The organism is Streptomyces sp. NPDC045431 (assembly GCF_040646655.1).
Classification (GTDB): Bacteria; Actinomycetota; Actinomycetes; order Streptomycetales; family Streptomycetaceae; genus Streptomyces.
This window is the reverse complement of sequence record NZ_JBEZAQ010000004.1, coordinates 230,686-288,356: the sequence shown is the minus strand read 5'-3', so window position 1 is coordinate 288,356 and position 57,671 is coordinate 230,686. Positions and strand designations below refer to the sequence as shown.

General features: G+C 70.1%; 48 protein-coding genes, 1 tRNA gene and 1 pseudogene (2 of these 50 only partly in view). 39 read left to right on the top strand and 11 right to left on the bottom strand.

Features of this window, described 5'->3' with window-relative positions; genetic code table 11:
* The 3 genes in view from AB0A69_RS12420 to AB0A69_RS12410 are tightly spaced (at most 5 nt apart) and all read right to left on the bottom strand, a layout consistent with a single transcriptional unit that may run on beyond the window.
* Positions 1-165 carry the start of an amino acid adenylation domain-containing protein gene (locus AB0A69_RS12420; protein ID WP_361419122.1) on the bottom strand. Its footprint begins 3,333 nt before the window's first position, so only the first 165 of its 3,498 coding nucleotides appear in the window; the start codon lies at positions 163-165; the stop codon falls past the left edge of the window.
* Positions 166-170: 5 nt separating this feature from the next.
* Positions 171-368: an MbtH family protein gene (locus tag AB0A69_RS12415; protein WP_361419119.1), complete on the bottom strand. Its 198-nt coding sequence runs from the start codon at positions 366-368 to the stop codon at positions 171-173.
* Positions 365-1,690, bottom strand: coding sequence for an MFS transporter (locus AB0A69_RS12410; RefSeq protein ID WP_361419116.1), 1,326 nt, complete (start codon positions 1,688-1,690; stop codon positions 365-367). The genes AB0A69_RS12415 and AB0A69_RS12410 overlap by 4 nt, the downstream gene beginning before the upstream one ends.
* A gap of 221 nt (positions 1,691-1,911) precedes the next feature.
* On the opposite strand from AB0A69_RS12410, the gene AB0A69_RS12405 reads away from it, so the two are divergent.
* The 3 genes from AB0A69_RS12405 to AB0A69_RS12395 are packed head-to-tail and all read left to right on the top strand — an operon-like array spanning position 1,912 to position 4,177.
* A complete protein-coding gene (locus AB0A69_RS12405) occupies positions 1,912-2,655 on the top strand; it encodes an alpha/beta fold hydrolase (protein WP_361419113.1) in 744 nt (247 codons plus the stop codon).
* Complete coding sequence (locus AB0A69_RS12400) at positions 2,655-3,488, top strand: metallophosphoesterase (RefSeq protein ID WP_361419110.1); 834 nt, start codon at positions 2,655-2,657, stop codon at positions 3,486-3,488. The genes AB0A69_RS12405 and AB0A69_RS12400 overlap by 1 nt, the downstream gene beginning before the upstream one ends.
* Positions 3,485-4,177, top strand: a complete 693-nt coding sequence (locus tag AB0A69_RS12395) for a 4'-phosphopantetheinyl transferase superfamily protein (protein WP_361419107.1) — start codon at positions 3,485-3,487, stop codon at positions 4,175-4,177. Before AB0A69_RS12400 ends, AB0A69_RS12395 begins: the two co-directional genes overlap by 4 nt.
* A gap of 250 nt (positions 4,178-4,427) precedes the next feature.
* Here AB0A69_RS12395 and AB0A69_RS12390 read toward each other — a convergent pair whose 3' ends face one another.
* From AB0A69_RS12390 to AB0A69_RS12380, 3 genes are all read right to left on the bottom strand, one after another.
* The gene (locus AB0A69_RS12390) at positions 4,428-4,877 is read right to left on the bottom strand and encodes a hypothetical protein (RefSeq protein ID WP_361419104.1); all 450 of its coding nucleotides are present in this window, start codon (positions 4,875-4,877) and stop codon (positions 4,428-4,430) included.
* A gap of 28 nt (positions 4,878-4,905) precedes the next feature.
* Positions 4,906-6,552 (bottom strand): restriction endonuclease fold toxin-2 domain-containing protein, encoded by a 1,647-nt coding sequence (locus AB0A69_RS12385; RefSeq protein WP_361419101.1) that lies wholly within the window; start codon positions 6,550-6,552, stop codon positions 4,906-4,908.
* Between the two features lie 1,050 nt (positions 6,553-7,602).
* The gene (locus AB0A69_RS12380; protein WP_361419098.1) at positions 7,603-9,288 is read right to left on the bottom strand and encodes a DUF6119 family protein; all 1,686 of its coding nucleotides are present in this window, start codon (positions 9,286-9,288) and stop codon (positions 7,603-7,605) included.
* Between the two features lie 144 nt (positions 9,289-9,432).
* On the opposite strand from AB0A69_RS12380, the gene AB0A69_RS12375 reads away from it, so the two are divergent.
* From AB0A69_RS12375 to AB0A69_RS12335, 9 genes are all read left to right on the top strand, one after another.
* Positions 9,433-11,589, top strand: coding sequence for an N-6 DNA methylase (locus AB0A69_RS12375; protein ID WP_361419095.1), 2,157 nt, complete (start codon positions 9,433-9,435; stop codon positions 11,587-11,589).
* Positions 11,590-11,677: 88 nt separating this feature from the next.
* Positions 11,678-13,669: an N-6 DNA methylase gene (locus tag AB0A69_RS12370; protein ID WP_361419092.1), complete on the top strand. Its 1,992-nt coding sequence runs from the start codon at positions 11,678-11,680 to the stop codon at positions 13,667-13,669.
* On the top strand, positions 13,666-14,895 hold the full coding sequence (locus AB0A69_RS12365; protein ID WP_361419089.1) for a restriction endonuclease subunit S: 1,230 nt from the start codon (positions 13,666-13,668) through the stop codon (positions 14,893-14,895). Before AB0A69_RS12370 ends, AB0A69_RS12365 begins: the two co-directional genes overlap by 4 nt.
* Positions 14,892-18,086, top strand: a complete 3,195-nt coding sequence (locus tag AB0A69_RS12360; protein ID WP_361419086.1) for a type I restriction endonuclease — start codon at positions 14,892-14,894, stop codon at positions 18,084-18,086. The genes AB0A69_RS12365 and AB0A69_RS12360 overlap by 4 nt, the downstream gene beginning before the upstream one ends.
* A gap of 227 nt (positions 18,087-18,313) precedes the next feature.
* A complete protein-coding gene (locus tag AB0A69_RS12355; protein ID WP_361419083.1) occupies positions 18,314-19,891 on the top strand; it encodes a protein kinase in 1,578 nt (525 codons plus the stop codon).
* Positions 19,892-19,963: 72 nt separating this feature from the next.
* Complete coding sequence (locus AB0A69_RS12350) at positions 19,964-22,126, top strand: AIPR family protein (RefSeq protein WP_361419080.1); 2,163 nt, start codon at positions 19,964-19,966, stop codon at positions 22,124-22,126.
* A 24-nt stretch (positions 22,127-22,150) separates the two neighbouring features.
* The gene (locus AB0A69_RS12345; RefSeq protein ID WP_361419078.1) at positions 22,151-24,283 is read left to right on the top strand and encodes a UvrD-helicase domain-containing protein; all 2,133 of its coding nucleotides are present in this window, start codon (positions 22,151-22,153) and stop codon (positions 24,281-24,283) included.
* A gap of 215 nt (positions 24,284-24,498) precedes the next feature.
* Positions 24,499-24,798: a hypothetical protein gene (locus tag AB0A69_RS12340; protein ID WP_361419075.1), complete on the top strand. Its 300-nt coding sequence runs from the start codon at positions 24,499-24,501 to the stop codon at positions 24,796-24,798.
* A gap of 207 nt (positions 24,799-25,005) precedes the next feature.
* Positions 25,006-25,152: a hypothetical protein gene (locus AB0A69_RS12335; protein ID WP_361419072.1), complete on the top strand. Its 147-nt coding sequence runs from the start codon at positions 25,006-25,008 to the stop codon at positions 25,150-25,152.
* Positions 25,153-25,199: 47 nt separating this feature from the next.
* On the opposite strand, the gene AB0A69_RS12330 is transcribed toward AB0A69_RS12335, so the two are convergent.
* Positions 25,200-25,613: a PIN domain-containing protein gene (locus AB0A69_RS12330; RefSeq protein WP_361419069.1), complete on the bottom strand. Its 414-nt coding sequence runs from the start codon at positions 25,611-25,613 to the stop codon at positions 25,200-25,202.
* On the bottom strand, positions 25,610-25,873 hold the full coding sequence (locus AB0A69_RS12325; protein WP_361419066.1) for a CopG family transcriptional regulator: 264 nt from the start codon (positions 25,871-25,873) through the stop codon (positions 25,610-25,612). The genes AB0A69_RS12330 and AB0A69_RS12325 overlap by 4 nt, the downstream gene beginning before the upstream one ends.
* Before the next feature lie 398 nt (positions 25,874-26,271).
* Here AB0A69_RS12325 and AB0A69_RS12320 point away from each other — a divergent pair.
* A pseudogene (locus AB0A69_RS12320) lies at positions 26,272-26,455 on the top strand (site-specific integrase); the annotation flags it as partial.
* Between the two features lie 433 nt (positions 26,456-26,888).
* On the opposite strand, the gene AB0A69_RS12315 reads toward AB0A69_RS12320, so the two are convergent.
* A tRNA-Arg gene (locus AB0A69_RS12315) sits at positions 26,889-26,960 on the bottom strand.
* Positions 26,961-27,066: 106 nt separating this feature from the next.
* Between AB0A69_RS12315 and AB0A69_RS12310 the strand changes: the two genes are divergently transcribed.
* The 26 genes from AB0A69_RS12310 (at position 27,067) to AB0A69_RS12185 (ending at position 55,067) form a co-directional block, all read left to right on the top strand.
* A complete protein-coding gene (locus AB0A69_RS12310) occupies positions 27,067-27,579 on the top strand; it encodes a response regulator (protein ID WP_361419063.1) in 513 nt (170 codons plus the stop codon).
* 85 nt (positions 27,580-27,664) lie between these two features.
* Positions 27,665-28,705: an ArgS-related anticodon-binding protein NrtL gene (nrtL, locus tag AB0A69_RS12305; RefSeq protein ID WP_361419060.1), complete on the top strand. Its 1,041-nt coding sequence runs from the start codon at positions 27,665-27,667 to the stop codon at positions 28,703-28,705.
* Positions 28,706-28,720: 15 nt separating this feature from the next.
* Positions 28,721-30,112, top strand: a complete 1,392-nt coding sequence (gene lysA / locus AB0A69_RS12300; protein ID WP_361419057.1) for a diaminopimelate decarboxylase — start codon at positions 28,721-28,723, stop codon at positions 30,110-30,112.
* A gap of 98 nt (positions 30,113-30,210) precedes the next feature.
* Positions 30,211-31,500 (top strand): homoserine dehydrogenase, encoded by a 1,290-nt coding sequence (locus tag AB0A69_RS12295; protein ID WP_361419794.1) that lies wholly within the window; start codon positions 30,211-30,213, stop codon positions 31,498-31,500.
* A 6-nt stretch (positions 31,501-31,506) separates the two neighbouring features.
* Complete coding sequence (thrC, locus tag AB0A69_RS12290; RefSeq protein WP_361419054.1) at positions 31,507-32,571, top strand: threonine synthase; 1,065 nt, start codon at positions 31,507-31,509, stop codon at positions 32,569-32,571.
* Between the two features lie 282 nt (positions 32,572-32,853).
* A complete protein-coding gene (thrB, locus tag AB0A69_RS12285; RefSeq protein ID WP_361419051.1) occupies positions 32,854-33,771 on the top strand; it encodes a homoserine kinase in 918 nt (305 codons plus the stop codon).
* A 394-nt stretch (positions 33,772-34,165) separates the two neighbouring features.
* A complete protein-coding gene (gene rho / locus AB0A69_RS12280; protein ID WP_361419048.1) occupies positions 34,166-36,259 on the top strand; it encodes a transcription termination factor Rho in 2,094 nt (697 codons plus the stop codon).
* A gap of 225 nt (positions 36,260-36,484) precedes the next feature.
* Positions 36,485-38,239 (top strand): trypsin-like serine protease, encoded by a 1,755-nt coding sequence (locus tag AB0A69_RS12275; protein ID WP_361419045.1) that lies wholly within the window; start codon positions 36,485-36,487, stop codon positions 38,237-38,239.
* Between the two features lie 265 nt (positions 38,240-38,504).
* Positions 38,505-39,602 (top strand): LCP family protein, encoded by a 1,098-nt coding sequence (locus AB0A69_RS12270; protein ID WP_361419042.1) that lies wholly within the window; start codon positions 38,505-38,507, stop codon positions 39,600-39,602.
* 154 nt (positions 39,603-39,756) lie between these two features.
* Positions 39,757-39,981 (top strand): 50S ribosomal protein L31, encoded by a 225-nt coding sequence (gene rpmE / locus AB0A69_RS12265; RefSeq protein ID WP_355362886.1) that lies wholly within the window; start codon positions 39,757-39,759, stop codon positions 39,979-39,981.
* A 110-nt stretch (positions 39,982-40,091) separates the two neighbouring features.
* The gene (gene prfA, locus AB0A69_RS12260; RefSeq protein WP_361419039.1) at positions 40,092-41,171 is read left to right on the top strand and encodes a peptide chain release factor 1; all 1,080 of its coding nucleotides are present in this window, start codon (positions 40,092-40,094) and stop codon (positions 41,169-41,171) included.
* Positions 41,172-41,196: 25 nt separating this feature from the next.
* A complete protein-coding gene (gene prmC, locus AB0A69_RS12255; protein ID WP_361419037.1) occupies positions 41,197-42,078 on the top strand; it encodes a peptide chain release factor N(5)-glutamine methyltransferase in 882 nt (293 codons plus the stop codon).
* Positions 42,079-42,116: 38 nt separating this feature from the next.
* A complete protein-coding gene (locus AB0A69_RS12250) occupies positions 42,117-42,764 on the top strand; it encodes an L-threonylcarbamoyladenylate synthase (RefSeq protein ID WP_355362880.1) in 648 nt (215 codons plus the stop codon).
* A complete protein-coding gene (locus AB0A69_RS12245; protein WP_355362878.1) occupies positions 42,761-43,405 on the top strand; it encodes a protein-tyrosine-phosphatase in 645 nt (214 codons plus the stop codon). Before AB0A69_RS12250 ends, AB0A69_RS12245 begins: the two co-directional genes overlap by 4 nt.
* A 274-nt stretch (positions 43,406-43,679) precedes the next feature.
* Positions 43,680-44,957: a serine hydroxymethyltransferase gene (glyA, locus tag AB0A69_RS12240; RefSeq protein ID WP_361419032.1), complete on the top strand. Its 1,278-nt coding sequence runs from the start codon at positions 43,680-43,682 to the stop codon at positions 44,955-44,957.
* 106 nt (positions 44,958-45,063) lie between these two features.
* Complete coding sequence (locus AB0A69_RS12235; protein WP_361419029.1) at positions 45,064-46,398, top strand: MraY family glycosyltransferase; 1,335 nt, start codon at positions 45,064-45,066, stop codon at positions 46,396-46,398.
* A gap of 262 nt (positions 46,399-46,660) precedes the next feature.
* Complete coding sequence (locus tag AB0A69_RS12230; RefSeq protein WP_361419026.1) at positions 46,661-47,074, top strand: hypothetical protein; 414 nt, start codon at positions 46,661-46,663, stop codon at positions 47,072-47,074.
* A 225-nt stretch (positions 47,075-47,299) separates the two neighbouring features.
* Positions 47,300-48,112, top strand: coding sequence for a F0F1 ATP synthase subunit A (gene atpB / locus AB0A69_RS12225; protein ID WP_361419023.1), 813 nt, complete (start codon positions 47,300-47,302; stop codon positions 48,110-48,112).
* 86 nt (positions 48,113-48,198) lie between these two features.
* Entirely contained in the window at positions 48,199-48,438 is a 240-nt protein-coding gene (atpE, locus tag AB0A69_RS12220; protein ID WP_031073813.1) for an ATP synthase F0 subunit C, read from the top strand.
* A gap of 41 nt (positions 48,439-48,479) precedes the next feature.
* Positions 48,480-49,025, top strand: a complete 546-nt coding sequence (locus AB0A69_RS12215; RefSeq protein ID WP_031073811.1) for a F0F1 ATP synthase subunit B — start codon at positions 48,480-48,482, stop codon at positions 49,023-49,025.
* Complete coding sequence (locus AB0A69_RS12210; RefSeq protein ID WP_361419020.1) at positions 49,022-49,837, top strand: F0F1 ATP synthase subunit delta; 816 nt, start codon at positions 49,022-49,024, stop codon at positions 49,835-49,837. The genes AB0A69_RS12215 and AB0A69_RS12210 overlap by 4 nt, the downstream gene beginning before the upstream one ends.
* Positions 49,838-49,963: 126 nt before the next feature.
* A complete protein-coding gene (gene atpA, locus AB0A69_RS12205; RefSeq protein ID WP_361419017.1) occupies positions 49,964-51,553 on the top strand; it encodes a F0F1 ATP synthase subunit alpha in 1,590 nt (529 codons plus the stop codon).
* A gap of 20 nt (positions 51,554-51,573) precedes the next feature.
* Entirely contained in the window at positions 51,574-52,491 is a 918-nt protein-coding gene (locus AB0A69_RS12200) for a F0F1 ATP synthase subunit gamma (protein ID WP_361419014.1), read from the top strand.
* Positions 52,491-53,933: a F0F1 ATP synthase subunit beta gene (atpD, locus tag AB0A69_RS12195; protein WP_361419011.1), complete on the top strand. Its 1,443-nt coding sequence runs from the start codon at positions 52,491-52,493 to the stop codon at positions 53,931-53,933. The genes AB0A69_RS12200 and atpD overlap by 1 nt, the downstream gene beginning before the upstream one ends.
* Before the next feature lie 126 nt (positions 53,934-54,059).
* Positions 54,060-54,440: a F0F1 ATP synthase subunit epsilon gene (locus AB0A69_RS12190; RefSeq protein ID WP_361419008.1), complete on the top strand. Its 381-nt coding sequence runs from the start codon at positions 54,060-54,062 to the stop codon at positions 54,438-54,440.
* 180 nt (positions 54,441-54,620) lie between these two features.
* Positions 54,621-55,067 (top strand): DUF2550 domain-containing protein, encoded by a 447-nt coding sequence (locus AB0A69_RS12185; protein ID WP_361419006.1) that lies wholly within the window; start codon positions 54,621-54,623, stop codon positions 55,065-55,067.
* 89 nt (positions 55,068-55,156) lie between these two features.
* On the opposite strand, the gene AB0A69_RS12180 is transcribed toward AB0A69_RS12185, so the two are convergent.
* Positions 55,157-56,935 carry a glycoside hydrolase family 18 chitinase gene (locus AB0A69_RS12180; protein WP_361419791.1) on the bottom strand — a complete coding sequence of 593 codons (1,779 nt, stop codon included), beginning with the start codon at positions 56,933-56,935 and terminating at the stop codon, positions 55,157-55,159.
* A 225-nt stretch (positions 56,936-57,160) separates the two neighbouring features.
* Positions 57,161-57,671: the 3' portion of a response regulator transcription factor gene (locus tag AB0A69_RS12175; RefSeq protein WP_361419003.1), read on the bottom strand. 176 nt of this gene lie beyond the right edge of the window; only the last 511 of its 687 coding nucleotides appear in the window; its start codon lies off the right edge, out of view; it ends in the stop codon at positions 57,161-57,163.

The following is a 57,671-nucleotide window of genomic DNA, read 5'->3' as shown; positions in this document are numbered from 1 at the left end:
CACGCGCGAGCCCCGCACCACCCCGCGGTCGGCCAGCGCCCCGGCGAACCGTTCCGCCGCCTCGTCGAGCCGCCGGTACGTCAGCCGCTCGTCGCCGTCGACCAGCGCGACGGCGTCCGGGGCGCGGCGCGCCCGCTCCGCGAACCGCTCGTGCACACGCTCCATGTCGGTCACACCGGCCGCAGGTCGGTCCAGTGCTCCTCCACGTACGCGAGGGCGTCCGTACGGGGGCTCGCCCCGAGGGCGACGGTCCACCCCGCAGGGACGTCGATCCCGTCGGGCCACAGCGAGTGCTGCCCCTCGGCGTTGACGAGGACGAGATACAGCCCCTCCTCGTCCTCGAACGGATTGGTCCGTACGTCGCTCATCCCTCTTCCCCCTTCTCCGGCTTCTCGGGCTCGGCGTCCGGAAGCAGTACGTCGATCTCGCGTATGGAGCGCCGGGCGAGCCCCCACAGGGCCACGGCGACGCCCAGCAGCCCGGCGATGAGCAGCATCCCCGCCATGCCGCTGCCGGGCCCGTCCCCGAGGACCGGCCCGAGCACCGTGAACAGCCCGGTCCCGGCGCCCGCCTGCGGCTCGAAGACGGTGTCGGCGAGCGGCCCGGACACGCCGGTGGCGATCGGCACGGAGAGCTGCGACAGGAACATGACGGCGCCGAAGACCCGGCCGTGCCACTCCGGCTCCACCTTGGTCTGCACGAGGGAGTGCATGGCGCCGTTGACGAGCGGCATGAGCAGCGCCCCGGCGAAGATGGCCGCGCACCACCCCACGACCCCGTCGGCCAGGGCCATCGCCACCTGCGAGGTCAGGCACATGCCGATGATGCCGAGCATCATGCCGCGCCCCCGGTCCCGCGGCCCGCCCCAGGTGGCCATGAGCAGCCCGCCCGCGACACCGCCGACGCCGATGGCGGTGTTGACGGCGGCGAGCGCGGCGGCGTCGTTCCCGGTGCGGGCGAGCACCATGGGCTGTACGGCGGCGAACCCGAAGACCATCACCAGGTTCACCACGCAGAACGTCAGCATCAGATCGCGCAGGCTCGGCTGCCGGAACAGGTGCCGCAGCCCGGCCACCGCGTCCGGGAGGATCCGCTTCCGCCCGGTGGCCGCCGCGCGCGCTTTCCTCGCGTCCCCCGCGAACCGCACGAGCCGGATGGTGACGAGCGCGAGGACGAAACTGATCAGGTCGGCGACGAGTACGACCCCGACCCCGGACAGGGCGACGAGCACGCCGCCCAGCGCGGGCCCGCCCACCTCGGCGGTGCTTTTGGCGCTCGCCAGCATGCCGTTGGCCCGCTGGAGCTGGTCCGTACGCACCAGCATGGGCACGGCGGAGGCCATCGCCGGGAACTGGAAGGCCGCGCTCACCCCGAGGAGGGCGACGGCCGGATACACCTGCCAGGCCTGCAGTCCGTCCCCGGCGAAGTGCACGGCGCACAGGGCGGCGACGACCACGAGTCCGCCGCCGTCGGCGAGTTGGAGGGCGGTCCGCTTGCTGGACCGGTCGATCAGCGCTCCGGCGACGGGGCTGAGCACCACCTGCGGCAGCAGGGCGCACAGCGAGAGCAGGGTGACGGCGGTCGCCCGTTCACCGGCCGACCAGGCCTCGATGACGAACGCGAACCGGAGCACGGAGTTGCCGACCAGCGACACGACCTGCCCGGCCCAGATGACCGAGAAACCCCCCATCCCCGCGAAGCGACCGGGGCGGGGAGCTTGTGACTCGGTGCCGCCCTTGACACGTAAGGACTTGTGCATGACGACCCCGACGTCCGTTGACGGTTCCGTTGACGGTTCCTCAGCGGCTCGAACTTTCGCACACGAGAACGACTCGATCAACCGTTCGCCGGAGGAACCGCGGCGGCCTCGGTAATGTGAGCGCCAGCCATCGGGGAAACGGGGAAAAGCACATGGCCAGTGACTGGTTCCGGCGGTTCGCGACGACGCCCGGCAGCGGCGTACGGCTGTTCTGCTTCCCGCACGCGGGCGGCGCGGCCGGTGCCTACCTGGCGCTGAGCCGGCGGCTGGCACCGGAGTTCGACGTGCTGGCGGCCCAGTACCCGGGCCGGCAGGACCGCCGCGACGAGCCACCGCTGGAGGACGTCGGCAGCCTGGTCGAGGCCCTGGCCGACCAACTGAAACCCCTGTGCGACGACGGCCGGCCGTACGCCTTCCTCGGCCACAGCATGGGCGCGCTCCTCGCGTACGAACTCACCCGCGCCCTGGACGGGCGCGGACTGCCCGGCCCCCGGCACCTGTTCCTGTCGGGCCGGTCCGCACCGGCGCGGCACGCCACCGGGACCGACCTGCTCGACACCGACGAGAAGATCCTCGCGAGGATCCGCCTGCTCGGAGGCACCGCCGGGGAGATCCTCGACGAACCCGAACTGATGGAGCTCGTCATGCCGCCCCTGCGCGCCGACTACCGCGCGCTGCGCTCGTACGCCTGGCAGCCCGGCCCGCCGCTGCGCACCCCGCTGACCGTCCTGGTCGGCGACAGCGACCCGGTGGTCCCGGTCGAGGCCGCGGCGGCGTGGCGCGAACACACGACGGCCGGCAGCGACCTGCGGGTCCTGCCGGGCGGCCACTTCTACCTCGACCACCACACCGACGCGGTGGCCGGCATCATCCGTACGCGACTGGAGGCCGTCTGATGGCCGGAAGGCTCCTCGCGGTCAGCGACCTGCACGTACGACACGGCGAGAACCGGGCGGTCGTCGAGAAGCTGCGGCCGGAGACGGACGACGACTGGCTCCTGGTGGCCGGTGACGTCAGCGAGTCGGTCGAGGACGTCGCCTGGGCGCTCGGCGTGCTCCGCGACCGGTTCGCCCACGTGGTCTGGGCCCCCGGCAACCACGAACTGTGGACGACCCCCTCCGACGCCGTACAACTGCGCGGCGAGGAGCGCTACCTCCACCTCGTCGACCTGTGCCGCGGCCTCGGCATCACCACCCCCGAGGACCCGTACCGGGTGTGGGAGGGCGAGGGCGGCCCGGCGGTGATCGCGCCGCTGTTCCTGCTGTACGACTACACCTATCGCCCCGAGGGCGCCCGCACCCAGGAGGAGGCCCTGCGGATCGCCGAGCGGGCCGGGATCGTCGGCACCGACGAGTACTACCTCCACCCCGACCCGTACCCGAGCCGGGAGGCCTGGTGCCGCGCCCGCGTCACCGCCACGGCGGCCCGGCTCGCGCAGCTCCCGCCGGACCTGCCGACGGTCCTGGTCAACCATTTCCCCCTCGTACGCGAACCCACCCGGGCCCTGCGCTACCCCGAGTTCGCGCTGTGGTGCGGCACCGAGGCCACGGAGGACTGGCCGGTCCGCCACCGCGCGGCCGCGGTGGTCTACGGCCACCTCCACATCCCGCGCCTGATCCACCGGGACGGCGTACCGCACCACGAGGTGTCGCTCGGCTACCCCCGCGAGTGGAAGCCCCGCGGCGGCGCGGAATACCGGCCCCTACGCGTCCTGGGACACCCGGAATGATCGAATCCCTCCTCCCCGCCTCGGTCGTCGCGGTCGAATCCTTCACCGACGACACCGCCGACTCCCTCTTCCCGGAAGAGGCGGCCCTGGTGGCGAACGCCGTCGAGCCACGCCGCCGCGAGTTCGCCACCACCCGCCGCTGCGCCCGCGAGGCCCTCGCCAAACTCGGCGCCCCGCCGGCCCCGCTCCTCCGCGACCCCAAGGGCGCCCCCCAGTGGCCGTCGGGCTTCATCGGCTCGATCACCCACTGCGCGGGCTACCGCGCGGCCGCGGTGACCCGCGCCGACGCCCTCACGGCCCTCGGCATCGACGCGGAACCGAACCTCCCGCTCCCCGACGAAGGCGTCCTCGACCTGGTCACCCTCCCCGAGGAACGCCGCCACCTGACGTCCCTGGCCTCCCACCACCCCGAGGTCCAGTGGGACCGCCTCCTCTTCAGCGCCAAGGAGACGGTCTACAAGGTCTGGTACCCCCTGACCCACCGCTGGCTCGACTTCCACGACGCCACCCTGACCCTGCACCCGGCCACCTCCACCTTCACGGCCCGCATCCTGGTCCCGTCGCCGTTCCCGACGCTGACGGGGACGTGGCTGTGCGGGGAGGGGCTGCTGGTGACGGCGGCGACGATCACTTCCAGCCACTCCACGTCGACGCACACACCGACACCGGGACCCGTCACGTCTTCTTGAAGGACCCCTTCACGGACGTGGTGTCCCCCTTCGGGCACGCGCTCCCGCTGATCACGCTGGCCCGCCCGCTCAGTAGCGCCCGCGCAGATCACCCGTACCCCGCGGCGGGTCTGCCGTCCGGGCCCGTGCCGATCCATCGCCCGGCGCGGTTCGTGGAGTACCGGCTCAGCCACCTCCAGCCGCCACCGCTTCCCTCCGGCCGGCCGCGCTCTGCGCGGACTGCCGTAAGACACCGTCGCAGCCGCCTGACTCAGGTCCCCTTCACCACCGCCAGATGGTGCCGGAGTTCATCGGCCACCCGCTCCGCGTCCCCGTCGGCCGGAAGTCGCCAGTCCGACTCGATGCCCCGCTCCACGGCCGGCTCACTGCTGAAGCGGATGAGATTGCGGGCGGGTAGATATCCGTCCCGCAGCCAGACCAGGAAGGGAGCCGCCGCACCCGCTGTCGTGTCCGCGAGCATCACGCAGTCACGCCCGTGGACCGTGGCCGCGCCGTCGTACTCGGTGCCGTCCTCGGTGGCCGCCCAGAAGGAGAGGTACGGCTCGCCCTGATGCGTGCGGTCCTGGCGGACCTTGTAGCGGGCCTCGTGGAACGCCTCCCTAAGGGCTTCGCCCAGGCCGGCTAGTTCCAGCCCCCAGGCATGGGGCTCCCGCTCCGGCGCGTAGAACAGGAAGGTGGTCGGGTCGTCGTCGTGCGTCATGTGGGAATCGTCCTTCCTCGGCGCTGGATCACTTCACGTACCGGGCCGAGCCGGAGACCTGCTGGAGGGCCATCAGTGTCTGCCAGTAAGCCGCGGCCTCCTTGTCGTTGGTGACGATCTCCAGACCTCGAATCTCCTTGTGCTCGATCATCGCCTGCCGGTACTTCTCGAGTTCGGCCTCGTCCCTACCGATCAGGATGTCCTTCTTGTTCCACTTCTTGGTTCCGTCCGGCTTGAATTCATCCTGGATCTCGAACGTAGAGGGGCGGCGCCACGTCGTCTTCCTGCAGTCATCGTCCGCGTCCTCCACGTACTTGGCGTCGACCATCATTCCGTCCGCCGGTCGCATCCCGTCGGCTCCGATCGCCGGCTTCTCGTAGTCTTTGGGCAGAGGGACGATTCGCTCGGGATAGCCGGCGATCCTCAGCTGGTACTGATTCTCCTTGGTGTGGGGATCTGCCTTTCCCCCGAATCCGGCCGGCTTGAGCGTATTGACCCAGGCGACGAAATCCTGCCGCTCGGCCGGTGTCAGGAGCCGCGGCGGAGGGACGGCCGCCGGAGGTATCGGATCTCGCCACGGGATGCCAGGGTCGGGGTCCCGGTAGATCGCGGGGACCATCCCCGGCATGCCGCCGGTGTACGCGGCGAGGACGAGCGGCACCGGCCTCGGCGCGGGAACCGGCAGGGGAATGAGTGGGGGGACGGAGGGGAGCCCCGGGGTGGTGGGGCCGCCACCGCTCTCGGGGAGCCGGACCCGCTTCTCGGCGGAGTCCAGGGCATGGCCCACCTCCCCGAGACGCCGGATCCAGGGATCGCCCAGCACGGCGTCCAGGAGGCCGCCGTCGAAGCCGTTGCCACCGAACATGGGGCTGTCCCACGGCATGTCCACCGCGAAGAGATCCAACTGGTGCTGCTGAATCGCCTTCTGGGCCACCTCGATGTGTTCGGCGTACCGGTCGCAGGCTTTGGCGATCTCGTTGCAGGCAGCCACGAGGTTGGCGACGAGTGGTTCGTCCTCCTGGGCCTGGGCGGGTGGGCAGGCCAGCCCGACGCACAACTTGAAGTAGGCCCGGAAGGCGTCGGCAGCTTCCCCGGAATGCGCCTTGTCCGCCGTCATCGCGGCTGCCTGCGCATCTTCCAGGAAACGCAGCATCAGCTTGCCGCCACGCCGCCAGCAGCCCGCCACCACGCGCAGTTTATCCGGCGAGCCCCGGTAACGGTCGCTGCCGCCGCCGGGGACGTACTGCTCGTACCACGCCGTCTCGCCCACCACCTCGGGAAGCTCTCGGCCCAGACCGAGGTAGTTCTCGGGGCAGCCCTGCCCGGGGTCGCCCATACCGGCGGTCAGGTCCACCTGCTTTCCGAGCAGCGCTGCCACCATGGCGCTCTCCTGCGCCATGAACTCACGCGCAGTGCGCATGAGCCCACGACTGGCCTCGCCAACGACGTAGGCGCTGGATCCGATCTTGTCCAACGTGGCGGCGGCGGCCGATCGGTAGACCTTCGCGAATGCGCGCCCCGCGTCGTCGTCTCCTGCCATGCCGAGCTGCTCACCGAGCTCGTGGAACAGGGCGATGGCCGTGTCCCGGGTTCCACGCATGGTGTCTGTCAGGCCCATCGCTCCTTTGATCATGCCCTCTGCGATGAACCTGAGGTCTGGTGCCAGTCCGCTCATTGTGTCGCCCTCCCCGTTTCCCGCATTGCGGGCGCGAACAACGGATCGTACGACGGCAGTTCTACCGCACGGCTCCGACATCGGGCCTGTAGAGCGGAGTTCGGCACGCGGGAGAACGCACAGCTGGCGGCGCTTTCTCTCGTGGTCGAAAACCTGAAGTGGCCCGCGTTGCTGACGGTGCTGGGCGTCCTGATCAGTGCCTTCGCAAGCGTCGTATCACTCTGGGCGTAGCCGCCAGGCCAGGGGGCCTGGTGCCGTATCTGACTCACACGCCCCTCACACGGAACCAGTGACAGACAGCGACAAAGAGCCGGACCCAGTGGGACTGGGTCCGGCTCTCAATGTCTGGCACTTCCGCAGGTCAGCGGGTCGATCACGCTGGTCCGGCTTCTGTGCCCCCGGCAGGATTCGAACCTGCGCACACGGCTCCGAAGGCCGTCGGTCTTTCCGGCGTTTTCCCGGGTCAGCAGCCCAGCTGATGCTTCGTCAGGAGCTCTGTCCCACGCATGTCCCGTGAAAATGAAATGTCCTGCTTGGTTATCATTCTGGTTGGGATCAGCCGTGTTGAGGTCCGGTCATGCGGCCTGGCAGGCGGCCGCGACACGCGGTGCCTACGGCGGCCAGTGGCTCACCCTCGCCGACCATCCCGTCTCACCTGTCTGACCGCCCCGCTCGCTGGCCAGACCGGGCAACCACGCCTACAAGCAGCTGATCAGCCTGTTGCTGAGCATGCGCGAGTGCCACCGTCACCTCAGCGCGCCGGACGATTTCCTCGTATACATCACCGACCTACGAGCCACCCACAAGCGCAGGCGCAACCTGATGCGGTTGATGGACGAGCACGGTCTGTGCACGGTGGACTGGTCCGCCGGCGCAGGGTGAAACGGTCATCTGGGACGACGCTGTCACCCAGTTGCTTGGCGGGAGTGATAACCAGCGTGTCGCCGTCCCATGCCGGGGCGGATGCAAGGATGAACAGCGGTGCTGCTGGTGCCCCTGGACTGCGTAGGGAGTGTGCCCGATGCGGCAGCACAGGGGCACCGACGCGGCTCAGTAGTCGGCGCTCGGGGCCGGAATGCCGACTACCGCCACGTCGATGCCCTGCGCGCGCAGCGCCCGGGCCGCCTGCAGCAGAGACACCTGGGCGAAGGTGAACAGGTTCTTCGTGGTCAGGGCCTTGCCGCCCTTGAGCGAGATGGCGTAGACGACCTTCCTCGGGGTGAAGTCCTCGCCGACGGGGTGCCCTGGGCGTCGTTCCCGGACGCGCCGGACGAACTCGGCGCGCGCCTCCGCGTCGTAGCGCAGGGCGTCGGCGGAGACCCTGCCCTGGGCGAAGAGGTGGCTGAGCGGCGCGGAGGAGGCTGCCCTCTTGACGTGGATCAGGGTTCCGTCCTCGGCGAGCAGGTCCGCGGCTTCGAAACCGTGCGGATGCTGGGCGGTCTTGATCAGCCGACGGTCCAGGCAGACGTAACCCTGCTTCGCTGCCTCCCGGTTGTACTCCTCCTCCGTCGCGAGGTCGGCTGTCCAGGCCGGCAGCGGGCAGCCGGCCGGTGTGGTGAGCAGGGTGTCGACCTCGCTCCGGATGCCCTCCAGGTACTGGTCCCCGATCTCGAACCAGCGTCCCTCGTGGTGGAAGTAGCGGCTGGCGTCGAGAGGGAGCTCGGCTGTGATCCACTTGTGGGCCTTCACCTGGGCGCTCACCGGGTCGGTGCCCTCCTCGTCCCGGTGCATCTGTATGTAGCCCACGGACAGGGCTTCCAGGCGCCTGCCGGGCGGGATGCCGTCGAGCAGATTCAGGATGTCGTCGAGCGTCGGAGAGGCCATGAGGCGGCGAGCGGGCCCGACCTTCACCTGGTAGGAGAGCGCGGCGTCCTCCTGGTCGAGGCAGGCCGCGGGGACGGTCAGAGCGAGTGATCCGGTGTCCGCCGACGCGCCCAGCAGATCATTGAGACGGGCCTCCAGGACACTGCGCCGCGGGTCTGCGTTCTTGAGCGGCCGAACGCGAGCGATGGCCTCGAATTCGGGTGCGGGAGACCGGCGGGCGAGGATCGCCCGGATCTGCGTGAGGTCGTGAACCAGACTCTCGGGCTGCGCACCGAGATGGATCTTCAGGGAGTCCGTACCGGCCACCTGGGCCGTTCGCCGGCTGCGCTTCCCTATCGTGAGCTCCGTCGAGCTCAGGGTGCCGACCAGTCGGCTGACCACTTCGCCGTACTCCTCGATGGGGAACGCGCGGATGTGCTGCCCCTGGGCGGCCGAGCTCCGGTCCGTGCGACCTCTGGCGTCCATCAGGCTGTGCGTGACCTGGCGGATCGCGTCGGGCTGCGCGGCGCGCAGGACGAAGTCGAAGCCGAAGCCGGGGGAGATCCTGCTCTGATCCAGCAGGAGGTGCCCCATGCCGAAGGTGAGGGCGAAGACGTCGTCGGCGACAGGGACGAGGAGGGCGCACGCCGATGTGCGGTTCTCCACGAGCGGCTTGCGCCCGGTGAGCGTGTGTACGGCCGAGGTCCAGTCGGGCGGCCGGTGGCGACCGATCACGCCGTGGCAGAGGAGTGCGGGGGTGCCCCCGGTGATCACGTCCTCGATGACGAAGGAGTGGTCACGCTCATACCTGGCATTGAGCGCGGCGCGCAGGTCGGCGTGAGACGTGCCCGTGTTCCGGAGCAGGTAGAGAGTGCTGCGCCGGGTCTTGAGGGGGGTGACAGGGCTGTGGGTACGGGCCAGGTCGAGCGGCACGGCGACTCCCGCGGGTGAGGTGAAAGTTGGCGCTGACGACACTTAGTAGACTTTCGCGTGAAAGCGCTGTCAAACATAAAGTTCCGATTGGGCGTCTGCGGTAGTGTGTGAGCTGTTCATCCTGAGGAGAGGTATCGGCCTGCCATGCCCGAGACAACAGCCCATGTGACAGCCGCGGAGATTTCGCGCATCGCCGGTGTCACCCGGGCCACGGTCAGCAACTGGCGCCGACGGCACGCCGACTTCCCCACCCCGTCCGGTGGCACCGAGACGAGTCCGCTCTACGATCTCGCAGCGGTACGGGAATGGCTCGGCACGCGCGGGCACTCGCAGGCCGCCGACCCCCGGGAAGAGCTGCGCACGGCGGTCCGCTTCCAGGCGCCCGACCCGGACAGGACGACCGGCCGCATCGGCTTCGTCCTCACCCTCGCCCGCCGGTCCCCGGACGAGACGGCGGCGCTGGCCGACCTCACGGATGCCGAGCTCGTCGCTCGCGCCGCTGAAGAGGTGGCCGGGCTCCTGGCCTCGCTCCCCGGTCCGACGCCCGCGAGTCCCGTGTTCTCGGCCTCCGACGGCCCCACGCTGCGCGCGCTCCTTCGCTGCGTACGCGAGGAAGGCGGTCCGGCCGCGCTCGCGGTGCTCGCGGAAAGGGAACTGGAGGACAGCGCCGCGACCGGCGTCCACGGAACCCCCGAACCCTTGGCGCAACTGGTGGCGGCCTTGCTCCCTGGCGGGGTCGAGCGTGTCCTAGATCCGGCCTGCGGCAGCGGCGCGCTGCTGGAGGCCGCCGCCGGGCGCGGCGCTACTACCCTCCTCGGCCAGGACTCCGTGCCCGTACAGGCCCAGCGCGCCGCCGTCGGGCTGACCCTCGCCGCCCCACGGGCCGAGGTCACCGTACGCGTCGGGGACAGCCTGCGCGCGGACGCCTTCGACGGCCTGACGGCGGACGCGGTGGTGTGCAACCCGCCGTACGGAGATCGCGACTGGGGCCACGACGAGCTCGCCTACGACCCGCGCTGGGCGTACGGCGTACCCGGGCGGTCCGAATCCGAGCTCGCCTGGGTGCAGCACTGCCTCGCCCACCTCGCTCCCGGCGGCTGGGCCGTACTGCTCCTGCCTCCGGCCACCGCCTCCCGCCCCGCCGGGCGCCGCGTCCGGGCGGAGCTCGTGCGCGGTGGCGCCGTGCGGGCCGTGCTCGCCCTCCCGGCAGGGGCCGCGCCTCCGCTGCATGTGGGCTTGCAGCTGTGGGTACTCCAGCGGCCCGAGCCGGGCGGCCTCGAGCGCAAGTCGGTGCTGTTCGTCGACACGGCCGGGACGCCCTCGCCGAGTGCGGGGGAACAGGCGACGGGCTCGCCGCGTACGGGTTCCTCCCGTGCTCCGGTCGACTGGGCCAGCCTGACCGCGCGGGCCCTCACCCACTGGATCGCCTTCACCGCCGACCCGGACCGGTTCAGGGCCGAGCCCGGCACCGCGCGTGCGGTGCCGGTCGTCGACCTCCTCGACGACCTCGTCGACCTCACCCCGGCCCGCCAGGTCCGTATCTCGCGCACGGACGTCGACCCCGCCGAGCTGTTCACCCGTACGGAGACAGGCCGCCGCGAGCTGTCCGAGGCTGCCCGCTGTCTCCTCGACGCGGCGGACCTCGCCAGCTGGTCCGAACCCGGCGGCTCGCCCCGGGAATGGCGTACGGCCACCGCCTCCGACCTCACCCGGGGCGGGGCGCTGACCCTGCTCCGAACCGTGCCGGACACCAAGAGCCCGGAGCCGGACGGCGTCGTCTCCGCGACAGGGGCGCCGGTGCTCACCGGGGCCGACATCGCGCGCGGGACGGGCCCGACCGGAGACCCGGCGGAGCTACGCTCCCTGGCTCCCGCCCCGGTGATCGCCACGGGCGACGTCCTCGTACGGGCGATCGCGGGCGGCACCGGGCCGATGGCCCGCGTGGCCGACGAGGCCGACGCGGGAGCGCTCCTCGGCCCCCAGATCCACCTCCTGCGCCCCGACCCGGCCCGCCTGGACTCCTGGTTCCTCGCCGGCTTCGTCGGCTCGGCGGAGAACATCGCGGGCGCCTCCACCGGCAGCACCGTCCTGCACGTCGCTCCGGGCCGGCTACGGGTCCCGCTGCTGCCCCTAGCCGAACAGCGCCGCTACGGCGAGGCGTTCCGCCATGTCCACGAACTGCGGGCGAGGGCCCGCCGGGCGGCGCGGCTCGCTGAGGAGACGGCGGCTCTGCTGACGGACGGCCTCACGGGCGGCGCGCTCCTGCCGTCCGAGGCCCCGGCGGACGCCGATCCGGCCTGAACCCGACTCGTACGCACTCCCATCGACCACACTTGTCCGCACCCGCTCTGGTTGGGCGGGACGGTTCGGAAGGAAACCGGGGAACCCCTTGAACAGCAGTAAGCACACGGAGCTGGCGAACCACGCCTGGTCCGTCGCCGACCTCCTGCGCGGTGACTACAAGCAGTCCGACTACGGCAAGGTCATCCTGCCGTTCACGGTGCTGCGCCGCCTGGAATGCGTCCTGGAGCCCACCCGCGACAAGGTCGTGGAGACCGTGGCCCGCTTCGAGGGCCAGGACCTCGACACCGACCACTTCCTGCGTCGCGCCTCGGGCCACTCCTTCTACAACAAGAGTGACCTGACCCTGAAGAAGATCGCGGGCGACCCCAGGAACGCCGCGGTCCTTCTGCAGAAGTACGTGGGCGCCTTCTCGGACAACGCCCGCGAGGTCCTCGACAAGTACGAGTTCGCCCAGCAGATCAAGCGGCTGGACGGCGCCGACCTGCTCTACAAGGTCATCGGCAGGTTCACGGACCTGGACCTGCACCCCGACGTCGTGCCCAACCACAACATGGGCTATATCTTCGAGGAGCTGATCCGCCGCTTCGCGGAGCAGTCCAACGAGACCGCCGGTGAGCACTTCACGCCCCGCGAGGTCATCAAGCTCATGGTGAACCTGCTGATCGAGCCGGACGGCGACGCGCTCACCGTCCCGGGCGTGGTCCGCACGGTCATGGACCCGGCCTGCGGCACGGGCGGCATGCTGTCGGCGGCCGAGGAGTTCATCAGGAAGCACAACCCCGACGCCACGGTGGAGGTGTACGGGCAGGAGCTCAACCCCGAGTCCTGGGCCATCTGCCGGTCCGACCTGATGATCAAGGGCCAGGACCCGGAGCACATCGCCTTCGGCAACTCCTTCAGTGACCCCGGCCACGGCCGCGAGAAGTTCGACTTCCTGCTGGCCAACCCGCCCTTCGGCGTGGAGTGGAAGAAAGTCAAGGAAGAGGTCGAGTACGAGCACAAGCACCTCGGCGAGGCCGGCCGCTTCGCCGCGGGCCTGCCGCGCATCAACGACGGCTCGCTCCTCTTCCTCCAGCACATGATCTCGATGATGAAGCCGGTCGACGCGAAGGGCGGCGGCGGCTCCCGCATCGCCATCGTCTTCAACGGCTCCCCGCTCTTCACCGGCGCGGCAGGCTCCGGCGAGTCCGAGATCCGCCGATGGATCCTGGAGAACGACTGGCTCGAGGGCATCGTCGCGCTCCCGGACCAGCTCTTCTACAACACCGGCATTTCCACGTACTTCTGGATCCTGACCAACAAGAAATCCCCGGACCACAAGGGCAAGGTCGTCCTCCTGGACGCGCGCGACCAGTTCCAGAAGATGCGCAAGTCGCTGGGTGACAAGCGCAAGGAACTGGGCAAGCAGCACATCGCCGACGTCACGCGCCTGTATGCGGAGGCGATCCATGTTGCGGCGGACCCCGAGCACCCGCAGCACGCCAAGGTCAAGGTCTTCGACAACAAGGCCTTCGGCTACCAGCGCATCACGGTCGAGCGCCCGCTGAAGCTCCGCTTCGAGGTCACGGAGGAGACGCTGACGGCCCTGGCGGCGGCGAAGCCGGTCCAGAAGCTGCCGGACGCGGAGTCGTTCGTGGCCGCGGTCCGTACGCTGCTGGGCTCGTCGTGGGCCACCAAGTCCGAGGCGCTGGTTGCCCTGAAGGACGCGGTGGTGGCGGCCGGCCTGCTGTGGCCGACGGGCGCGCCCTTCGCGAAGGCGCTGCGGGACGCGGTGGGCGTCCGCGACCCGGAGGGCGAGGTGCAGCGCATCAAGGGCGAACCGGAACCGGACGCGGAGCTGCGGGACTACGAGAACGTGCCGCTGGGCGAGGACGTCGAGGAGTTCCTGAAGCGCGAGGTCCTGCCGCACGTGCCGGACGCGTGGATCGACCCCACGAAGACGAAGATCGGCTACGAGATCCCGTTCACGCGGCACTTTTATGTGTACGAGCCGCCGAGGCCGCTGGCGGAGATTGACGCGGAGCTGAAGGCTCTGGAGGCGGAGATTCAGGCGCTGCTGGGGGAGGTGACTGAGTGAAGACTATCTCGCTGAAGTACGTCGCCAGGATCAACGCTGGTCAGTCCCCTCCTTCTGCAGAGGTAGCCGACCTGGTGGCAGGACGGCCGTTCCTTCAGGGAAATGCCGAGTTTGGGGCAGTCCACCCTACCGCTCGCCACCAGTGCGACACCGCCCCGAAAGTGGCGAGCGTCGGAGATGTGCTGCTTTCCGTTCGAGCGCCGGTTGGGGCTCTCAATATCGCGGACGTGCCGTACGGTATCGGGCGTGGTCTGTGCGCCGTCACTCCTGAAGACTGTGACCCCCGTTTTCTGTGGTGGTGGTTGCACCAAGCCCGCCCGAGGCTCGACGCAGTTTCCACCGGCACCACCTACAGGGCCGTTACGGCCGAGGATGTTGGGGCACTTGCGTACCCGGTCCTGTCCAGGGACGAGCAGCGCCGCATCGCCGACTTCCTCGACGTCGAAATCTCCCGCATCGACAGGATCGTTTTCGCGAAGGAGAAGGCCTCGGCGCGTATTGATGAGCGTCGAGTATCTCTCATCAGTCAGTTTTGCCTGCGTGGGTTGGGAGGAGATTATTCGCTGCGTGACAGCGGGATCGACCCGCTTGGCCCCGTTCCGGAGCATTGGGCCGTCACGCGTAACAAGAACTTCATGCGCGAGATCGTGGATCTGTCAGAAGATGGAGAAGAAGAGCTCCTCACGGTGTCTCACCTCACGGGTGTGACCCCTCGAAGCGAAAAGAATGTCTTCATGTTCAAGGCCGAGTCCATGGTCGGCTATAAGGTCTGCCGCCCTGGCGACCTGGTCATCAACACGCTGTGGGCTTGGATGGGTGCGCTTGGGGTGTCCAACCACGAAGGCATTGTGAGTCCGGCGTACGGGGTCTATCGCTTCACGTCGCAGGACATGGTTCCTGAGTACTTTGACCTTTTGTATCGAACGCCTGAGTATGTCTGCGAGATGACTCGGTATTCGAAGGGCGTCTGGACATCTCGCCTTCGCTTGTACCCGGAGTCCTTTCTAGCCCTCAGTGCACCAGTGCCGCCGCGGGACGAGCAGGCGGAAATCGTCCGAACCGTTGAGCGTGAAGTTCAGCCCGGTACCAGGTTGCAGAACGCCATCCGGCGTTCTAACGCCCTTCTTACTGAGCGCCGCCAAGCCCTCATCACCGCCGCCGTAACCGGCCAGTTCGACGTCTCCACCGCCAGCGGACGCAACGTCACGGAGGGAATCACCGCATGAGCAACGGCCCCGTCCACCGCGAGTCCGCCTTCGGCGAAGCCATAGTCGCCGCCATGACAGAGCGCGGCTGGCGCGAAGCGAGGCCCGTCGGCTATCAGCCCGACCTCGGCCTGGACACACAGGAACTCTTCGAGTTCCTCGGCAGGACCCAGGCCGAGGAGTGGCACGAGCTCCGCACCGTCTACGGCGACGCCAACGAGGCCCAGCGTGGCTTCGCCCGGCGCCTGGACCAGGCGATCGCCACCGACGGGCTGCTCCACGTCCTCCGCAACGGCGTCAAGGACCGAGGCGTACGGCTCCGCGTCGCCTACTTCAAGCCAAACCTGGTCCCGGACGACTCCGTCCTCGACGGCTACCGCGCCAACCGTCTCACCGTCGTCCGTGAACTCCCTTACGCCACCAAGCAGCGCGACTGGCACAACCGCCTTGACCTCGCCCTGTTCCTCAACGGCATCCCCATCGCCACCGCCGAGCTGAAGAACCCCCTCACCGGCCAGGGTGTCGAGCACGCCATGAACCAGTACCGGACCGACCGCGACCCCACCGAGCTGATCTTCACCCGCCGGGTCATCGCCAACTTCGCCGTCGATCCGGACCTGGTCTTCGTCACGACTACCCTCAAGGGCAAGAACACCCGGTTCCTGCCCTTCAACACCGGCTCCGAAGGCCCCGGCCGCCCCGGCGGTGCCGGTAACCCCGCGCCCACGGCGTACGGCCAGTACGCGACCTCCTATCTCTGGGAGCAGGTCTGGCAGCGGGACAACTGGCTGGATCTCCTCCAGCGGTTCGTCCACCAGCACAAGACGAAGACGCCCGGCGGCGGCACCACCCGCACCACGATCTTCCCCCGCTACCACCAGTGGGACGTGGTCAAGAAGCTGACCGCCCATGCCGCCACCCACGGCGCCGGGCACAACTACCTGGTCATGGCCTCCGCCGGATCGGGCAAGTCCAACACCATCGGCTGGCTCGCCCATCGCCTTTCCGACCTGCACGCGGACAACGACCCCCGCGCCCTTGACACCGAGGCCCTGACGGCCGGCTTCGTCAAGCCCGGCGCACCCGTGTTCGACAAGGTCATCGTCATCACCGACCGCCGGAACCTGGACGCCCAGCTCCGCGAGACGGTCGGCGGGTTCTCGCAGACCGACGGCCTGGTCGTGAAGATCGACGAGAAGCACGGCGCGAAGAGCGAACAGCTCGCCCGCGCGCTCTCCCGGGACACCGGCAAGATCGTCACCGTCACCCTGCACTCCTTCCCCGCGCTCCTCGACTACATGAAGCGCCACCCGACGGAGCTCAGCGGCACGACCTTCGCGATCATCCTGGACGAGGCGCACTCCTCCCAGTCAGGCGACGCGGCCACCGCCGTACGCGCCGCCCTCCGCGAACTCGGCCTCGACTCCGACTCCGAGGACGCGGGCGCCACCAGCGTCACCGTCACCGACAAGCTCAAGAAGAAGGCCCTGGAGCGCTCCCGGGCCGCGAACCTCTCCTACTTCGCCTTCACCGCCACCCCCAAGGCCAAGACCCTGGAACTCTTCGGCACCCCGCACACGGTGGACGGCAAGGAGGTGTACCGCCCCTTCCACACGTACTCGATGCGCCAGGCCATCGAGGAAGGCTTCATCCTCGACCCCCTGCGCAACTACGTCACGTACAACACGTACTGGAAGCTGGTGAACCAGAACCGCGACGAGATCGAGGTGGACCCCTCCAAGGCGAACTCTCTCCTCGCCCGGTTCGCGCTCACCCACGACTCCACGGTCTCCCAGCACGCCCAGGTGATCGTGGAGCACTTCGTCACCCACACCCGCGGCCGGCTCGGCGGCCGGGCCAAGGCCATGGTCGTGACCGCTTCCCGGCACTCCGCCGTGCAGATGGCCCGCGCGATCAAGAGCTACATCAAGGACCGGGACTACGACACCAGGTATCCCGACCTGGGCGTCCTCGTCGCCTTCTCCGGCTCGCTCACCATCGACGGCGAGGAGGTCACCGAGCCGAAGGAGAACGGCGGCCTGTCCGAGAGCGCGCTGCCCAAGGCGTTCGCCTACACCCGCGCCGACGACAAGGCCGTCCAGGCTGGCGCGAAGGGACAGCCGGAGTACAGGATCCTGGTGGTTGCCGAGAAGTACCAGACCGGCTTCGACCAGCCTCTGTTGACGACGATGTACGTCAACAAGACGCTGTCCGGCATCGCAGCCGTGCAGACCCTCTCCCGCCTCAACCGGACCGCCGACCGCAAGTCCCAGGCGGACCTTGCCGTCCTGGACTTCGTCAACGACGCCGAGGACATCAAGGACGCGTTCCGGCCGTACTTCGAGGAGGCGAACACCCTCCCCTCCGACCCGAACCTCCTCTACACCGCCCAGAGCCGGGTCATGTCCGCGCCGATCGTCTCGGAAGCGGAGATGGACGAGTTCGCCGCCGCGTACTTCGGCGCCAAGGAGAAGGCCGCCGGATCACAGGCCGCATGGGAGAAGCTGCACGCCGAGCTGTACCGCCGGCTCTCCCCGGCCGTGGCCCGGTACGAGGCCCTGCGCGACAACGACGAGGATGACGACGCGGTCCAGACCGCGGAGGACTTCCGCGCCGACCTCAACGACTACGTCCGCAAGTACGGCTTCCTCGCCCAGATCGTGCCCTACCACGACCCCGACCTGGAGCGGCTGTACCTCTACGGCCGGTACCTCCTCACCCGGCTGCGCGGCAAGACCGACGGGGGAGTGGACATCGGCGAGGTCGACCTCAGCCATCTGCGAGTGGAGAAGACCGGCGAACACGACGTCTCGCTGTCCCCCGAGGGGGCGGCGACGATGCCGGGCTTCGGAGACGGCACGGGCGGCGCCAAGGACGCCGAGAAGTCGCTGCTCTCCGAGCTGATCGAGAAGTTCAACGCCAAGTTCGGCACGGACTTCACCGAACAGGACGTCATCCGTCCCTTCGAGGAGGCGAAGGCCGATCCCAAGGTCAGGAAGGCGGCGGTCGCCAACGACGACGTCGACAACTTCGGGAAGGTCTTCGACAAGGTCTTCGCCGACAAGATGGCCGACCACATCGACTCCATCGCTGGTCTCGGTCGCCAGTACTTCGGCTCCGACCGGAACTTCAAGTCCAGCCTCGACCGCAGCGCCCGCCGCGCAGCGTGGCGGATGATCCGCCGCGAGGAGGGCGTGGACGACGCTGCGTAGTTCTCGTCGGTACCTGCCGGGTCCTGTGCACCTCATCGGTGCACAGGACCGATGACGACAGGCGACGTCACGATGCGCAGACGTTTTTCGGCCAGATGTAACGGACCTTCCCCATCTCCCTGGACGGAAGATCGACACCCCCACCACACTGGTCCTGACATGTCGGGCCGGCCGACACCACCTGGGGTACCACGTCGGCGACAGCAACACGACGGGGCGGGGGCACGGTGCCGCAGCAGGTGATCGCCGGGCGTTACGAACTCCTGGAAGAGCTCAGCCACGGCGGCATGGGCGACGTCTGGCGCGGCTATGACGCCGTCCTGGACCGGCCCGTCGCCGTGAAGCTCATCCGGCCTCAGGCCGTCACCTCACCGCAGATGGCCGACGAGCTGGCCAAGCGGTTCCGGCGCGAGGCCCGGATCACGGCCCGCATCCAGCACCCCGGCGTGCCGCAGGTCTATGACGCGGTCCTGGACGACACCCATGAGCGCCTGTTCCTTGTCATGGAGCTGGTGGAGGGCGTGCCGCTGTCCGCGTATGTGGACCCGGCCCGGCCGCTGCCGGTGAGCTGGGCCGTGGCCGTGGCGGCGCAGGTGGCCACCGTCCTGTCGCACGCCCACGAGATCCCCGTGATCCACCGGGACCTCAAGCCGGGGAACGTCCTCGTCGCCCACGACGGGACCGTGAAGGTCCTGGACTTCGGCATCGCGGCGATCCTGCGCACCGACGCGACCAAGCTGACCGCCACCGGGAGCCCCATCGGGACGTCCCAGTACATGGCGCCCGAGCAGGTGCGGGGCGGGCGCGTCACCCCGCGGACGGACCTGTACGCGCTCGGGTGCGTCCTCCACGAACTGCTCGCCGGGCGCGCCCTGTTTCAGGCGGACAGCGAGCTGGCGCTCATGTATCAGCACGTCACCAAGGACCCCACCCCGCTCAGACGGCTGCGCCCCGAGGTGCCTGCCGCGCTGGAGGAACTCGTCCTGCACCTGCTCCGCAAGGTCCCCGAGGCACGGCCCGCCGACGTCCAGGAGGTGTACGGGCGGCTGCGGCCCTTCCTTCCGAAGGTCGGTCAGGAGCCGGTGCCGGGTGAGACCGGTCCGGCCGGAGCCCCGGACCCGACAGGGCTGTTCCGCGATCCGTACGCGCCCCGCTCCCGGCCTCAGCCGGCGGTCATCCCGACGCCTTCGGGAGAGTCGGCGCCCGCGCCCCTCCCCGTACCGGACGAACTCCGCGCGGACATCAAGGAGGCGTACGCGCACTCCGACGCCCTCCTCGAAGAGGAGCGGTTCGCGCAGGCCGCCGAGGTGCTGAGCGAGGTCATCGAGCCGGCCGCCCGCGCCCTCGGCACCGACAACCGGCAGGTGCTTGAGCTGCGTACCCAGCGGGCGGCGATCCGGCTGCTCGGCGGGGACTACCGGGCCGCGCTGCCCGAGTTCACCGCGCTCGCCGACGCGTACGGCCGCATCGCCGGACCCACCAGCGAGCGGGCCCGCGCCTGCCGGGCCCAGGCCGCCCGCTGCCGCGCCGAACTCGGGCAGGTGACGGAGGCGCTGTCAGTGCTGGAATCGGTGCTGGCCGTCGTCCGGTCCGTGGACAGCGACGTCAGCGAGGAAGCCATCGAGCTGCGCCGCGACATCGGCATGCTGCTGCTCGCCCAGGGCCGCGCCGCCGACGCCCTTGTTGTCCTGGAACCGCTGCACGCCGACCTGAACGTCGTCTACGGGCCCGCGGACGAGCTGACGGGCGAGGTCGCCGAGGCGCTGGCACTGATACGGCTGGATCCCGGCGGTCAGGGGTCCTGAGCCCCGACGAGGGTCTCGTGCACATCGCTGTGAGTGGCGAGGCCGTCGGCCTGCCGTGGGGAGGGGAGAACCATGAAGGCGGAATCGGGCACCGAGCGAACGACGAAGGTCGCCACTCAGGTGCGCCAGGTCGGCAACGCGCTGAAGAAGGTCTACGAGAGCCTGCTCGACGTCAGCGACCTGGCGCAGTACTCGGGGCAGGACTACGAGACCCGGTTGCTGTCCCGGGCGCTGACCGCGCAGGCCGTACGGATGGTCACCGGTTTCAGCCCCGAGGACGCGGCGGCCACCGTCATCGACGGACATGCCGACCAGGGCATCGACGCGATCGCCGTGGTCGAGGGGGCCGACCCGCACGTCTACCTCGTCCAGGGCAAGTGGAGCCCGGAGGGAAAGGCGGGCGCGGACCGCAAGGCGGTGCTCGAACTGCTTGACGGGCTTCGCCTCATCGATTACGAGGAGTACGCGCCGTTCAACCCGCGCGGCCGGCAGCTGGCCGAGTACGCCAAGTCCGTCATGAACAGAGGACCGGTGCCGGTCACCCAGGTCGTCGTCCTCATGCGCTCTGACCCGCCGGGCGAGGGCTTCACGCAGGCCATCGCCAACGGGGAGAAGCAGTTCAACCAGTACGGTGAGGTACTCGACCACAAGATCATCCTGGCGCCCGAGATCTGGCGGTCGGTGCGGGACGACCAGGCCCCCGACCCCGTCGTACTCACCGCCGAACTGTTTCCCTGGTTCGGCATGGGCTCGGACGAGCTCTACGAGTCCTACCAGGGGGTGGTCGACGCCGAACAGGTGGCGGAGTGGGCCCGGAAGGGCCCCGACCTCTTCAACCTGAACATCCGCAATCCCCTCGGCCGTACCTCCATCAACAACGCCCTGATGACCACGCTCACCGAGGAACCGGCGCACTTCTGGTATTTCAACAACGGCATCACCGTGCTGTGCGACGCGGTGGACAAGGCCGAACAATCGACCCTGAGCCCGCACCGTAAGCCGATCAGGCTGACACTGCACAACGCCAGCGTCGTCAACGGAGCCCAGACGGTTCGGGCCGTCGCCGACGCCCTCGCCCAGGACGACGCCGCTGCCGAGGCCCGTATCAACGTGCGGATCATCGTGACGAACCGCGCCGCTCACTTCGCCAAGGAGACCACCAAGGCGACGAACCGGCAGAACAGTGTCGAGGCGCGGGACTTCATCGCCCTCGACCCGGTCCAGGCCGCGATCATGGACGAGATGCGCGCCGAACTGGACCTGGAGTACGGCGTCAGGCGCAGCGAGCTGGACCCGCCGGAGGAGTCGGGCTGCTCGGTCGTGGAAGCCGCCTGCGCTCTGGCCTGCGCCCATGCCGACAGCCAGTACGCGGCCCGGATCGCCCTCTCGCTGGACCCCCTGTGGGAGCGGGGCGGCCAGGGCGTCTACGACGTCCTGTTCCGGCCCCAGCCGGGCATCTACCTCCTGTGGAACGCGGTCCAGGTGCTCCGCCAGGTGCGCCGGAGCCTCCTCGACATCCGCAAGCGCTACCAGGGCCGCGGCGCGGCCCTCACGGAACATGGGACGTACTTCCTCACCCATCTGGTGTTCCGGCTGCTCGACACCGAGGCCATCGACGAACCCGACCCCGAGCTGACCTGGGCCAGGGAAGCCATGGAGAGGACGAAGGACCTGCTGGAGCGGCTGGTACCGATGACCATGGCGGCCATCGACGAACTGTTCACCGAACGCTCGCAGGTCCGCGCAGTCTGCTCCGATGTCTCCCGGAGCAGAGATCTCGCCGACCGCGTGCTCGCCCTCATGGCCAAGGCGGACGGCGACATCGTCACCCTGGACACGTACCGGCGCGTCAATCGCCAGCGGAAGCGCCGGCGGCCCAACGCGGTCCACGTACTGGTGGACAAGAAGGTATTCGACGATGGGGAGCCCCTCGTTCTCTCCGCTGGCTACCCGCTGGAGGCGGAGGCGCTGCGGGACTGGCTCGCCCAGGACGAGCGACGGGCACGAGCGACCTGGGTGAACCACCGCACCAAGCCGATCCTGTGGGCCGCCGACGGCAGGCAGTACTCCCCCTCCGGTCTGATCACACGGATGTGGGAGCTCGCCGAGTGGGCGGAACGCCCCGTGGCCAACCAGGGCACGGCCCGGTGGTCCATTACGTCCGGGGAGACGCTCGCCGAGGTGGCCTGGCGTGTGCTCGGCGCCCTGGAAGAGCCGGACGAGACCGACCAGTAGAACCACCGGGAGAGAAGCTCCGCCATGCCCCGCCTCGCCTTCGACATCGCCTTCTGCGCCCAGCTCCCCAAACTCCAGGGCACGGTCCGCAAAGGGGTCTTCGACGCCTGGGAGAAATTCGAACGGCTCACCCTGGGGCAGCTGTTCAAGGATCCCGGCCTGAAGCTGGAATCCCTCAAGAACGCCCGGGACCCGCACATCCGGACGATCCGGATCGACCGCGGCACACGTGGGGTCGTGCTGGCACCCGACAGCGGGGACACGTACGTCCTGCTGCGGGTGCTGCCGCACGACGAGGCGAACGCGTGGGCCGTCAAGCAGAAGGCGAGCATCAACACGGTCACCCGGGCCGTCGAGATCCGCGACATCGCCGTCCTGGAGGAGCTCACCCCCGCGTACGAGCGGACCGCCCCCGCCCCCGAGCAGCGGCTCTTCGCCAGGTTCTCGGACGGAGATCTCGCGGCCCTTGGTATCGACGGCACGACGCTGCGACAGGCCCGGGTCCTGACCACTCTGGAGCAACTGGAGGCCTTCGCCCCGTTCTTCCCCCAGGACCAGCGGGAGGTACTGGAGTACCTCGCCGCCGGATTCACCGTGGAGGACGTGTGGCGCGAGGTGGTCGCGGTCAACCTGGCCGCCGCCGACAGCGCCGGGCCCGTGAACCCCGCCGACTACGACACCGCCATTCGGCACACGCCTACGCGCATCGCCCTGGTCACGGGACCGGACGAGCTCCGAGAGATCCTCGACAAGCCCTTCGCCGCGTGGCGCGTCTTCCTGCATCCGTCTCAGCACAAGGTGGCCTACCGGCCCTCCTACTCCGGTCCGGCCCAGGTCACCGGAGGCCCCGGCACGGGCAAGACGGTCGTCGCCCTGCACCGCGTGCGCCACCTGCTCGGCCACCTGCGCGACGGCGACCGCATCCTCCTCACCACCTACACCAACGCACTGGTGGCTGCCCTGCGCGCCGGCATCGATGAACTCGTGGACGACGAGGCGCTCCGGGGCCGGGTGGACATCATGACCGTCGACGCGTTCGCCGGGCGGGTGCTGTCCACGTCACGCCGGCCCTTGCGCGCCGACGAGGAGGCGGCCCGCTGGCAGCAGGCCGCCCGGGCCGCGGGCTTCACCGGGAGCCCGCAGTTCCTCGCCCAGGAGTACAAGCACGTCGTCCTCGCCCAGAACCTGCGCACCTACGAGGAGTACGAGACCGCCGAGCGCAAAGGGCGCGGCAGCGCGTTGCCGGCGGCGGCCCGGCCACCGGTGTGGCGCGCCGTCGAGGAGTTCACCGCCCGGCTCGCCTCCGACGGGCTGCGGACCTACCTCGGTACCTGCGCGGAGGCCGCGGACCTGCTGAAGCGGACCGGGCCGCGCTACCGGCACGTCGTCGTCGACGAGGCCCAGGACCTGCACCCCGCCCAGTGGCGCCTCCTGCGCGCCGCCGCCCCGGCGCGTCCGGACGACCTGTTCATCGCGGGAGACCCGCACCAGCGGATCTACGACAGCAAGGTCTCCCTGAAGACGGTCGGGATCAAGGTCGCCGGGCGGTCGACGAAGATGCGCAAGAACTACCGTTCCACGCACGAGATCCTGAGCTGGTCCACCGCGCTCCTCGTCGGTCGCCCCTTCGCCGAGCTTGAGGACGACAGCCGCCACGAAACCCTGCTCGGCTACCGCTCGGCCCTGCACGGGACCGGCCCCGAGACCCATGCGGCCGCCTCTCACGACGCGGAGCTGGCAGCACTCGTCGCGCGCGTGCGCGGTTGGCTGGAGGACGGCATCGCCCCTGGTGACATCGGCGTGAGCGCCCGTTTCAACCGGACCTGCGACCAGGTGACGGAGCACCTGTCGGCGGCCGGTATCCCCGCTCGACGGCTGCGGGCGGACCGGCCGTCGGCGGCCGCCGCCGTGAACGTCGGCACCATGCACTCCTTCAAGGGCCTGGAGTACCGCTGCGTCGCGGTTGTCGGCGTCCATGACGGCGCCGTTCCCTATCCCAAGGCGGTGACGCCTGCGGACGTCGACCGCCTCCAGCACGAGGCCGACCTGCTGGCGGAACGCTGCCTGCTGTTCGTCGCCTGCACCCGGGCCCGCGACGGCCTGTACGTGTCCTGGGCGGGGGACCCCAGTCCCTTCCTGCTTACGACCGGGATGTGAGCGGCGACGAACCGACCTGGCCCCGTAACGACCGGGCACCGAGTCACGACAAGACGAGGAGGAGAAAAGGGCGAGCTCGCGGACCGCGTGGCCCGGCTGGAACGTGAGGTCACGGAGGCCCAAGAGGCGTTGCGAGTCGTCGCGAAGATCCACGAGGAGATCGAGAACGCCTTGGAAGAGGTTGAGGGGGTGTGCGAGGCGCTCCTCAACCTCTCATGGGACTCGACGGAGAGATCGCCGATCACAACTATCCGGCCGTCGAGCGATGTGCCTATGAGCTGTGGGGTCTGGTCGACAGCGAACAGGTGCGGCGTGCGGTCGACACGGTCGCGTTGTTGACCGCGGTACGCGATGGGCATCCTCTCCCCGCGGCGTCCGTGGACCGGCTGATGAACGGGCTGAAGGACTTCGGGGCATCGCATCCCACACTCACTCAAGAGGCATACGACCAAGAGTTTCAGGCGGCGATGGATCGGGCCGAGGGCATCTGGAAAGAGACTTACGACGACGGCTGACGGGACAGCGAGGACGAGCGCAACGACCATCTCGCGGACCATATGCACGAGGCGAGGCAAGAGGCGACCTCCGACCGTGCGGCACGGGCGGGCCGCTTTCTGATGGAGCTCTGTGATCACCTCGCGGAGACGGTGTGGCCGGAGGTCACGGGTGCCCTTCGTCGAGCGGACCTCGAAAAAGTGGCCCGAGCCCTGTAGGAGGCGTCCATGGCGGGGAAGGCGGCCCCGGCGGTGTACAAGCTGTACGAAGTCAATCTGTCGGTGCAGTACGAATCCTCGCCGTATTCGCTCGGGACCATGGGTGAACAGTTGATGGCCGTCGAGTCATGGCTCGGGGCAGAGAGCAGAGGCTGACAAGGCTGCCCGGAACCCGCGATCGCGTTTCACACGGTCAGTCGCTGTCAGACCTTGATCACTGTGACGCGTCCACCACACAGGGCGATGAGGTCCTCGGGGTCGGAGGTGAGGATCGTGGCCGGCCCGGGTGCGGAGAGGGCGGTGGCGGCGAGCATGGCGTCGATGGCGTACTTGTGGCCGTGCAGGCCGGCGTCGGCGAGGAGGGTGGCGGCGTGGCGGGCGATGGGCTCGGTGATCGGTTCGATGGCGAGTCGGGAGAGCGTCCACTCCAGGGCCGGGCGGTTGATGCGGGGGTGGACCACTTCGACGAGGGTGGCCGCCGAGGTGATCACGCGCAGGTCGTCGGCGCGGGCCAGGGCGAGCCAAGTGGTGACCGTTCTGTCGCGCAGGACAGCCTTCGCCAGCCCTTCGCTGTCGAGGACGAGGGTGCCGCCGGGGACCGCGCGGGAGCGGGTCACGCTGCGCTCGCCCCATGCTGGTTTTGCTCACGACGGGCCTGGGCGAGCTGGTCGCGCAGGGACTGGATCTCGTCGTCGGTGACGGGGCCGTGCTCGGCCTCGGCGACGGTGATGAGTTCGTTGAGGTTGTCGCGTTCGATCTGGCGGGCGACGGCGGCGGCCACGTAGGCAGAAAGGCCGGAGGGGCCGCTGCGGGCCTTGGCGGCTTCGGCGATGTCACGCGGCATGGTGATCGAGTACTTTCCGGTGGGCTCGCTCATGCTACTTACCCTACCCATCATCTCCCTAGTGAGGCCTTCTTGGCTGGCACTGCAGTCGCAGGCGGCACGTTGACCTGGAGAGAGGCGGTGGACGCCATGCGGAGTTCGGCAGGTCAGGTACGAAGTGCACCCGGACGCCGTGGGCCGAGGGTGGTGAAGCCCCGGCGGGCGCTGGCGGCTGGCGACGGAGCGGATGTCAGGGCTCTGGCCAACGAGCTCGGAGCCTCGTTGGTCCGGGCCGTCAGGGAAGCCGCCGCTGACGACTTCGGCCGGGTAAGGAACGGGCGCGGTGCGACCCCTATCAGCTGGTACGCCTTCGCACTCGGATACTTGGAGGTGCGCTGGGGGCAGGTTTCGGCGAAGACCCGGAGCGAGACCAACGACTCCACCTCGTTGTCCGCCCCTACGACCTGCGACACGGCCCTGTCCACCTGGCTGAACGCCGGCGCCGACCCCGACGAGGTCGCCGAACGGGCGGACAACAGCGTCGAGGTCCTCATGACCCGGTACGCGAAATGCCTCTACGGCCGTCAGGCCCTCGCCAACAGGCGCATCGACGCGCTTCTGGACGAATACGGATGAGGGGCCACCGATCTCCTCGCGGTCAACCCAGTGGCCCACGTGGATCCCGCGCCCCGCACGTCCCCCGGCGCGCCGATGCCAGGGGGAGCCCGCGCCGTATCGAGGTAAACGACCAGGCCAGAGAGGTGGGATGTGAAGTGCAACGGCCCCGCGCTCCGTATGTGTTTGACCCGTGCTGGCTGGAAAGGCGCAGGTCACGGGGCGCGGGGGAGGGTTGTCCGTCCTCTCCGAGGCTCTTTCGTCCCGGGCATGTCCCGAAGCCCCGATTTCGCGGGATCGGACATATGGGGCACTGTCTGTCCGGCGCGGTAAAGGCCCCAGGCCGGAGCGATGTCGCCAGGAGTAGTAGCGGTAAGGTAGGCCGTTGCTGTTTCAGTCCATGCAAAATAGGGTCTGACCAGCGTTTTTGCTGATCAGACCCTATTTCCGGAAGTGCCCCCGGCAGGATTCGAACCTGCGCACACGGCTCCGGAGGCCGTTGCTCTATCCCCTGAGCTACGGGGGCGTGTCCGCCGTGATCGGCGGCGACGGGTAGAACCCTACCAGCTCTCGGGCGGTGCCTGTGAACAGGTATTTCCGGAGGGCGACACGCGGACTGTCGCCCGTGAGGGGTGGAAGTGGGGAAAACCCGGACGCAGGGCCGGATCGCGACCTACTCTCGAGTTGTGTCAGGCGCGTCCGGCCGGGTGCTCGTCGTGGACGACAACAGGGTCATCCGGCAGCTGATCAGGGTCAATCTCGAGCTTGAGGGCTTCGAGGTCGTGACCGCGGCCGATGGTGCCGAGTGTCTGGATGTCGTGCATCGGGTCTGCCCCGATGTCGTGACGCTCGATGTCGTCATGCCGCGCCTCGACGGGCTGCGGACCGCCGCGCGGCTCAGGGAGGATCCGCGGACCGGGCACCTACCGGTGGCGATCATCAGTGCCTGCACGCAGCACGAGATGGACGGCGGGCTCGCCGCCGGGGTGGACGCGTTCCTGGCGAAGCCCTTCGAGCCCGCCGACCTCGTACGGCTCGTGCGGCAGCTCATGGAGCGCGACCCCGAGGGACGCCGCGGCGCCGGCCATGCCGGGACCGGGTCGGGGTCCGGGACGGGGACCGGGAGCGGGACCCCCTGGGGGTGAGGCACGAGCCCTGCCCCCTCCTCCCTCTGCCCGCATCGCGAAACCGGTTCGCGTGCTCACCCCCCTCCTCCCATACGCTTGTCCCGTGACCCCCGCAGATCTCTCCCTCACCGTGCTGCACGCCGTGCGCCGCGCGGTCGGTGACGGTGCCCTGCGGATGGAGGCCCCCCTCCCCGAGCGCGTCAAGGTCGAGCGGCCCCGCCCCGGCGGTAGAGGGGATTACGCGACCAGCGCCGCCCTCCAGTTGGCCGGGGTCGCCGGGCTGCCGGCGCGGCGGGTCGCGGAGGTCCTGCGGGACCGGCTCGCCGGGGCGCCCGGGATCGAGGCCGTGGAGATCACCGGGCCCGGGTTCCTGAACTTCACCCTGCGGGGCGACAGCCACGCGCAGCTGATCGCCCGCGTGCGCGAGCGCGGGGACCGCTACGGCCACGGCAGCGCCCTGGCCGGGCAGATTCTGCAGTACCACCACCGGCGGGAGGTGCGGGCCGCCGTCGTCACCCAGGCGGTGGCCCGCCTCCAGACCGTCCAAGGCGCGCTCGTCCGCGTCGGCTGCGACGCCGTCGACCCCGCCTGGGCCGCGCTCGGCGTGCGCGTCGACGCCGAGGGCGCCCCGCCCACCCCGCTGCCCGAAGCCGTGAGGCCCCTGCCCGTCACCTACGACGTGTACGCGCTCGGCCGCGACGCCGCCCGCTGGGCCCTCCTCCGGCCCGCCGCGCACGACCGCGCCCTCGAAGCGCGCGACGTACTCCCGCAGACCGAGGCCAACGGGCTCTTCACGGTGCGGTACGCGCACGCCCGCGCCCGCGCCCTGCTGCGCAACGCCGCGCAGCTCGGCGTCACCGCCGCGTACGAGGAGGACGTCGACGCCGGCCGCCTCCTCACCGCCCTCGGCGACCACCCCGCCGTCCTCGAAGCCGCCGCACGCCACCGCGCCTCCGATCGGGTCGCCCGGCACCTGGAGGCCACCGCCGACGCGTTCCTGGGGTTCCAGCACACCGTGCTGCCCCTCGGCGACGAGAAACCCTCGGCCGCCCACCGCTCCCGGCTCGCCCTCGCCGAAGCCGCCGGGACGGTGCTGGCCGGCGGCCTGGCACTGCTCGGCATCAGCGCCCCCGACTACTTGTGACTTTGTGAGAGAGACATGAGCCGTTCCGCACACCCCGCCGGGCCCCGCCACGCCGACGTCCTGCCCGAGGGGCACTACACCGCTCCGCCCGCCGACCTCAACCGCCTCGACGCCAAGGTGTGGTCCCGGACCGTCACCCGCGACGACGAGGGAGTCCTGACGGTCGGCGGGATCCCCGTCACCACCCTCGCCGAGGAGTACGGCACCCCCGCCTACTTCCTCGACGAGACCGACTTCCGCGCCCGCTGCCGCGCCTGGGCCGACGCCTTCGGCACCGAGGCCGACGTCTTCTACGCCGGGAAGGCGTTCCTGTCCCGCGCCATCGTCCGGTGGCTCAAGGAGGAGGGGCTCAACCTCGACGTGTGCTCGGGCGGCGAGCTCACCACCGCCCTCGACGCCGGGATGCCCGCCGAGCGCATCGCCTTCCACGGGAACAACAAGAGCATCCACGAGATCGAGCGGGCGGTGGAAGCCGGTGTCGGGCGGATCGTCCTCGACTCCTTCCAGGAGATCGTGCGCGTGGCGCACATCGCCCAGTCCCTCGGCGTCCGGCAGAAGGTCCAGATCCGCGTCACCGTCGGCGTCGAGGCGCACACCCACGAGTTCATCGCCACCGCCCACGAGGACCAGAAGTTCGGCATCGCGCTCGCCGGCGGGCAGGCCGCCGAAGCCGTACGGCGGGCGCTGAAGCTCGACGGGCTGGAGCTCATCGGCATCCACTCGCACATCGGCTCGCAGATCTTCGACACCTCCGGCTTCGAGGTGGCCGCCCGCCGCGTGATCGGCCTGCTCAAGGAGGTCCGCGACGAGCACGGCGTCGAGCTGCCCGAGATCGACCTCGGCGGCGGGCTCGGCATCGCGTACACCTCCGAGGACGACCCCCGCGAGCCGCACGAGATCGCCAAGGCGCTCACCGAGATCGTGACGAGGGAGTGCGAGGCGGCGGGTCTCGCCACCCCCCGCATCTCCGTCGAGCCCGGGCGCGCCATCGTCGGCCCCACCGCCTTCACGCTGTACGAGGTCGGCACGGTCAAGCCGCTCGAGGGGCTGCGGACGTACGTGAGCGTCGACGGCGGCATGTCGGACAACATCCGCACCGCCCTGTACGACGCCGAGTACACCGTGGCGCTGGTGTCCCGGACGAGCGACGCCGAGCCGATGCTGAGCCGCGTGGTGGGCAAGCACTGTGAAAGTGGTGACATCGTGGTGAAGGACGCGTTCCTCCCCGCGGACGTCGCGCCGGGCGACCTGATCGCCGTACCGGCCACCGGGGCGTACTGCCGCTCCATGGCCAGCAACTACAACCACGCACTTCGCCCGCCCGTCGTCGCGGTCCGCGACGGTGAGGCGCGGGTGATCGTCCGGCGTGAGACGGAGGAAGATCTCCTGCGTCTCGATGTCGGCTGATGAAATAGACGTCTCATAATCCGGACGGAAGGGAGAAACTTCCGTCCGGTGAGTGAGACTGGTCCACACCGTAGAAGTATGAGAAGTGAGGTCGGATGATGCGTACGCGTCCGCTGAAGGTGGCGCTGCTGGGCTGTGGAGTGGTCGGCTCAGAGGTGGCGCGCATCATGACGACGCACGCCGACGACCTCGCCGCGCGCATCGGCGCCCCGGTCGAGCTCGCCGGTGTCGCCGTCCGCCGGCCCTCCAAGGTGCGCGCGGGCATCGCCCCCGAGCTCATCACCACCGACGCGATGGCCCTGGTCAAACGCGGCGACATCGACGTCGTCGTCGAGGTCATCGGGGGCGTCGAGCCCGCCCGTACGCTCATCACCACCGCCTTCGAGCACGGCGCCTCCGTCGTCTCGGCCAACAAGGCGCTCCTCGCCCAGGACGGGCAGAGCCTGTACGCCGCCGCCGAGCAGCACGGCCGCGACCTGTACTACGAGGCCGCCGTCGCCGGCGCCATCCCGCTGATCCGGCCGCTGCGCGAGTCCCTCGCCGGCGACAAGGTCAACCGGGTGCTCGGCATCGTCAACGGCACGACCAACTTCATCCTCGACAAGATGGACACCTCCGGCGCCGGGTACTCCGAGGCGCTGGACGAGGCGACGGCCCTCGGGTACGCCGAAGCCGACCCGACCGCCGACGTCGAGGGCTTCGACGCCGCCGCCAAGGCCGCGATCCTCGCCGGGATCGCCTTCCACACGCGGGTGCGGCTCGACGATGTCTACCGCGAGGGCATGACCGAGGTCACCGCCGCCGACTTCGCCTCCGCCAAGCGCATGGGCTGCACCATCAAGCTGCTCGCCATCTGCGAGCGCGCCGCCGACGGCGGCTCCGTCACCGCGCGCGTGCACCCCGCGATGATCCCGCTCAGCCACCCGCTGGCCTCCGTCCGCGGCGCGTACAACGCCGTCTTCGTCGAGGCCGACGCCGCCGGGCAGCTCATGTTCTACGGACCCGGTGCCGGCGGCTCGCCGACCGCGTCCGCCGTCCTCGGCGACCTCGTCGCCGTCTGCCGCAACCGCCTCAACGACGCGACGGGGCCCGGCGAGTCCGCGTACACCCAGCTGCCCGTGAGCCCCATGGGCGACGTGGTGACGCGGTACCACATCAGCCTCGACGTGGCCGACAAGCCGGGCGTCCTCGCCCAGGTCGCGACGGTCTTCGCCGAGCACGGCGTATCCATCGATACGGTGCGCCAGCAGGGCAAGGACGGCGAGGCATCCCTCGTCGTCGTCACCCACCGCGCGCCCGACGCCGCCCTCTCCGGGACCGTCGAGGCGCTGCGCAAGCTCGACACCGTGCGCGGTGTCGCCAGCATCATGCGTGTTGAAGGGGAGTAAGGACCCATGACCAGGACCCACCAGTGGCGCGGCATCATCGAGGAGTACCGGGACCGCCTTCCGGTCACGGACACGACGCCGGTCGTCACGCTCCGTGAGGGCGGTACGCCGCTCGTCCCGGCCCAGGTCCTCTCCGAGCGCACCGGCTGCGACGTACACCTCAAGGTCGAGGGCGCCAACCCCACCGGCTCCTTCAAGGACCGGGGCATGACCATGGCCATCACCCGGGCCAAGGAGGAGGGCGCGCAGGCCGTCATCTGCGCCTCCACCGGCAACACGTCGGCCTCCGCGGCCGCGTACGCCGTGCGCGCCGGGATGGTCTCCGCCGTCCTCGTGCCGCAGGGCAAGATCGCCCTCGGCAAGATGGGCCAGGCCCTCGTCCACGGCGCGAAGATCCTCCAGGTCGACGGCAACTTCGACGACTGCCTGGACCTCGCCCGCGCGCTCTCCGACAACTACCCGGTCGCGCTGGTCAATTCGGTCAACCCGGTCCGCATCGAGGGCCAGAAGACCGCCGCGTTCGAGATCGTGGACATGCTGGGCGACGCCCCCGACATCCACGTCCTGCCCGTCGGCAACGCCGGCAACATCACCGCGTACTGGAAGGGTTACACCGAGTACGCGGCGGACGCCCTCGCCACCCGCCGGCCGCGCATGTGGGGCTTCCAGGCCTCCGGCTCCGCGCCGCTCGTGCGCGGTCACGTCGTCAAGGACCCGTCGACCATCGCCACCGCGATCCGGATCGGCAACCCGGCCTCGTGGGACTACGCGATCGCCGCCCGCGACGAGTCCGGTGGCTTCATCGACGAGGTGACGGACCGTGAGATCCTGCGGGCCTACCGCCTGTTGGCCTCCCAGGAGGGCGTCTTCGTCGAGCCGGCGTCGGCCGCCTCCGTGGCAGGCCTGCTGAAGGCCGCCGAGCAGGGCAAGGTCGACCCGGGCCAGACGATCGTCTGCACGGTCACCGGCAACGGCCTGAAGGACCCCGACTGGGCGGTCGCCGGAGCGCCCCAGCCGGTCACCGTCCCCGTCGACGCGGCCGCGGCCGCCGAGCGGCTCGGCCTCGCATAACCCGCCGGTGAGCGGTTCCCCGCGCGACCACGCGGGGAAAAGCCGCACATCGGGCGGCTGTGGACACAGGAGCACAGGACGGCTCACGACACGCATCGTGCGCCTCCTGTGCGCCCTATGTCGCCACAGAACCTTCCTTCGATAGGCTGTACCGAACCCACCCCGTCGCGTATGCCTCCGCATATGCCGCGGTACTGATGCCGTTGACACCGATACGGCCCCCGGGTCCTGCGTACACCTCGTACAAACCCCGTCGTCAGAGTCAAGGAGAGTCATCGAGCGATGGCCGGTCCCGCGTTCCGCGCCGCCGCCGTCCGGGTGCGCGTCCCCGCCACCAGCGCCAACCTCGGCCCGGGCTTCGACGCCCTCGGCCTGTCGCTGGGGCTGTACGACGACGTCGTCGTCCGGGTCGCCGACTCCGGGCTGCACATCGACATCGCCGGCGAGGGCGCCGACTCGCTCCCGCGCGATGAGAGCCACCTGCTCGTACGCTCCCTGCGCACGGCCTTCGACCTGCTCGGCGGGCAGCCCCGCGGCCTCGAGGTCGTCTGCGCCAACCGCATCCCGCACGGCCGGGGCCTCGGCTCCTCCTCGGCGGCCATCTGCGCCGGCATCGTCGCCGCCCGCGCGGTGACCATAGGCGGCGACGCCAAGCTCGACGACGCGGCGCTGCTGGAGCTCGCCACCGAGATCGAGGGCCACCCCGACAACGTCGCCGCCTGTCTGCTCGGCGGCTTCACGCTCGCCTGGACCGAGGGCGGCGCCGCCCGCGCGATCAGGATGGAGCCCTCACGGTCCATCGTTCCGGTGGTTTTCGTCCCCGGAAAGCCGGTGCTCACCGAGACCGCCCGCGGCCTGCTGCCGCGCACCGTCCCCCATGTGGACGCCGCGGCCAACGCCGGCCGCGCGGCCCTGCTCGTCGAGGCGCTGACCCGGCGCCCGGAGCTGCTGCTCGCGGCCACCGAGGACCGCCTCCACCAGGAGTACCGGGCCCCCGCGATGCCGGAGAGCATCGCGCTTGTGAACCGACTGCGCGCGGACGGCGTCCCCGCGGTCATCTCCGGTGCGGGCCCCACGGTGCTCGCACTGGCCGAGGACGGCGCGGCGGAGAAGGTCGCGCTCCTGGCGGGCGAGGGCTGGGCGGCCAACCGGCTCACCCTCGACCTCTCCGGTGCGAGCGTGCTGCCGCTCGCGCCGTAGGTCTCCGCCGGAACACGGATTGCCGGTGTTGGAGAGGGGGAATGTTTGTTGGAGCCGGTAGTGTTAACCTCAAGTCTGCACCCGACGTCTTTGTGGCGCGGTGCTGAGTGTCCCCTTCCGGGACCACCATTCTTCCGGGAGCCTCCTCCACTGCCTGAGCAGCCTGCCTGAGCAGTTTCGAGCACGCTCCGGAACCGGCGCGCGACACCCCTCGCTTTTCCCAGGAGCGGGCCGAGCAGGGGGCCTCGGGCCGGACCCAAGCACGTATCTCTCTTTCCGCCGCACCCGGCGGGACCACCGCCCCGACACGGACCACAGATCAGGGACCGCTGTCGGACAGCACAACCGGTCGCCGAGCCAGAAGGCCGACGTCCGCTCCAGGGAAGGACCCTTCGTGAGCGACACCACCGATCTGATGGGCGTGACTGCCGACACCAGCGTCGACACCCCCGCGCCCGCCGCAGGTGCTGCCACTGGCACCACCTCACGGCGCCGCCGCTCCGGCACCGGCCTCGAGGGCATGGTCCTGGCCGAGCTGCAGCAGGTCGCGTCCGGCCTCGGCATCAGGGGCACCGCGCGGATGCGCAAGAGCCAGCTGATCGAGGTCATCAAGGAGGCGCAGGCCGGGGGCGCCGCCACCGCGCCGGGCGCCGGTGCGGCCGGAGCCGCCGAGACCAAGCCGAAGCGCCGCGCCACCTCCAAGGCCCGTACGGGCGAGGAGGGCGCCACCGCCGGCAAGGCCGCCGCCACCAAGGCCGCGGACAAGGCGGAGAAGGCCGGCAAGGCCGAGGAGACCGACGCCGCGCCCAAGACCGTGAAGGCCGGGCAGCCCGTCGCGCAGCAGCAGATCGAGATCCCCGGTCAGCCGGCCGCCGACGACCAGGGCATCGGCGAGCGCCGCCGTCGCCGGGCCACCGCGCCGGCCGGCAGCCCCGAGGGCGACACCCGCACCGAGGCCCGCGCCGACGTCCGGACGGACGTGCGGACCGACGTCCGCGCCGAGACCCGTACCGACGCGCAGGGCGACGCCAAGGCCGAGGCCTCCGTCGACACCGCCGAGGCGGGCCGCCGGGACCGCCAGCGGGACCGCGGGGAGCGCGGCGACCGCGGCGAGCGCCGTGACCGCCAGCGCGACCGCCGTGACCGCGGCAAGGGCGAGGGCGCCGACCAGCAGGGCGGCGGCCAGCGCCAGCAGCGCCAGGGCGGCCAGCAGGGCCAGACCGGCCCGCAGGACGACTTCGACGACGAGGGCGGCCGCCGGGGCCGTCGCGGCCGCTACCGCGACCGCCGTGGCCGCCGCGGCCGCGACGAGTTCGCGGCCGGCGAGCCGCAGGTCTCCGAGGACGACGTCCTGATCCCCGTCGCGGGCATCCTGGACATCCTCGACAACTACGCGTTCATCCGGACCTCCGGCTACCTGCCCGGCCCGAACGACGTGTACGTCTCCCTCGCCCAGGTCCGCAAGCACGGCCTGCGCAAGGGCGACCACGTCACCGGCGCCGTGCGCCAGCCCAAGGAGGGCGAGCGCCGCGAGAAGTTCAACGCGCTGGTCCGCCTGGACTCGGCCAACGGCATGGCCGCCGACTCCGGCCGCGGCCGTCCCGAGTTCAACAAGCTGACGCCGCTCTACCCGCAGGACCGCCTCCGTCTGGAGACCGACCCGGGTGTGCTGACCACGCGGATCATCGACCTCGTGTCGCCGATCGGCAAGGGCCAGCGAGGCCTGATCGTGGCCCCGCCGAAGACCGGCAAGACCATGATCATGCAGGCGGTCGCCAACGCGATCACCCACAACAACCCCGAGTGCCACCTGATGGTCGTCCTCGTCGACGAGCGTCCGGAAGAGGTCACCGACATGCAGCGGTCGGTCAAGGGCGAGGTCATCTCCTCGACCTTCGACCGCCCGGCCGAGGACCACACCACCGTCGCCGAGCTGGCCATCGAGCGCGCCAAGCGCCTCGTGGAGCTGGGCCACGACGTGGTCGTCCTGCTCGACTCGATCACCCGCCTGGGCCGCGCGTACAACCTCGCGGCCCCCGCCTCCGGCCGCATCCTGTCCGGTGGTGTCGACTCGACCGCGCTCTACCCGCCGAAGCGCTTCTTCGGTGCCGCGCGCAACATCGAGGACGGCGGCTCGCTGACCATCCTGGCCACCGCGCTGGTCGACACCGGCTCGCGCATGGACGAGGTGATCTTCGAGGAGTTCAAGGGCACCGGCAACATGGAGCTCAAGCTCGACCGGAAGCTCGCCGACAAGCGCATCTTCCCGGCCGTCGACGTCGACGCGTCCGGTACGCGCAAGGAGGAGATCCTGCTCGGCAGCGAGGAGCTCGCCATCGTCTGGAAGCTGCGCCGGGTGCTGCACGCGCTCGACCAGCAGCAGGCGATCGAGCTGCTGCTCGACAAGATGAAGCAGACGAAGTCGAACGCCGAGTTCCTGCTCCAGATCCAGAAGACGACGCCGTCGGCCGGAAACGGCAACGACTGACGCTCCGTCAGGAACCACTGAACCGCCCCCGTTACGCCAGTGACGGGGGCGGTTCGGCGTTGTAGGATCAGCGCGTCGTAGTGGGGGGGAACGCATTTACGAATGCGCTCACTGAGTCGACGGAGCCGGGCCCTGAAGAACCGGGCCGCTCCGCGCCGTTGTCCTTTTCCGGTGGCCTTCCGTGGCTCCTCTCCTCCCTGCGCGGACATCGAGAGGAGTTTCTGAGTGACATCTGCTCAGCGGAGGGCGCGCATAGCCCTCCCCGCGGCCGCCGCCGCATTCGCCCTGGGAGGCGCGCTGCTCGGCGGCGCCCCCGCCCAGGCGACCGACACCCAGCCGCTTTCCGGCGAGCGGACCGTGCGCCCGCTGCCCACGTCTTCCGAGGCGGAGCTGCTGGCCCGGGTCGAGGGTGTCAAGTCCGTACTCAAGAAGGACGGGCCGAAGGAAGACGCCGGTGCCACGGGGGAGGAGCCCGCCCCGAGCGGCTCGTCGTCGCCCTCCACGGTCGACCCGAAGATCATCAGCGGCCAGCCGGCGTCGATCGCCGAGGCGCCGTGGATGGTGCAGCTGTACTACTACGACCCCGCCGACGGCACCGGCTTCTTCTGCGGTGGCTCGCTGGTCGCGCCGAACAAGGTCCTCACCGCCGCGCACTGCGTGTACGGCGTGAACTGGGCCCTCAACGGCACGGTGGTCGGCGGCACGGAGAAGCTGTTCTACACGACCGAGGAGGGCATGTCCTCCGGAGTCACCCGCCAGTGGGTGAACCCGGCGTACAACGACACCACCGTCAACGGTGACGTCGCGGTCCTCACGCTCGAGACCCCGATGCCGTACAAGACGCTCCAGACGACGTCGGCCGACGACACCCTGTCGTACAAGGCGGGCACGCCGGGCACCGTCTACGGCTGGGGCCGGATCAGCTCCACCAGCGACGAGTCGGCCGAGGTCCTGCAGAAGGCCACCGTGCCCATGCGGGCCGACAGCTCCTGCTCGGCGTACTTCGGCTCCCACTTCGTCGCGGGCAACATGGTCTGCGCGGGCGAGCCGGCCTCCGGCCAGGACGCCGGCACCGTGACGCCGTGCAACGGCGACTCCGGCGGCCCGCTCGTCGTCAACGGCCGTATCGCCGGTGTCGTCTCGTGGGGCGTCGAGGACTGCGTCGAGTCGGGCGCGTACGGCGTCTACGCCAAGACGAGCACGTACGCGGGCCGCATCAACCCGCGGATCGACGACACGGACCTCAACTTCGACGGCCGGGCGGACCTTCTCGCCCGGACGAGCGGGGGCGAGCTCTTCGAGTACTACTCGCGGGGAACCACCGTCGGTGGCCGTGTCTCGCTCGGCGACTGGAGCGGGACGAACCTGATCCGTCAGGCCGACCTGCAGCGGGACAACCACGCCGAGTTCATCGTGCGCACCACCAACGGTGACCTCCACTGGTTCCACCCGGACTTCGCCGCGGGCGAGTACGTCGCGACCCGCATCGGCGGCGGCTGGGGGGCGATGAAGTCCATCACCCTGCCCGGTGACGTCACCGGCGACGCGCAGGCCGACCTGCTCGCCGTCGACACCGCCGGCGTCATGTGGACCTACCCGGGCCGTGGCAACGGCACCTTCGGCAAGCGCGTCCAGGTGGGCTCCGGCTGGGGCGTCCTCACCCTCACGGGCAAGGGCGACTACACCGGAGACGGCCGGGCCGACCTGCTGGCGCGGGACTCCTCGGGGTCGCTGTACGTCTACCCGGGCCGTGGCTCGGCGACCGTTCCCTTCGGGAAGCGGACCTTCGTCGGCACGGGCTGGAACTTCACCGCGTACGCCGCCACCGGCGACGTGAACGGTGACGGCCGGGCGGACCTGTTCGCCCGCGACCGGGACGGCGTCCTGTGGTTCTACGCCGGTCGTGGCTCCGCCTCGGCGCCCTTCTCGCCGCGTACGAAGATCGGCAGCGGCTGGAACGCGTTCAACATCTTCGGCTGAGGCTGACCGCGGCGTGACCTCGGTCCACCTCCGCCGGAGATCCGTGTCACAGTCGGCGCGGGCGGGCAGTCGGCCCGCATCACCCCCGTGACCTCGCTGTGACCTGGGAAAACAAGCACCTGTGCCCACCGTGCGCCGCACGGTGGGCACAGGTGTTTCCCGGAACACCCCTCACCGGCGCATGCAACCCTGTGGGCCGCTTCCCCGTCTGACGCGGCAGGGGAAGGACGGGAGACCGGCGAAGACCACGAGACCGAGGACACCCATGGCCGAGCAGGACCGCAGCCACAGCCGAATACGCGCCACCGGGCGCCGCCGCAAGCCGCCCGCCAAGGGCCGCAGGGCGCTCCGCGTCGCCGCCTGGTCGGCGGCGGGACTGGCGGTGGTCGGCGGCGGCGGACTGGCGTACGGCTACGTCACCCTGAACGGCAACATCGACAGCGTCGACATCAACGCCCAGCTGCGCGACGACAACCGCCCCGACGACGTCGACAACGGCTCGATGGACATCCTCGTCCTCGGCTCCGACACCCGTGCCGGCGCCAACGGCGCCTACGGCCGCGACGAGGGCGCCGCCCGCTCCGACACCGCGATGATCCTCCACGTCCACGAGGGCCACCGGAAGGCCGGCGTCGTCTCCGTACCGCGCGACACGATCATCGAGCGGCCCGACTGCACCGACAAGACCGGCCGCCCCGTCCCCGGCCAGCGCAAGGCCATGTTCAACACGGCGTACGAGGTCGGCGGCCCGGCCTGCGCGGTCAAGACCGTCGAGGCGATGTCCGGCATCCGCATGGACCACTACATCGAGGTCGACTTCACCGGCTTCAAGAAGCTCATCGACGAGCTCGGCGGCGTCGAGGTCACCACCACCGCGGCGATCAAGGACCCGTCCAGCCACCTCGACCTGGCGGCCGGCACCCACACCCTCTCCGGCGAGCAGGCCCTCGGCCTCGTCCGCACCCGCAAGGGCGTCGGCGACGGCAGCGACCTGGGCCGCATCCAGCTCCAGCAGGCGTTCATCAAGGCCTTCATCGAGCAGGTCAAGAGCGTCGGCGTCTTCACCAGCCCGCAGAAGCTCTGGGGCCTCGCCGACACCGCCACCAAGGCCATCACGCCCGACGCGGAGCTCGACACCGTCAAGGAGCTCGCCGGCTTCGCGCGCGGCCTGCAGCGGCTCGGCCCCGACGACGTGCACATGATCACGATGCCGGTGCGGTACGACCCCGCCGACCTCAACCGCGTCGTCCCGCTGGAGGCCCAGTCCCGGCAGGTGTGGACCGCCCTGCGGCAGGACCGGCCGATCCCCGCGTCCGCGACGAAGGACGCCGCCACGGGTACGGCCCAGGGCGTGGTCCAGTAGCCCGCACCCCCTCCGCCGCGGCCCCGGAATAGATGCGGACCCACCCCGGTTTTGGGAGATACGGCCAGTCCTGGCAGACTGGTACGTCGGCCCCGGTTCACGCACGCGCATCCCGCCCGTGCGACCCGGCGCCCTCCCGAAACTAGGAGACACCTTGAAGCGCGACATCCACCCCGAGTACGTCGAGACGCAGGTCAGCTGCACCTGTGGCGCGTCGTTCACCACCCGTAGCACGATCCAGGGCGGCAACATCCGTGCCGAGGTCTGCTCCGAGTGCCACCCGTTCTACACGGGCAAGCAGAAGATCCTCGACACCGGTGGCCGTGTGGCCCGCTTCGAGGCCCGCTTCGGCAAGAAGGCTGCCGGCTCCGCCAAGTAGCGAGCCCCTGCGCCGGTCTCCGGCCCCCCCGGCGAGGGGCGGCCGGGACCGGCGTTTGCCGTCTCACTCCCGCAGCAGCCACCACCCGCGTACGAAAACCAGGAGCACCGATGTTCGAGGCGGTCGAGGAACTGATCGGCGAACACGCCGACCTCGAGAAGAAGCTCGCGGACCCCTCCGTCCACGCCGACCAGGCCAACGCGCGCAAGCTGAACAAGCGCTACGCCGAGCTGACCCCGATCGTCGCCACGTACCGCGCCTGGAAGCAGACCGGCGAGGACATCGAGACCGCCAAGGAGTACGCGGCCGACGACCCCGACTTCATCGCCGAGGTCAAGGAACTGGAGAAGCAGCGCGAGCAGCTCACCGAGAAGCTCCGCCTGCTGCTGGTGCCGCGCGACCCCAGCGACGACAAGGACGTCATCCTGGAGATCAAGGCGGGCGCGGGCGGCGACGAGTCCGCCCTCTTCGCCGGCGACCTGCTGCGCATGTACCTGCGGTACGCCGAGCGGGTCGGCTGGAAGACCGAGATCATCGACGCCACCGAGTCCGAGCTCGGCGGCTACAAGGACGTCCAGGTCGCCGTGAAGACCAAGGGCGGCAACGGCGCCACCGAGCCCGGCCAGGGCGTCTGGGCGCGGCTGAAGTACGAGGGCGGCGTGCACCGCGTGCAGCGCGTGCCGGCCACCGAGTCGCAGGGCCGCATCCACACCTCCGCCGCCGGTGTCCTGGTGACCCCGGAGGCCGAGGAGATCGACGTCGAGATCCACGCCAACGACCTGCGCATCGACGTCTACCGGTCCTCCGGCCCCGGCGGCCAGTCCGTCAACACCACCGACTCCGCCGTCCGCATCACCCACCTGCCGACCGGCATCGTCGCCTCCTGCCAGAACGAGAAGAGCCAGCTCCAGAACAAGGAGCAGGCCATGCGTATCCTGCGCTCCAGGCTGCTCGCCGCCGCCCAGGAAGAGGCCGAGCGCAACGCCGCGGACGCGCGCCGCAGCCAGGTGCGCACCGTCGACCGGTCGGAGAAGATCCGTACGTACAACTTCCCGGAAAACCGGATCTCGGACCACCGGGTCGGCTTCAAGGCGTACAACTTGGACCAGGTGCTCGACGGGGACCTGGACGCCGTGATCCAGGCCTGCGTCGACGCCGACTCCGCGGCGAAGCTCGCCGCGGCCGCGTAAGACACACCCCGTACGGAGGACCAGCGTGCAGCGACATTCTGGGGGACGACCCCCAGGCCCCCGCACTCTGCTGCTTGCCGAGGTGGCCCAGGCCACCCAGCGGCTGGCCGACGCCGGCGTACCCTCACCGCGCTTCGACGCCGAGGAGCTCGCCGCGTTCGTGCACGGCGTCAAGCGGGGAGAGCTGCACACCGTCAAGGACGCCGACTTCGACGCCCGCTACTGGGAGACCATCGCCCGCCGCGAGGCCCGCGAGCCGCTCCAGCACATCACCGGACGGGCCTTCTTCCGCTACCTGGAGCTCCAGGTCGGCCCCGGCGTCTTCGTGCCGCGCCCGGAGACCGAGTCGGTCGTCGGGTGGGCCATAGACGCCGTCCGCGCGATGGACGTCGTCGAGCCGCTCATCGTCGACCTGTGCACCGGCTCCGGCGCCATCGCCCTCGCCATGGCCCAGGAGGTGCCGCGCTCGCGCGTGCACGCCGTGGAGCTGTCCGAGGACGCCCTGGTGTGGGCGCGCAAGAACGCCGAGGGGTCCAGGGTCACCGTCCACCACGGCGACGCCCTGACGGCCCTGCCCGAGCTCGACGGCCAGGTCGACCTGGTCATCTCCAACCCGCCGTACATCCCGCTCACCGAGTGGGAGTACGTCGCTCCCGAGGCCCGCGACCACGACCCGGAGATGGCGCTCTTCTCCGGCGAGGACGGCCTCGACACCATCCGCGGCATCGAGCGCACCGCCCACCGGCTGCTCCGCCCCGGCGGCCTCGTCGTCATCGAGCACGCCGACACGCAGGGCGGCCAGGTGCCGTGGATCTTCAACGAGGAAGCCGGCTGGACGGACGCTGCCGACCACCCGGACCTGAACAACCGCCCGCGCTTCGCGACCGCGCGCAAGGCGACGCCATGACACACGAGACCGTGTACGTGTACGAGGAGGCCCGTTAAATGGCTCGGCGATACGACTGCAACGACGCGACCGACCGCACGACCGGCCTGCGTGAGGCCGCGTCCGCCGTCCGCCGCGGCGAGCTCGTCGTGCTGCCCACCGACACCGTGTACGGGATCGGTGCGGACGCCTTCAGCGCGGAGGCCGTCGCCGACCTGCTGGCGGCCAAGGGGCGCGGCCGCAACATGCCGACCCCGGTCCTGATCGGCTCGCCCAACACCCTGCACGGCCTGGTCACGGACTTCTCCGAGCAGGCGTGGGAGCTCGTCGACGCCTTCTGGCCCGGCGCGCTCACCCTGGTCACCAAGCACCAGCCGTCCCTCCAGTGGGACCTCGGCGACACCCGCGGCACCGTCGCGATCCGGATGCCGCTGCACCCGGTCGCCATCGAACTGCTCACCGAGGTCGGCCCGATGGCCGTCTCCTCGGCGAACCTCACCGGGCACCCGTCGCCCGAGGACTGCGACGCCGCGCAGGGCATGCTCGGCGACTCGGTCTCGGTCTACCTCGACGGCGGCCCGACCCCCGGCAACGTCCCGTCGTCGATCGTCGACGTCACCGGCAAGGTCCCGGTCCTGCTGCGCGCGGGCGCGCTCTCCGCGGACGAGCTGCGCAAGGTGGTACCCGATCTCGAGGTGGCCAATTGACCGCCCCTGAGGGGCGTGGCATAGGCGGCACGGAGACCGACACCTTCCGCATCCTCCACGTCAGCACCGGCAACGTCTGCCGCTCGCCCATCACCGAGCGGCTGACCCGCCATTTCCTCTGCGACCGCCTGGGCGACCCCCTGGGCGGCGGCCTGGTCGTGGAGAGCGCCGGCACCTGGGGCCACGAGGGCGCCCCCATGGAGGCCAACGCCGAGATCGTCCTCGCCGACTTCGGCGCGGACGCGAGCGGCTTCGTCGGCCGCGAGCTGCTCGACGAGCACGTCATCCGCGCGGACCTGGTGCTCACGGCGACCCGGGACCACCGGGCGCAGGTCATCTCGATGGGGCACAGCGCGGGCCTGCGCACCTTCACCCTGAAGGAGTTCACCCGCCTGGTGCGGGCGATAGATCCGGCCACGCTCCCCGACCCGTCGAGCGACGGCGTGGTCGAACGCGCCCGCGCCCTGGTCCGCGCGGCGGCGGCCCTGCGCGGCTGGCTGCTGGCCCCGAGCGCGGAGGCCGACGAGGTCAACGACCCGTACGGGGCCCCGATCACCTTCTTCCGCTCGATCGGCGACGAGATCCAGCAGGCGCTGGACCCGGTGGTGACGGCGCTGACCGGGGTGCCCACGCCGCGCTGACCGGATCTCCCGCCGGACGGAGTCCGGCGCGCGCTCCGCGGCCTGGGAGGCCCCCCGGGGCCGAGCAGTGCGAGGGGCGCATCGGGAAGGTGCTCCAGCAGGCGCTGGACCCGGTGGTGACGGCGCTGACCGGGGTGCCCACGCCGCGCTGAGGCCGCTCATGCGTGTGCCCACGCCGCGCTGAGCCCCTCACGGGTGTTCCCGTGCGGCGCCGAGCCGGGTGCGGGCCTACATTGGGGCGTAGACGGGGGCCCGCCCACGCCTGGAGCCACAGATGCCGGTCACCGCTGCTGCCGCCGCCGACGCGCGTCTCGCCGCGTACGGCCCGGACGCCGACGCCCTGCGCCGGCAGGACCCGCAGATCGCCGACGTACTGGCCGGGGAGGCGCGGCGGCAGGCCGACGGGCTGCAGCTCATCGCCGCCGAGAACTTCGCCTCGCCCGCCGTGCTCGCCGCCCTCGGCTCGCCGCTCGCCAACAAGTACGCCGAGGGCTACCCCGGCGCCCGCTACCACGGCGGCTGCGAGTTCGCGGACGCCGCCGAGCGGCTCGCCATCGAGCGGGCCACCGCGCTCTTCGGGGCCGACCACGCGAACGTCCAGGCCCACTCCGGCTCGCAGGCCGTCCTCGCGGCGTACGCGGCGTTGCTGAGGCCCGGGGACACCGTGCTGGCCATGGGCCTGCAGTACGGCGGGCACCTCACCCACGGTGCGCCGGCCAACTTCTCGGGCCGTTGGTTCGACTTCGTCCCGTACGGCGTCGACGCCGAGTCCGGCCTCATCGACTACGAGCAGGTCCGCGTCCTCGCGCACGAGCACCGGCCGAAGGCGATCGTCTGCGGCTCGATCTCGTACCCCCGGCACATCGACTACGCGGCCTTCCGCGAGATCGCCGACGAGGTCGGGGCGTGCCTGATCGCCGACGCCGCCCACCCCATCGGGCTGGTGGCGGGCGGCATGGCGCCCAGCCCCGTCCCGTACGCCGACGTGGTGTGCGCGACCACGCACAAGGTGCTGCGCGGGCCGCGCGGCGGCATGGTGCTGTGCGGCGCGGAGCTCGCGGAGCGGATGGACCGGGCGGTGTTCCCGTTCACGCAGGGCGGCGCGCAGATGCACACCATCGCGGCGAAGGCGGTGGCGTTCGGGGAGGCGGCCACCGACGCGTACCGCGCGTACGTCCGTCGGGTCGTGGCGAACGCGCGGGCGCTCGCGGAGGCGCTCGCCGCCGAGGGGTTCGCCCTCACCACCGGCGGCACCGACACCCATCTGATCAGCGCCGACGCCACGCCCCTGGGCGTGGACGGACGGGTCGCCAAGGCCCGTCTCGCGGCCTGCGGCATCGTGCTGGACACGTGCGCCCTGCCGGACGGCGACGGGCGCGGCATCCGCCTCGGCACGGCCGCCGTGACGACGCAGGGGATGGGGCCCGCGGAGATGGCACGGATCGCCGCCCTGTTCACGGCGGCGCTGCGGGCGGACGACGCGCAGAAGGCGCCGCGCGTCCGCTCCGATGTGCGGGAACTCGCCGAAGGATTTCCCCCGTATCGGGGGTAGAAGCGCAGCCGTGGAACCGTCGCGGCCGTCCGCGTGTCCTCAAGCACAGGGCGACCGGGACTAGGGTGTGGGGCTGAGATGGCCAGCGATTCCTGTGGGGCAGCCCGTGCGTGATTACCTGCTGACGCTCTGTGTCACGGCCGCGGTGACCTATCTGCTGACCGGGCCGGTGCGGAAGTTCGCCATCGCGGCCGGAGCGATGCCCGAGATCCGTGCCCGCGACGTGCACCGAGAACCGACACCGCGGCTCGGTGGCATCGCCATGTTCTTCGGGCTGTGCGCGGGCCTGCTCGTCGCGGACCACCTGCAGAACCTCAACAGCGTCTTCGAGCTGTCGAACGAGCCGCGCGCCCTGTTGTCGGGCGCCGCCCTGATCTGGCTGATCGGTGTGCTGGACGACAAGTTCGAGATCGACGCGCTGATCAAGCTCGGCGGGCAGATGATCGCCGCGGGCGTCATGGTGATGCAGGGCCTGACGATCCTGTGGCTGCCGATCCCCGGCGTCGGCACGGTCGCGCTCACCCAGTGGCAGGGCACGCTCCTGACCGTCGCCCTGGTGGTCATCACCATCAACGCGGTCAACTTCGTCGACGGCCTCGACGGCCTCGCGGCCGGCATGGTGTGCATCGCCGCGGCCGCGTTCTTCCTCTACGCGTACCGGATCTGGTTCGGCTACACCATCGAGGCCGCCGCCCCCGCGACGCTCTTCGCGGTGATCCTCATGGGCATGTGCCTGGGCTTCCTGCCGCACAACATGCACCCGGCGCGGATCTTCATGGGCGACTCCGGCTCGATGCTCATCGGCCTGGTACTCGCCGCCTCCGCCATCTCCATCACCGGCCAGGTCGACCCCGACGCGCTGAAGATCTTCGAGGGCTCGACCCGCCAGGCCACGCACGCCGCGCTGCCGGTCTTCATCCCGCTGCTGCTGCCGCTGACGATCATCGCGATCCCGATGGCGGACCTGATCCTCGCGATCGTGCGCCGCACCTGGAACGGCCAGTCGCCGTTCGCCGCGGACCGCGGACACCTGCACCACCGGCTGCTGGAGATCGGGCACTCGCACAGCCGCGCCGTTCTGATCATGTACTTCTGGTCGGCGCTCATCGCCTTCGGCACGCTGGCCTACTCGGTGCACTCCGCGTCGATGTGGATCGTGCTGGTGATCGTCGCGCTCTCCGCGATCGGCCTGGTGCTCCTGCTGCTGCCGCGCTTCACGCCGCGCGCCCCGCGCTGGGCGGAGTCGTTCGTTCCGCCGCGCTACCGGCGCCGCAAGCCGGCGGTGGAGCCGCTGCCCCCGCTCGCGTACGACGGAGAGGGCGAGGCCGGCGGCGAGGCGGGCGAGCAGCGGGTGCCCGTCCCGGCGGGTGTCAACGGGGCGACCGCGCTGGGCGCCCGTTCCACCCTCCCCGACCGGCGGAAGGCGGGAACGCGCGGTTGACGTACGCCGCGGACGCGCCCATTACCACCCAGAACGGCGCGCCGCCGCGCACACACGCGCAGGGTCACTCTCATGTGTGAGAGTTGGCACACCTCTGAGTAAAGACCTATTCAAATAGTTTGTGATACCGTTCACGAGTACCCGGCGACACCGCCGAAGGGCCGTAGTGCGACGGCCCCTTGGCCCCGAGACCCACCTCGGACCGGGCTTACGCTCGTCCATGACGACACCACTGCCCCCACCAGCAAGCGGAGATGCCGCCATGCCCTCCAACGACGTCCGCACCCTTCTGCACACCGCCGTACCAGCCGTTGCCGCCGGCGCCATCGCGACCGTCGTGAGCGGTGTGGTCGCCGGTGGCGAGGGAGCCATCGGCGCCGTGGCAGGCACGCTCGTGGTCGTCCTCTTCATGGGTATCGGGCTCGTGGTGCTCCAGCGGACGGCGAAGTCCATGCCGCAGCTCTTCCAGGCCATGGGCCTCATGCTCTACACGGCCCAGCTGCTGGTGCTCTTCATCTTCCTGAGCCTGCTGAAGGGCACCACGCTCTTCGACTTCAAGGCATTCAGTCTCACGCTGCTCGCGACGACCATCGTGTGGGTCGCGGCGCAGGCGCGTGCGTACATGAAAGCCAAGGTCCTCTACGTCGAGCCCGAAAAATCGGGGTCCACGACGTGAGAGGTAGGGCCGGGATAAATGCGCGTTCGAGATGCTGCTATCGTCCGGTGCCAACTGCGGCACTGCGGGCGCGGGCATCCGAGCTGACGCCTGTCCCAGCGCGAGGCGAGACGCCGACCCGCCGCCCCCCCAACCGTAAGACCAGTCCAGTGCCGAACCGCGGCTGCGTGCCGCGCCGACACAACGAGGTTGCCGTACCTATGCGCCACGCTGAAGGAGCCCGCGGTGAGTGCTGACCAGACGCTTGCCTTCGATCCGAGCTGTCACATCTTCATCGAAGGATGCGGCTTCCCGGCGCCGGGCCTCCACACGTTCATGTACGAGCCCATCACCACCATCGGCGGCTTCGAGCTGACCAAGCCGATGCTGCTGGCTCTGCTGGGCTCCATCCTGATCGTCGGGTTCTTCTGGGCCGCCTTCGCGAAGCCGAAGCTCGTCCCGGGCAAGCTCCAGATGGTCGGCGAGGCCGGGTACGACTTCGTGCGCCGCGGCATCGTCTACGAGATCATCGGCAAGAAGGACGGCGAGAAGTACGTCCCCTTCATGGTGTCGCTGTTCTTCTTCGTCTGGGTCATGAACCTCTGGTCGATCATTCCGCTCGCCCAGTTCCCGGTCACCTCGCTGATCGCCTTCCCGGCCGGTCTCGCGCTGATCGTGTACGTGATGTGGGTGAGCCTCACCTTCAAGAAGCACGGCTTCGTGGGTGGCTGGAAGAACATCACCGGTTACGACAAGTCGCTCGGCCCGATCCTGCCGCTGATCGTCTTCCTCGAGTTCATCTCGAACCTGCTCATCCGGCCGTTCACGCACGCGGTGCGACTCTTCGCGAACATGTTCGCGGGTCACCTGCTGATCGTGATGTTCTCGCTGGCGAGCTGGTACCTGCTGAACGGCATCGGCATCGCCTACGCGGCCACGTCGTTCGTGATGGTCGTCGTGATGACCGCCTTCGAGCTCTTCATCCAGGCGGTCCAGGCGTACGTCTTCGTCCTCCTGGCCTGCAACTACGTGCAGGGCGCGCTCGCCGAGCACCACTGATCGGCCTGGGCCCCCGCCCACCCCAAACCACCAGACGTCCGGTGGCCAACCCCCACCGGATCCTTGAAAGAGAAGGAAGAACCGGCATGTCCGCTCTCGACAACCTCGCCGCTGTCACCGGAAACGTCGCCTCCATCGGTTACGGCCTCGCGGCCATCGGCCCCGGCGTCGGCGTCGGCATCATCTTCGGTAACGGCACCCAGGCCCTCGCCCGCCAGCCCGAGGCGGCCGGTCTGATCCGTACCAACCAGATCATGGGTTTCGCCTTCTGTGAGGCGCTCGCCCTCATCGGCATCGTCATGGGCTTCGTCTACCCGTCCGCCTGATCCGGACCGGCAGACCAACCCCTTTCACGGAAGGCACTGATGTGAACGCTCTGTTCCTTGCGGCAGCGGAGGAGCCCCAGCCTCCTCTGATCCCGCATCTCGACGAGCTCGTCATCGGCCTGATCGCCTTCGTCATCGTCTTCGGCTTCCTGGCCAAGAAGCTCCTCCCGAACATCAACAAGGTTCTGGACGAGCGTCGCGAGGCCATCGAGGGCGGCATCGAGAAGGCCGAGTCGGCCCAGATCGAAGCCCAGAGTGTGCTGGAGCAGTACAAGGCTCAGCTCGCCGAGGCCCGTCACGAGGCCGCGCGGCTGCGTCAGGAGGCGCAGGAGCAGGGCGCCGCGATCATCCAGGAGATGAAGGCGGAGGGCCAGCGCCAGCGCGAGGAGATCATCGCGGCCGGCCACGCCCAGATCGAGGCCGACCGCAAGGCCGCGGCGACCGCGCTGCGTCAGGACGTGGGCAAGCTCGCCACCGACCTGGCCGGCAAGCTGGTCGGCGAGTCCCTCGAGGACGTCGCCCGCCAGAGCCGCACCATCGACCGCTTCCTCGACGAGCTCGAGGAGAAGGCCGAGGCCGCCCGATGAACGGAGCGAGCCGCGAGGCACTGGCCGCCGCACGCGAGCGTCTCGACGCGCTGACCGACAACACGTCGGTCGACGTGGCGAAGCTCGCCGGCGAGCTGGCCGCCGTCACCGCGCTGCTCGACCGCGAGGTATCGCTGCGTCGGGTCCTGACCGACCCGGCGCAGGCCGGCGAGGCCAAGGCCGAGCTGGCCGCGCGACTGCTGAGCGGTCAGGTGGGCGGGGAAGCCGTCGACCTGGTCTCCGGCATGGTCCGCTCCCGCTGGTCGTACTCGCGCGACCTGGTCGACGCGCTGGAGGAGCTGGCGAACACCGCCGACCTCTCCGCCGCGCAGAAGGCCGGCGCGCTGGACGACGTCGAGGACGAGCTGTTCCGGTTCGGCCGGATCGTCGCGTCCAGCACCGAGCTGCGGGCCGCGCTGACCGACAAGGCCGCCACCGCGTCCGCCAAGGGCGAGCTGCTGCGCAGCCTGCTCGGCGGCAAGGCCGATCCGGCCACGGAGCGGCTCATCGTGCGTCTTGTGACGCAGCCGCGGGGACGTAGCCTGGAGGCGGGACTCGAATCCCTGTCCAAGCTCGCCGCGGCGCGCCGGGACCGCATGGTCGCGGTCGTCACCTCGGCGGTGCCGCTCACCGACCAGCAGAAGCAGCGCCTCGGCGCCGTGCTGGCGAAGCTGTACGGCCGGCAGATGCACCTGAACCTGGACGTGGACCCCACGGTCCTCGGCGGGATCTCCGTGCGCGTCGGCGACGAGGTCATCGACGGCACCGTCGTCAACCGTCTCGCAGAGGCGGCCCGGCGGCTGGCCGGCTGAGGCCACCAACTCAACAAGCGTTACCTACGGCCCGGTTGGGCCGTGCACAGGATGCAGAAGTTCTGGGGGGAGCCCCCAGATCCCCCAAAGATACTTCGGGCCCAACAAGGAGAGCAGGGAACCCAGATGGCGGAGCTCACGATCCGGCCGGAGGAGATCCGGGACGCGCTGGAGAACTTTGTCCAGTCGTACAAGCCGGACGCGGCCTCGCGCGAGGAGGTCGGTACGGTCAGCCTGGCCGGCGACGGCATCGCGAAGGTCGAGGGTCTGCCCTCGACCATGGCGAACGAGCTGCTGAAGTTCGAGGACGGCACCCTCGGCCTCGCCCTCAACCTCGAGGAGCGCGAGATCGGTGCCATTGTCCTCGGTGAGTTCAGCGGCATCGAGGAGGGCCAGTCGGTCACCCGTACCGGCGAGGTCCTGTCCGTCGCCGTCGGCGAGGGCTACCTGGGCCGGGTCGTCGACCCGCTCGGCAACCCGATCGACGGCCTCGGCGAGATCGAGACCAGCGGCCGTCGCGCCCTTGAGCTGCAGGCCCCCACGGTCATGCAGCGCAAGTCGGTGCACGAGCCGATGGAGACCGGCTACAAGGCCGTCGACGCGATGACCCCGATCGGCCGTGGCCAGCGTCAGCTGATCATCGGCGACCGCCAGACCGGCAAGACCGCCCTGGCCGTCGACACGATCATCAACCAGCGCGACAACTGGCGCTCGGGCGACCCGAAGAAGCAGGTCCGCTGCATCTACGTCGCCATCGGCCAGAAGGGCTCCACCATCGCGTCCGTGCGCGGCGCGCTGGAGGAGGCCGGCGCCCTGGAGTACACGACCATCGTCGCCGCCCCGGCGTCCGACCCGGCCGGCTTCAAGTTCCTCGCGCCCTACACCGGCTCGGCCATCGGTCAGCAGTGGATGTACGAGGGCAAGCACGTCCTGATCATCTTCGACGACCTGTCGAAGCAGGCCGACGCCTACCGCGCCGTGTCCCTGCTGCTGCGCCGCCCGCCGGGCCGCGAGGCCTACCCGGGTGACGTCTTCTACCTGCACTCGCGTCTGCTGGAGCGCTGCGCCAAGCTCTCCGACGAGATGGGTGCCGGCTCGATGACCGGTCTGCCGATCGTCGAGACCAAGGCCAACGACGTCTCGGCGTTCATCCCGACCAACGTCATCTCCATCACCGACGGCCAGTGCTTCCTGGAGTCCGACCTGTTCAACGCCGGTCAGCGCCCGGCCCTGAACGTCGGTATCTCGGTCTCCCGCGTCGGTGGCTCGGCCCAGCACAAGGCGATGCGCCAGGTCTCCGGCCGTCTGCGCGTGGACCTCGCCCAGTACCGCGAGCTGGAGGCGTTCGCCGCCTTCGGTTCCGACCTGGACGCCGCGTCGAAGGCCGCCCTGGAGCGCGGTAAGCGCATGGTCGAGCTGCTGAAGCAGCCGCAGTACCAGCCGATGGCGACCGAGAACCAGGTCGTCTCCGTCTGGGCCGGCACCACGGGCAAGATGGACGACGTCCCGGTCGTGGACATCCGCCGCTTCGAGCGCGAGCTGCTGGACTACCTGCACCGCGACCACAAGGGCCTGATGACCTCCATCCGCGAGGGCGCCAAGATGTCCGACGACACCCTCCAGGCCGTCGGCGACGCCATCGCCGCGTTCAAGAAGCAGTTCGAGACGTCGGACGGCAAGCTCCTTGCCGAGGACGCCCCGGCCGCCTCTAAGTGACGACGGAAGGGACCTGACTCATGGGAGCGCAGCTCCGGGTCTACAAGCGTCGCATCCGGTCCGTCACCGCGACGAAGAAGATCACCAAGGCGATGGAGATGATCGCCGCCTCGCGCATCGTCAAGGCGCAGCGCAAGGTGGCGGCCTCCACGCCGTACGCGACCGAGCTCACCCGCGCGGTCACGGCGGTGGCGACCGGATCGAACACCAACCACCCGCTCACCACGGAGGCGGACACCCCGACCCGTGCCGCGGTCCTGCTCATCACGAGCGACCGCGGTCTGGCCGGCGGCTACTCCTCCAACGCCATCAAGCAGGCCGACCGGCTCACCGAGCGGCTGCGTGGCGAGGGCAAGGAGGTCGACACGTACATCGTCGGCCGCAAGGGTGTCGCCTACTACGGCTTCCGCGAGCGCAAGGTCGCGGAGTCGTGGACCGGCTTCACCGACAGCCCGAGCTACGCGGACGCCAAGAAGGTCGCCGCGCCGCTCATCGCGGCCGTCCAGCAGGACACCGCTGAGGGTGGCGTCGACGAGCTGCACATCGTCTTCACGGAGTTCGTGTCGATGATGACGCAGATGCCGGTGGACAACCGGATGCTGCCGCTCAGCCTCGACAAGGCTGCGGAGGAGGACGGCAAGAAGGGCGAGATCCTTCCGCTGTTCGACTTCGAGCCGTCGGCGGAGGACGTCCTCGACGCCCTGCTGCCGCGCTACGTCGAGAGCCGGGTCTACAACGCCCTGCTGCAGGCCGCCGCCTCCGAGCACGCGGCCCGTCGCCGGGCGATGAAGTCGGCGACCGACAACGCGGGCGAGCTGATCAACACGCTCTCCCGACTTGCCAACGCGGCCCGCCAGGCCGAAATCACCCAGGAAATCAGCGAGATCGTCGGTGGCGCCAGCGCCCTGGCCGACGCGACCGCGGGGAGTGACAAGTAATGACGACCACTGTTGAGACGGCCGCCGCCACGGGCCGCGTCGCCCGGGTCATCGGCCCGGTCGTCGACGTGGAGTTCCCCGTCGACGCGATGCCGGAGATCTACAACGCGCTGACCGTCGAGGTCGCGGACCCGGCCGAGGCCGGCAAGAAGAAGACGCTGACGCTCGAGGTCGCCCAGCACCTCGGCGACGGCATCGTCCGCGCGATCTCCATGCAGCCCACCGACGGCCTGGTCCGCCAGGCCCCGGTGACCGACACGGGCGCGGGCATCTCCGTCCCGGTCGGCGACTTCACCAAGGGCAAGGTGTTCAACACCCTCGGTGAGGTGCTGAACCTCCCGGAGGAGAACGCCAACGTCGGTGAGCGCTGGCCGATCCACCGCAAGGCCCCCGCCTTCGACCAGCTCGAGTCCAAGACCGAGATGTTCGAGACCGGCCTGAAGGTCGTCGACCTTCTCACCCCGTACGTCAAGGGTGGAAAGATCGGTCTGTTCGGTGGTGCCGGTGTCGGCAAGACCGTGCTGATCCAGGAAATGATCATGCGTGTCGCCAACCTCCACGAGGGCGTCTCCGTCTTCGCGGGTGTCGGTGAGCGTACGCGTGAGGGCAACGACCTCATCGCGGAGATGGAGGAGTCCGGCGTTCTGGACAAGACCGCCCTGGTCTTCGGCCAGATGGACGAGCCCCCGGGCACCCGTCTGCGCGTCGCCCTGGCCGGTCTGACCATGGCGGAGTACTTCCGCGATGTGCAGAAGCAGGACGTGCTCTTCTTCATCGACAACATCTTCCGGTTCACCCAGGCCGGTTCCGAGGTGTCCACCCTGCTCGGCCGTATGCCGTCCGCGGTGGGTTACCAGCCGAACCTGGCCGACGAGATGGGTCTGCTGCAGGAGCGCATCACCTCGACGCGTGGTCACTCGATCACCTCGATGCAGGCGATCTACGTCCCCGCGGACGACCTGACCGACCCGGCCCCGGCCACCACCTTCGCCCACCTCGACGCGACGACGGTTCTCTCCCGTCCGATCTCCGAGAAGGGCATCTACCCGGCCGTGGACCCGCTGGACTCCACGTCCCGGATCCTGGACCCGCGCTACATCGCGCAGGACCACTACGAGGCCGCCATGCGCGTCAAGGGGATCCTCCAGAAGTACAAGGACCTCCAGGACATCATCGCGATCCTCGGTATCGACGAGCTGGGCGAGGAGGACAAGCTCGTTGTCCACCGTGCCCGTCGCGTCGAGCGCTTCCTGTCGCAGAACACCCACGCGGCGAAGCAGTTCACCGGTGTGGACGGCTCGGACGTGCCGCTCGACGAGTCGATCGCCGCGTTCAACGCGATCTGCGACGGCGAGTACGACCACTTCCCCGAGCAGGCCTTCTTCATGTGCGGTGGTCTCGAGGACCTGAAGAAGAACGCCAAGGAGCTGGGCGTCTCCTGAGCCACGCGCTTCCGAGCGCCGCTGACTCATGGAAGGGGGCGGGTCCGTCCCGCCCCCTTCTCCACGCCCCGTAGAATTGACCCAACACCCGGCCGAGCGGCCGGGTGGTGACCCGAGGAGCCACCCTTGGCTGCTGAGCTGCACGTCGAGCTGGTCGCCGCGGACCGGAGTGTCTGGTCCGGCGAGGCCACCCTGGTCATCGCGCGCACCACGTCCGGCGACATCGGCGTCATGCCCGGCCACCAGCCGCTGCTCGGTGTGCTGGAGTCGGGCCCGGTGACCATCCGTACGAGTGAGGGCGCGACCGTCGTCGCCGCCGTGCACGGCGGTTTCATCACCTTCGCGGACAACAAGCTGTCGCTGCTCGCGGAGATCGCCGAGCTGGCGGACGAGATCGACCCCCAGCGCGCCGAGCGTGCGCTGGAGCGCGCGAAGGCGGAGTCGGACGCCGCGGCCGAGCGCCGCGCCGACGTCCGGCTGCGTGCGGTGGCGGCAGCGGTACGCTGACGCCCCGCGCCAACAGTTGTGCCCTCAGCCGCGGCCCCGGCTGGAACCATCCAGACCGGGCCGCGGCTGAGGCGATGCAGATGCAGATGCAGTGCAGACAGGTGCAGTGCAGGTGCAGGTTGTGATCCGATACGGATTCCGGTACGGCCGGTACGGGACGATGCGAGGAGGTCGGTGGAGATGTTCCTCGCTCTGCTTGTGAGCGCCGTGGTCGTCGCCGTGGTGGTGATCGGGCTCTTCCTGTTCGGACTGCGCCGGCGGCTGATCCAGCGCTCCGGCGGCACCTTCGACTGCAGCCTGCGCTGGAACGTCCCGGAGGAGGCCGACCTCTCCGGTAAGGGCTGGGTCTACGGCGTCGCCCGCTACAGCGGCGACCGCATCGCCTGGTTCCGGGTCTTCTCCTACGCGCCCCGTCCGCGCCGCCTCCTGGAGCGCTCCGGCATCGAGGTGCTCGCGCGCCGGATGCCCGAGGGCGAGGAGGAGCTGGCGCTGCTGTCGGACTCGGTGATCCTCGGCTGCCTGCACCACGGCACGCGCCTGGAGCTGGCGATGAGCGAGGACGCGCTGACCGGCTTCCTGGCGTGGCTGGAGGCGGCGCCTCCGGGCCAGCGAGTCAATGTGGCGTGAGTCGTCAGCCGTGAGTCGTGAGTCGTGAGTCGTGAGACGCGAGAGGAGCCGCACCCCGAGGGGTGCGGCTCCTCTTTTTTTGGCGGGGCTTACTTCAGCCCGTTGCTGATCGCGCCGACCAGCTCGCCGTTGGCGGTGTCACCGCTGAACTCCCAGAAGAAGGCGCCGCCCAGGCCCTGGTTCTTGGCCCACGCCATCTTCCCGGTGATCGTCGCCGGAGTGTCGTAGCTCCACCAGTTGGTGCCGCAGTGCGCGTACGCCGTGCCCGCGACGGTGCCGTTGGCCGGGCAGGAGGTCTTGAGGACCTTGTAGTCCTCGATGCCCTGCTCGTACGTGCCGGCCGCCGGGCCCGTCGCTGTGCCGCCCGGCTCCTTCTGGGTCACGCCGGTCCAGCCGCGCCCGTAGAAGCCGATGCCGAGGAGCAGCTTGGCGGACGGCACTCCCTTCGCCTTGAACTTGGCGATCGCCTCGGCGGAGTTGTAGCCCGCCTGCGGGATGCCCGGGTACGAGGTGAGCGGGGAGTGCGGGGCCGTCGGGCCCTTGGCCGCCCAGGCGCCGAAGAAGTCGTACGTCATCACGTTGTACCAGTCGACGTACTGCGCGGCGGGGCCGTAGTCGGCCGCGTCGATCTTGCCGCCGGCGGAGGCGTCGGCGGTGACGGCCGCGGTGACCAGGTTGTTCGGGCCGAACTTCGCCCGCATCGCCTTCATCATGGTGCTGAAGGCCGCCGGGCCGCTGGTGGTGTCACAGGACAGACCGCAGGCGTTCGGGTACTCCCAGTCCAGGTCGATTCCGTCGAAGACGTCGGCCCAGCGCGGGTCCTCCACCAGGTCGTAGCAGGACTGGGCGAAGGCCGTCGGGTTCTTCACGGCGTCGGGGAAGCCGCCGGACCAGGTCCAGCCGCCGAACGACCACAGCACCTTGATGTGCGGGTACTGGGCCTTGAGCTTGCGCAGCTGGTTGAAGTTGCCGCGCAGCGGCTGGTCCCAGGTGTCGGCCTTGCCGTCGACGGACTGGTCGGCGGTGTACGCCTTGTCGTAGTCGGCGAAGGCGTCGCCGATGGTGCACTTGCCGCCCTGGACGTTGCCGAAGGCGTAGTTGATGTGCGTGATCTTCGCGGCGGAGCCGGACGTCACCAGGTTCTTGACGTGGTAGTTGCGTCCGTAGACGCCCCAGTTGGTGAAGTAGCCCAGGTTGACCTTGGAGCCGGGGCCGGGACCGGGGCCGGGGTCGGTGCCGCCGCCGGTGGTGCGGACCGCGCGGGAGCCGCTGGCCGGGCCGGTCTGGCCGGCGGTGTCGCGGGCCTGGACGGCGTACGAGTAGTCCGTGCCGGCGGTCAGGCCGCTGTCGGTGTACGTCAGGCCGGTGACCGTGGCGACCTTGGCGCCGTCGCGCAGCACGTCGTAGTTCTTGACGCCCTTGTCGTCGGTGGCCGCGGTCCAGCTGAGCTTCACCGAGGTGTCGGTGATGTCCGAGGCCGCGGGGGTGCCGGGCGCGGAGGGCGGGGCGTCACCGGGAACGGTGGGTCCGCCGTCACACGAGCCGCCGTTCAGCTTGCAGCCGGTGGGCGAGCCGGTGCCGGTGCCGTTGAAGCCGAAGGAGACGGAGGCGCCGGGGGCGAGGGTGCCGTTCCAGCCGACGTTCTTGGCGGTCCAGTGGGTGCCGCTGTTGGTGACGGTGGCGTCCCAGGCGGAGGTGACCGACGTGCCGGAGGGGAAGTCCCACTCGACGGTCCAGGAGGAGAGGGTGGTGGTGCCGGTGTTCTTCACCGTCCACTTGCCCTCGAAGCCGGAGCCCCAGTCGGAGACCTTGGTGTACGAGGCGGTCGCGGAGGCCGCGGCCTGGGCGGGGGAGGCGAGGCCGACCATGGCGGCCAGCGGCAGCAGAAGGGCGGTGAGTCCGGCCGTGGCTCTGGCCCGGAATCGCGATCTGCGCGGGAGTGCTTGAGTGCTCAACGGTGCTCCTCAAGATGCGGACGGACATGGTGGGGGTCGGTTGAGTCCGTGAAAGGTGCGCGCCGTGAGCGTAGGAAGGTCTGGACCAATCGTCAATAGGTCCAGACCATTAGAGTTCGACTGTCGTTGCCCCGCGCGTCAGACGCCCAACTCCTGCGCCAGTACCGCCGCTTGCACCCTGCTGCGCAGCTGCAGCTTCCCCAGCAGGCGGCTGACGTGCGTCTTCACCGTGGCCTCGGCCATGTCGAGGCGTACCGCGATCTCCGCGTTCGACAGCCCCTCGCCCAGGCAGGACAGCACCTCGCGCTCGCGCCGCGTCAGCGCGTCGAGCGCGGCCGGATCCGGGCCCGCGCCGTTCCGCGCCGACGGGCGCGACGGGCGCGACGGGGCCGCGAACTCCGCGATCAGGCGCCGCGTCACCGCCGGGGCGATCAGGCCCTCGCCGCGCGCCACCGTCCGTACCGCCTCGATCAGGTCCTTCGCCTCCGTGTTCTTCAGCAGGAACCCGGCCGCCCCGGCGCGCAGCGCGCCGAAGACGTACTCGTCCAGGTCGAACGTCGTCAGGACGAGGACGTCGGCGAGGCCCTCGGACACCACCTGCCGGGTCGCCGACACCCCGTCGAGCCGGGGCATCTGGATGTCCATCAGG

Coding starts and splice junctions, on each gene's coding strand:
- thrC (WP_361419054.1), top strand. CDS start 31,507: ATGACCAGGACCCACCAGTGGCGCGGCATCATCGAGGAGTACCGGGAC.
- AB0A69_RS12250 (WP_355362880.1), top strand. CDS start 42,117: ATGGCTCGGCGATACGACTGCAACGACGCGACCGACCGCACGACCGGC.
- AB0A69_RS12385 (WP_361419101.1), bottom strand. CDS start 6,552: ATGAGCGGACTGGCACCAGACCTCAGGTTCATCGCAGAGGGCATGATC.
- AB0A69_RS12375 (WP_361419095.1), top strand. CDS start 9,433: ATGCCCGAGACAACAGCCCATGTGACAGCCGCGGAGATTTCGCGCATC.
- AB0A69_RS12400 (WP_361419110.1), top strand. CDS start 2,655: ATGGCCGGAAGGCTCCTCGCGGTCAGCGACCTGCACGTACGACACGGC.
- AB0A69_RS12415 (WP_361419119.1), bottom strand. CDS start 368: ATGAGCGACGTACGGACCAATCCGTTCGAGGACGAGGAGGGGCTGTAT.
- AB0A69_RS12340 (WP_361419075.1), top strand. CDS start 24,499: ATGGGACTCGACGGAGAGATCGCCGATCACAACTATCCGGCCGTCGAG.
- AB0A69_RS12390 (WP_361419104.1), bottom strand. CDS start 4,877: ATGACGCACGACGACGACCCGACCACCTTCCTGTTCTACGCGCCGGAG.
- thrB (WP_361419051.1), top strand. CDS start 32,854: ATGGCCGGTCCCGCGTTCCGCGCCGCCGCCGTCCGGGTGCGCGTCCCC.
- atpA (WP_361419017.1), top strand. CDS start 49,964: ATGGCGGAGCTCACGATCCGGCCGGAGGAGATCCGGGACGCGCTGGAG.
- AB0A69_RS12295 (WP_361419794.1), top strand. CDS start 30,211: ATGCGTACGCGTCCGCTGAAGGTGGCGCTGCTGGGCTGTGGAGTGGTC.
- AB0A69_RS12180 (WP_361419791.1), bottom strand. CDS start 56,935: ATGGTCGGCCTCGCCTCCCCCGCCCAGGCCGCGGCCTCCGCGACCGCC.
- AB0A69_RS12395 (WP_361419107.1), top strand. CDS start 3,485: ATGATCGAATCCCTCCTCCCCGCCTCGGTCGTCGCGGTCGAATCCTTC.
- AB0A69_RS12350 (WP_361419080.1), top strand. CDS start 19,964: ATGAAGGCGGAATCGGGCACCGAGCGAACGACGAAGGTCGCCACTCAG.
- AB0A69_RS12335 (WP_361419072.1), top strand. CDS start 25,006: ATGGCGGGGAAGGCGGCCCCGGCGGTGTACAAGCTGTACGAAGTCAAT.
- AB0A69_RS12345 (WP_361419078.1), top strand. CDS start 22,151: ATGCCCCGCCTCGCCTTCGACATCGCCTTCTGCGCCCAGCTCCCCAAA.
- prfA (WP_361419039.1), top strand. CDS start 40,092: ATGTTCGAGGCGGTCGAGGAACTGATCGGCGAACACGCCGACCTCGAG.
- AB0A69_RS12270 (WP_361419042.1), top strand. CDS start 38,505: ATGGCCGAGCAGGACCGCAGCCACAGCCGAATACGCGCCACCGGGCGC.
- AB0A69_RS12325 (WP_361419066.1), bottom strand. CDS start 25,873: ATGAGCGAGCCCACCGGAAAGTACTCGATCACCATGCCGCGTGACATC.
- AB0A69_RS12405 (WP_361419113.1), top strand. CDS start 1,912: ATGGCCAGTGACTGGTTCCGGCGGTTCGCGACGACGCCCGGCAGCGGC.
- atpE (WP_031073813.1), top strand. CDS start 48,199: ATGTCCGCTCTCGACAACCTCGCCGCTGTCACCGGAAACGTCGCCTCC.
- lysA (WP_361419057.1), top strand. CDS start 28,721: ATGAGCCGTTCCGCACACCCCGCCGGGCCCCGCCACGCCGACGTCCTG.
- AB0A69_RS12410 (WP_361419116.1), bottom strand. CDS start 1,690: ATGGGGGGTTTCTCGGTCATCTGGGCCGGGCAGGTCGTGTCGCTGGTC.
- AB0A69_RS12360 (WP_361419086.1), top strand. CDS start 14,892: ATGAGCAACGGCCCCGTCCACCGCGAGTCCGCCTTCGGCGAAGCCATA.
- glyA (WP_361419032.1), top strand. CDS start 43,680: ATGCCGGTCACCGCTGCTGCCGCCGCCGACGCGCGTCTCGCCGCGTAC.
- AB0A69_RS12230 (WP_361419026.1), top strand. CDS start 46,661: ATGCCCTCCAACGACGTCCGCACCCTTCTGCACACCGCCGTACCAGCC.
- atpD (WP_361419011.1), top strand. CDS start 52,491: ATGACGACCACTGTTGAGACGGCCGCCGCCACGGGCCGCGTCGCCCGG.
- AB0A69_RS12185 (WP_361419006.1), top strand. CDS start 54,621: ATGTTCCTCGCTCTGCTTGTGAGCGCCGTGGTCGTCGCCGTGGTGGTG.
- AB0A69_RS12200 (WP_361419014.1), top strand. CDS start 51,574: ATGGGAGCGCAGCTCCGGGTCTACAAGCGTCGCATCCGGTCCGTCACC.
- AB0A69_RS12210 (WP_361419020.1), top strand. CDS start 49,022: ATGAACGGAGCGAGCCGCGAGGCACTGGCCGCCGCACGCGAGCGTCTC.